The sequence below is a fragment of the Streptomyces sp. NPDC030021 genome (assembly GCF_055574035.1).
In genome coordinates this window covers 55524-110518 of sequence record NZ_JBVIAH010000012.1, presented here as the reverse complement: position 1 = coordinate 110518, position 54995 = coordinate 55524, and the positions used below count along the sequence as shown (strand labels likewise).

Genomic DNA, 54995 nt, shown 5'->3' with positions numbered 1-54995 from the left:
GATGCCGATCGTGGCCCGCGAGGTGTCGACCGGCTACGAGGCCCTGCGCCGCGGCGAGAGCGTCGAACTGCCGCCCGCCCCCAGCTACCTCGACTTCGCCGAGGAGCAGCGCCGCCGCTACCTGTCCATCGACGCCCGCGACGAACGCCTGGATTACTGGAAGGCGTTCATGGGGCCGGCCGGCGAGTTCTTCCCCCGTTTCCCCCTCGACCTCGGTGTCGAGCCGGGCCGGATGTACCCGATCGTCAACGAGGCTTCCACCCTCCTGGACGCCGCCGAGGCCGAGGTGTTCGAGAAGACGTGTCTGGCGGCCGGCGGCAAGCCGTTCATGGGGGTGCTCGCCTCGGTCGCCGTCTGTCTGCGCGAGGCCGGCGGCCCGGGCGTCTACCGCGGCCTCATGCCGGTCAGTGAGCGCGGCCGGGAAACCTGGGCGCATTCGGTGGGCTGGTTCGTCAACACCCTGCCCATCGAGTTCGATGCCTCGCCGGGCCGGGACTTCGCCCAGGTCATGGCCTCCGTCCGGGCCGGCTTCAGCGAGATGATGAGCCATCTCGACGTGCCGTTCGTACGGGCGTGGGAGTTGCTGGCGCCCGAGGAGTTCGCCGCCCGCTCCTGGCCGCACCCGGTGAACTTCTTCTCGTACATCGACATGCGCAAGTGCCCCGGGGCCGAGCGTCACGACGAGTGGCGGCCCACCACCCACGTATGGTCGGCGCGCGCCAACGGGGCCTGTTCATGGTTCCAGCGGGACTCGGAGGGCCTGCACATGAACTCCCTCTACGTCGACACCCCGGCGGCCCGCCGGACCATGGGCGACTTCCAGGAGGCGCTGCGCCTGACCGTGCAGGAGATCGCCCGGTCCGGCGGATTCCGCCGGCCCATCGCGCTGACCGCGCCGCGGTGCCCCGTGCGGACCCCGCTGGACGTGGCCGCGTTCGCCCGCCGCGGCTGAGCCGCGCCCCAGGGATCAGACCGGCCGGCGAGGCGCGGGGTGAGGCGCGGGCGGCCCTCGGCCGTCCGCTCGGCGTCGACCCGCCACAGCAGGTCGGCGACGCCGGCGGGATCGGGCGGGGCGTCAGAGCCGGGCCGCGCGGCCCAGCAGCAGGGTGCGTTCCTGCGCGTTGCGCGTGAGGGCGGCCGCCCGCTCGAACTCCGCGCGGGCCTCCTCGGTCCGGCCCAGCCGCTCCAGCAGGTCCCCCCGTACGCTCGGCAGCAAGTGGTAGGCGCGCAGGGCCGGTTCCCGGGCCAGGGCGTCGACCAGCGGCAGGGCCGCCTCCGGCCCGTCGGCCATCGAGACGGCCACCGCCCGGTTGAGCTCCACCACCGGGGACGGGATCAGCTGGACCAGCCGCCCGTACAGTGCGGCGATCCTCGGCCAGTCCGTGTCCTCGTAGCGGACCGCCGCCGCGTGGCAGCCGGCGATCGCGGCCTGGACGGAGTACGGGCCGTTCCCCGCCCGGCCCAGCGCCCGGGCGCCGCGGTGGACGAGCATGCGGTTCCACCGGGACCGGTTCTGGTCGGCGAGCAGCACCGGTTCCCCGTCGGGGCCGGTGCGGGTGGCGATCCGGGAGGCCTGGAACTCCAGCAGCGCGGCCAGGCCGTGCGCCTCGGGCTCCTCGGGCATCAGGGCGGCCAGTACGCGGGCCAGGCGCAGGGCGTCCTCGCACAGGGCGGGGCGGACCAGGTCGTCGCCGGCGGTGGCCGCGTACCCCTCGTTGAAGACGAGGTAGATGACCTCCAGGACCGAGGAGAGCCGCGCCTCGCGGTCGGCGCCGTACGGGACCTCGAAGGGCACCCCCGCCTTGGCCAGGGCCCGCTTCGCCCGGACGATGCGCTGGGCGACGGTGGCCTCGGAGGTGAGGAACGCGCGGGCGATCTCCTGGGTGGTCAGTCCTCCCATCAGGCGCAGGGTGAGCGCGATCCGGGCCTCGGTGGCGAGGACGGGGTGGCAGGAGGTGAAGATCAGGCGCAGCAGGTCGTCGTCGATGTCCTCCGGGTCGGCCGGCTCGGCGGGCGGTGGCACGTCCTCCAGAGTCCGGCCGACCTCCGCGAGCTTGCGCGCGTAGGTCTCCTTGCGGCGGACGAGGTCGATCGCGCGGTGCTTGGCGGTGGTCATGAGCCAGGCTCCGGGCCGGTCCGGGACCCCTGTCCGCGGCCACTGCTCCAGCGCCGCGACGAGGGCGTCCTGGGCGATCTCCTCGGCGATGCCGACGTCCCGCACGATGCGGGCCACACAGGCGATGATCCGCGCGGACTCGATCCTGAACACCGCTTCGACCGCCTGGGCCGCACTCACTGCCGTCACGGCCACCCATCAGAGCAGCCGTGACGGGGCAGGGCAAACGCGGCGTGGGCGCGCCGGGATCACATCTCCTGGATCTCCCGGACCTCGGCGCTCACCTTCCATTCCACCGGATGGATCTCAAGGAACCGCCGGGTCCACTCGATGGCCTCGGCCTTGTCCTTGCACTGGGTGAGGGAGTAGCCGCCGACGACCTCCTTGGTCTCGGTGAAGGGGCCGTCGGTGTAGCTGATCTTCCCGCCGGACCAGCTGAGGCGGGTCCCTTCGGAGGTGGGGAGCAGCCCGGCGGTGTCGAGCATGACCCCGGCCTTGGTGATCTCCTCCAGCAGCGCGCCCATGCGCTGCTCGAACTCGGGCGGGAACTCGTCGCTGGGCAGGTCCTGCTCGTCGATGCGGATCATCGTCAGGAAGCGCGGCATGGTGACTCCTCGGTCAGGAGGGCGGGGACCCTCCCCGCCTCTCACCCCTGCGTCGAACGGGAGACGCCCGGATCGACAGCCTCCGGGAAATTCTTCGGAGATTTTCCCGGGGCGGCCACCGCGGCCGCCCATCCGGCCGCCCCACACCCGGCTACTCACGAGTAGGATCGCGGGCCCGGACACCTTCGAGAGGACCCCCCGATGCCACGCGTCTCCTCCCCCCTCCTGCTGGCCGGCCTCCTGGCCACGGCGGCGGTCGCCCACGCCGCCGCGCCCGGGAAGTTCGACGCGACCGTGCCCCGTTCGCTGCCGGGCAGCCCGCGCGGGTGGACGTACGCCAGCGGCGTGGCCGAACTCGCCCTCGCCGCCGGGGTCGCCCATCCGCGCACGCGCCGGGTGGCCGCGCTGGCCACGGCGGCGTTCTTCGTCGGCGTGTTCCCGGCGAACGTGAAGATGGCCGCCGACGCGCGCCACGGCTCCCCCGCCGCCCGGGCCCTGACGCTGGGCCGGCTGCCCCTGCAGGTACCGCTGGTGCTCTGGGCCCGCAAGGTGAGCCGGAACGCCTGAGGCCGCCGAACCGGTCGTCGACCGGCCGCCGGACCGGCCGCCGGGGTGGGCCCTGCCGTCAGCGGCTGTCTCCCGTCCAGTCCCAGTGGCCCGGATCCCCCGCGCGGCGGCGGTAGTGGGCGCGGCCGCCCGCTCCGTAGCGCCCTATCTCCGTGGGGAGCCTGGCCTCTTCGGCGAGCTGGGGCGCACTCCAGCCGGTGATGTCCAGGAGGAGCCCGTCGAGCGGCCCGCCGACCAGCTCGCCGTAGGTGTGTCCGGGTCGCGGTCCGGGGTCGGGGTCCTCGTGGTCAGCGCCGTAGACCCGGCGCCGAAGCATCCTGTCGTCCATACCGCTCAGCTTCACAGCCACCACTGACAACGGGCCCGGCGGCCGCGGGGCGGTGCGGCGGCGATGATGGGGGCCGCCCTCCCGTTCCGGGGAGGCGTACGAACGAGGAGCGACACGCATGGCACGTCGGGTGCACCAGCCACTGGAGGACCAGGAGTTCGACTTCATCCTCTCGATGACGACCGGGCCCGTTCTCGCGTACTTCTGCGGCACCTGGCCCAAGGCCGTCGAGGCGTGCCGCGCGATGGACGCCGTCGTCGGGGAACTGACCGAGGAGTACGGGACGCGGTTCACCGCCGTCCGCACCGACATGACCCGCTGCCCCGGGCCGACCAGGCGTTACGGGGTGACGGGCGCACCGACGGCCGTGCTCGTCAAGGACGGCGAGGCGGTCGCGAGCCAGGCGGGGCCGATGACGCGCGAGGAGTTCCGGGCGTTCCTGGACGCCCACCTCTGAGGGTTCTGGGGCTTCCGGGGGTCCGGAGGTTCACAGCAGGGCGACGGCCCGGCGTTCCAGGGCGAGGGAGCCGTCCACCAGGCCGGCGAGCTCGTCGAAGAGGGCGCGCCGCCCCGGGGCGTCCGTATCGGGGCCGGCCGTGCGCGCCAGTTCCGCGAGCCGGGACCAGTTGCCGGCCGAGTCGCGGAACAGGGCCGCCGCCTCCGGCCGTCCCGCGAGGTCGAGGAAATCCGCGTAGAGCGGGCGGGTGGCGCCGGGGGCGGTCCACTCCTCCTCCAGGCACGCGTACAGCCGCCGGGTCCCCGCGAGGAAGGTTTCCGGGGAGCCGAAGCGACGCTCCCAGCCGGTCCGGGTGCGGACGTCGCGCAGCTGGGCGGCGAGCTTCTCCATCCCCGAGAAGCCGAAGTTGACGTCGAACCTGTTGCCCAGCACCGGGCCGGTGAGGCGGGCCGCGGTGGCGGCCACGGCCCCGTCGGTGTCGGGGGCGCCGGCGGCGGGGCCGGTGGGTACGAGCATCCGGTGGCGGCCCTTGCGATGGCCGGTCCAGGCCTCGCCGAACTCACGCTCCGCGATCCGGTACGCGGCCGGGGCCCCGTCCTCGACGTACAGGCTGTCGCCTTCGTACCCGGCGAGGACCACGGTGTACGGATCGGCGCCGGCCATCTCGTCCGGGATGCCGCCGTGCCAGGGAAGCCGGGACCGGTCGACCGAGCAGAACACCGGCCGTCCGGCGTCGAGGGCGGCGTGGACGCGGTCCCAGCGGGGCCGCGAGCTGTGGGTGACCTCGTAGGGGACGCGGAGTCGGTCGAGGGCGGCCTCCACCCAGGGGTCGGGGTGGGCCTGCGCGACGATCGTCGGCAGGGGCGGGTGCCCGGCGTACTCGAAGACGAAGTACATGAAGCCGATCCCGCCCGCGAGGCCCGCGACCAGTTCCTCCTCGTGGACGCTGCCGAGTGCGTGCCGGACGAGGGAGCTCTCACGGTGCCGCCCGGTGCCGAAGTCCGCGTAGAGGAGTCCGGTGGGCTTCGGCCGGGGTGACTGCTCGGTCATCGGGCCAGCGTAGCCGCAGGGCCCGACAGCGGACTTCCTGTACAGTTGTCCAGGAAATACCGGCCAGCATGCCGGCCCGCACGACCTCCCGTACATCGACCCTGAGAAGTGGAGGCGGCCATGCACACGGTCGCATCGATCCTGATCGGCCTCGTGGCCGCGCTGCACGTGTACTTCATGGTCCTGGAGATGTTCCTGTGGCAGCGGCCCCCGGGCCGCGCACTCTCCGGCTTCGACGCGGACACCGCCCGTCTCACCGCACCGCTCGCCGCCAACCAGGGGCTCTACAACGGCTTCCTCGCCGCCGGACTGGTCTGGTCGCTCGTGATCGACTCGCTCGCCACCCAGATCTTCTTCCTCGTCTGCGTGATCGTCGCCGGGATCTACGGAGCCGCGACCGCCAACCGCCGCATCCTCGTGGCCCAGGCCCTGCCCGGCGCCCTCGCCCTCGGCGCGGCGCTGCTGGCCGCGTGAGCCCCGAGGACCCGCGCACGGACGACCCCCGCGCGGAGGACCCGCGGACGGCCCGGACGAAGGGGCGGCTGCGCGAAAGCCTGCTGGCCGAGTGCACCGACCGGCCGCTCGCCGAGGTCAGCGTCTCGGCGGTGGTCCGCCGGGCCGGCGTCGGCCGCGCCACCTTCTACCTGCACTACGAGGACCTCACCGCGCTCGCCGTGGACGCGTGCGCGGACGTGGTGCACGCGGCGGTCGACGCCCTGCACGCCTGGCAGACCGGCCCGTCGCCGCTCCCTCCGGCCCGGCCGCCCGCCGCGCTGGCCGCCTTCCTGGCTGATGCGGCCGACCGGGCGCCGCTCTACCGGACCCTGCTCCTCCCGGGCGGCGGCGGCCCGCTCGGGAGGCGTCTGCACCGGGAGCTGCGCGCCCGGGCCCGGGCGGAACGGGCGGCGGCGGGCGCCCCGCACCCCGAGCTGGTCGCGTCGGCGGTCGCGGCCGCGTTCACCGGCGTCCTCGCGGACTGGCTGCACGAGGACATCCGGGCGGATCCGGAGGCACTGGCGGACCACCTGTGGCGGCTGCTCCTGGCCCTCCACCGAGCGATCGGGCCCAGCGGCGGACCGAAGACGGCCCGGACGCGGTAGCGGGGCCGCCCGGAACGCGCGGAGCCCCGCCGGGCGGACCGGCGGGGCTCCACGTCACGGGCTCGGCCCGCGAAGTGGACTACCTGAGGGGAACCACCTTCTCGGCCTGCGGACCCTTGGGGCCCTGGGAGACGGAGTACTCGACGCGCGCGTTCTCCTCCAGCGACTTGAACCCGGTGGTCTCGATCGCGGAGAAGTGCACGAACACGTCGGGGCCGCCGTCGTCCTGCTGGATGAAGCCGAACCCCTTCTCCGAGTTGAACCACTTCACGATGCCTGTTGCCATCTGGCTGATCCTTCACAACGTTCCACTGCGGGCCGCACACGCGGCCGTCTCGATCCTGCCCAACGGTCCGCCGGAGCACACGCTGAACGCGGCCAACCGGGGCGCGGCGCATATTCGAACTTCTGGCCGCCTTGTCCGTGAAAAGAGGGAGCGGCTCCGTCCGAAGCCCTTCGAGAAGCCTTGAGCGGCGCTCGGGCCGGGCCGCTGCGGCCGGACCCGGGCGCCGTTCACGCGCCGCTGTCCGCAGCGGGCAGCGATGCGGCGGATCGAGGCCGGGGGGCTGCGGCGAGGGCTCGCCGCGGCCCGCCGACGCGGCAGCCGAGGCAGTCGGCGTGCCCCGCGTGGGCGCCGGCGTCCCGGGCGCGCCAGTCCCAGTCGGCCTCCGGCCGGGGGCCGCTCGGCTTGCCCCACCCGGCGAGGTGCAGCAGCCAGGTGACGATCCCGGCCACGGCGACGACGCCGAGGCCGATCCAGATCCCGGGGATCCAGGCCGCGCACACGGCACCGCCCGCCCCCGTGAAGCCCAGCAGGGCCAGGGTGGTTCCGGTCCAGCCGGCCACCGTGTGGCCGAGGTCTACGTGGCCGTGCGCACTCATGGTTCTCCCTGGTCGGACCGACGGCAGTACGCTCGGAAGCGGGAAGCTTATTTCGCGAGGTAAGCATCTCACTCACTAAGTAACTTAGATCCTAAGGAGTATTTGGGTGCAGGGCAAGACCCGCCCCCCGGCCACGGCCGGCGAGGCGATTTCGCGCATGGACCAGTACGTCGCCCTGGGCATCGTCGGCCAGCAGGAGGTGGCGCAGCTGCTCGGGCTCAACGTCACCGACCTGACCTGCCTGGGCCACATCCTGGGCGCCGGGGACACTCCGCTCGCCGCCGGTGACCTCGCCGGACTGCTGGACCTCACCACCGGAGCCGTCACCGGGGTGCTCAACCGCCTCGAACGCGCCGGATACGCGCGGCGCGTCCCCGACCCCGCCGACCGGCGCCGGGTCCGGGTGGTGGCCGACCCCACGGCCGCCGCGCGGGTCGTCGCCGTGTACCAGCCGATGTACGACCGGCTGGCCACCCTCTTCGCCGACTACACCCCCGACGAGATCGCCGTGATCGCCGACTGGTTCGGCCGCGCGGCGGTCGAGATCCGCGCGCACTGTGCGCAGGTGCGGTCCGGGGAACTGACCGCCGACGGGGCTTAGGCCGTCTCTTTCGGATCTTGCCTGGCCCGCAAGATCCGAAAGAGACGGCCTGGGCCCCGCTGGTACCATGGGCGGTTGACCATCTACTTCTTTCCCCTCCTTCTCTCTGTTTCGAAAGGTCCTGCATGAGGAACCCGTCAGCTCATGGGCGCTTCGGTGTGAAGGGCGGTGCCAAGGCCGGTGCCCGGACCCCCGCCAAGGCCCCCCGGACCCTCGGCCCGCAGGGTGAGTTCACGATGCACGCGCCGAAGGAGCCGGCGCTGGCGCCGGTGGAGTCCTTCGCCGAGCTCGACCTGCCCCTTGAGCTGGTGGAGACCATGGCCTCGCTGGCCGTGACGGAGCCGTTCCCGATCCAGGCCGCAACGCTCCCGAACGCGCTGGCCGGCCGGGACGTCCTCGGCCGCGGCCGGACCGGCTCGGGCAAGACCCTCGCCTTCGGCCTGGCGCTGCTGGCCCGTACGGCCGGGCAGCAGGCGGACCCGAAGCGCCCGCTGGCGCTCGTCCTCGTACCGACGCGTGAGCTGGCGCAGCAGGTGACCGAGGCGCTGGAGCCGTACGCCGCGGCCCTGAAGCTGCGGATGGCCACCGTGGTCGGCGGGCTGTCCATCGGCCGCCAGGTGAGCTCCCTGCGCACCGGCGCCGAGGTCGTGGTGGCCACCCCCGGGCGGCTCAGCGACCTGGTGGGACGGCGGGACGTACACCTGGAGCGCGTGAAGATCACCGTGCTCGACGAGGCCGACCAGATGTGCGACATGGGCTTCATGCCGCAGGTCACCGAGATCCTGGACCAGGTGCACCACGCGGGACAGCGGATGCTGTTCTCCGCGACCCTGGACCGCAATGTCGACCAGCTCGTCCGGAAGTACCTGAAGGACCCGGTCTCGCATTCCGTCGACCCGCAGGCGGGCGCGGTGTCCACGATGGACCACCACGTGCTGCACATCCACGCGGCCGACAAGGTCTCGGCGGCGACCGAGATCGCGGCCCGGGACAACCGGGTGCTGATGTTCCTCGACACCAAGCACGGGGTCGACCAGTTCGTGAAGCACCTGCGGGCCATGGGCGTGCGGGCGGAGGGCCTGCACAGCGGCAAGTCGCAGCCGCAGCGCACCCGGACCCTGGCGCAGTTCAAGACCGGGGCCGTCACCGTCCTGGTCGCGACGAACGTCGCCGCGCGCGGCATCCACATCGACGACCTCGACCTCGTGGTCAACGTCGACCCGCCCGCCGACCACAAGGACTACCTGCACCGCGGTGGCCGCACCGCGCGCGCCGGCGAGTCCGGCCGGGTCGTCACCCTCGTCACCCCGAACCAACGCCGGGACATGGTCCGCCTGCTGGCCGACGCCCGGATCCGGCCGACGATCACGCAGGTGCGCTCGGGCGAGGCGGCACTGACCCGCATCACCGGCGCCAAGGCCCCCTCCGGGGTCCCGCTGGCGGGCTCCGCGCCGACCGACGCCAAGGGCAAGCCCTCGGGCTCGGACCTGGCCTTCCGCGGCATGGGTACCCGCCCGGGCCGGGGCAAGGAATCCCGCAAGACGATCGAAGCCCGCCAGCAGGCCGAGGCCCGCCGCGCGGCCCGGGTGCGCCGGGGCGTCTGACACGCGTACGCCGCACCACACCCCCGGACCGGATCCGGTCCGGGGGTGTGGTGTCAGCCCCTGTGGCGTCAGCCCCTGCGGTGTCAGCCCCTGCGGCGGCGGTTCCGGGCCACGATCGCGCGGGTGACCACGGGGGGGAGCAGGTCCTTGGCCAGCTTGCGCCAGCGGACGCCGGGCCTGCGCGCGGCGGCGGGAGCGGGGACCGGCGCCGGCGCCGGTTCCGGCTGCGGCGCGGGGTGCAGCAGCTGCGGGGACGCGGGCGCGACCACGCCCTGGTCCGCAATGCGTACCAGGGGGCGGCCGTCGATCACCTCGACGCCGTGCCAGAGGTCGGTGCGCTCCTCCAGCCACGCGAGCAGCGCCGCCTGGTGGGGCGCCGGGTCGCCCCAGGTCGCGTAGAGCTTCGAGGGCGAGATGCAGATGGGGTGCAGTTCTCCCGTGCCCACCGCGGTCCAGACGGCGGCCGCGACGCCGGGGGTGTGCTCGGAGCGGTAGTCGTCGAACGCCACCACGGCATCCGGGGCCGCGACGAGACGCGAGGACGCGATGTCCGTGGCGACGTGCTCGTAGAGGTGCGAGGCGTCGATGTGCACGAATCGGCAGCTCGCCGGCTTGACCTCGTCGGCGACGACCGAGGTGGGGGCCTGGATCAGCGTGGGCAGCGCCTCGTGGAAGGCCAGGTAGTTCGTCTCGAAGCCGCGCCGCGTCAGCGTGGGGTAGGACTCGCGGTTCTCGGCGATGTTGAAGTCGTCCGTCGCGGGCGAGTCGAACAGGTCGCAGACGGTGAACTCCTCACCGGGCCTGAGGTACCGGCCGAGAAAGATCGCGCTCTTCCCCATGAAGGCGCCGAGCTCCAGCAGGTCGCCCGGCTGCCCCTCGCCGCTGTTCTGACGCGTCAGGAACCAGTCGAAGAGCACCTGGTCGTACGCCGAGAACCAGCCTTTGACCTCGTCGTACGTGGTGGGGACGAGCGGGGCCTGCTCACCGTCAGGGGTCGTGACGGAAGCTTGTGAAACGTGCGACACGGAGAGTCATCCTCCAGCGAAGTGGCATCGGTCTTCACGCTGATACCCGGCCGGGTAACGGCACCCTAAGCCCTGAATGGGCGTGTGACGAGTGGTGAGCGGGATTGACCTGTGATTCCTGCGCTTCCTGTGCGGCGTACGCCTGCGATGCGCTCGGACCTCGGTCCGGCGGCGCAGCCGCTGGACGGCGGCGGCGGCGTCGGCGCTCGGGCGGCCTGGCGCCGCCGGAAGCGGATCTCCTCACTCGTCGAGCGGCAGCTCCAACAGTTCTTCCGGCGGCTGGAAACCGGCGCGCCGGTAGAGAGGGCTGCTGCGATCCGACGGCCAGACGATCAGGGTGTCGAATCCGGCGCTGCGTGCGTGCAGTTCGAGCGCCTTGAGGAGCGCCGAGCCGGTTCCTTCGTTCCGTTGGGGCGGTGTGACGAAGAAGTTCGTCACGTAGCCGATCGGGGCGTTGTCGCCGTAGGGCTCGGGCATCCTCTCCACCGGGCAGAGGAAGACGTGACCGCAGATGCCGTCTCCGGTCTCCGCGACCCAGGCCAGCCAGTGGCCGTTGCCGAGCCGCTCACGGATCCACCGTTCGGCCTCTTCCAGGGGGCGTGCCGGAGCCGGCGGCCGCCCTTCGTGGTCCTCCTGCTTGAACGTCCAGCGCAGTTCGGCCAGTTGGCGCGCATCGGCGGGTCAGGCCGGCCGCACGGTGAAGTCTGTGGTCATGGGGCGAGTTTGCCCGTCGCGCCACGGCGGACGGCATCCAGAGCAGCGGCCTCGCCGCATGAGCTGGTGCGGAAGACCCACTTCCGATGCGCGCCCGGTCACCCGCGCGGACCGCCCGACCCGCGCCCTCGGCGAACCAGAGCGCCGCGAGGCACCCGGCGGCGGCCACGGTGAACGCGGATACGGCGAGGACGAGTTGGCGCACGCCCCGAGGCTGCGTCCGCGAACGCCGGGGCGGACACGTGGTTTCCGGCACACCGCTCGGGCCGGCCCCGATGCACACGGTGGCCAGGTCAGACCGGTTCCTCGACCAGCCCGAAGCCTTCAGGGAACCCCCGCAGGAACTCACGGCGCGCGGGATCGTCCTCTTCCTCGGCCATCTTCCCGAGCAGATCGACGAACTCGCCGCGCTGCTCGCCCGACAGCCGGCTCATCAAGTGGCCCACCCACTCCAGCATTCTGACGGCGTCGTCCTGATCCATCTGCTCGTCGTCGCAGCCCTCGACGAAGCGCAGAACATCGACCAGGGCCTCCGTCAGAGCACGGGTCAGCGACGGGTACACGGGCATGGATACAGCCTCCCACCAGGCGGATTGCACAGTGCGGCCATCCCACCACACCCCACCGACAGGGCCCGTGTCCGGGCGGGGGGTCACGGGCAGGGGGAAGAAGCAGCAGTGCTCCGCTGCCGGTTCAGACCGCGGTGCTGCGGCGCAGGCGGTCGGCGGCCGCGTTGCGGACGCGGCGGGTGCGGGCGTCGGCGGCCAGGAGGGTCAGGGCCTCGTACGAGGTCAACAGGCGGGCGGCGGTGCGCTGGCACCAGTCGGAGGCGGCGGTGAGCTCCTCGGCGGACCAGGGCTCGCCGCGGGTGGCGGCCTCGAGCAGGATCCACTCCCGCAGCCGGCGCTCGGGGAAGGGCCGGCCGGCGAGGGCGGCGGCCATGGCCCGGGCCCAGGCGGGGAACTCCTCGTCGGCGAGCAGCTGTACGGCTCGCCGGTCGAGGTGGGTGACCAGCGCGCTCTCGGCCATCACCCGGTCGGGATCGCGCAGCACCTCGGCCACGACCTCCGCCTCGCTCTCCGCGCCCGGGCCCGGCGCCGCGGCCAGGGACTCCAGGTGGCGGGCGTAGCGCCAGTGCTCGGGGGGCGCGTCGGCGTCGGGGCCGTTCATCGGGTCCCGCGCCGGTATGCCGGTGGCGGGTCGCTGCTGCTCGTTTCCTCTCCCCATGGCACCCATTCCACACGACCTCCCCGAGCGGCCGGTGGTCAGGGTGCCGTCAGGGCCTGTTCAGCGGTGCGGGGCCAGCATCAGTGCCTCCGCACCGACCGGTCGGTAACCCGCGGCCTGGAAGGCCCGGATGCTGCGCGCGTTGCCGGTGGCCTGCTGGGACCAGACCGGCTGCCCGTCGGGTACGAGGTGGCGGGCGGCGCGGGCCAGCTCCCGGCCCAGTCCGCGGTGGCGCACGCCCTCGTCGACCTCGACCGCCGCCTCCCAGCGGCCCGCGACGCCGCGGCCGAGGACGAGGACTCCCCCGGCCGCCGACCAGACCCGTACGCCGTCACGGCGGCGCAGGGCCCTGCGGACGCGCGGGTGGTCGGGGTCGGTCGTCTCCACGAGCTCCAGTGCCGGTGCGCCGGGCAGCGGGCCGGCGACGGTGAGCAGGTCGATCGTGTCGGTGCCGCGTCCCGTGCGGTCGAGCAGGGCGGCCAGGAACCGGGGGTTCATGGTGGCGGCCAGCGCGTCGCAGTCGAGGGCTGCGAGGGTGGCGTGGACCCAGTCCGGGTCCTCGTCGGTGAACACCACGGAGTGCGCGGTGAAGGCGATGACGCCCGCGTCGCGCCGGTGTTCCTGCGGACCACGGTGGTGCGGCCGTCAGGTGGCGGGAACCGCCCCTCGGCCGCCGCGCCCAGGATCTCCGTCAGCGTCCGTCCCATGACCGTCAGACCTGCTCGAAGCGGAAGGACTTGATGAAACAGTCACGGGGCTGGCCGATCGCGAAGAAGATGCAGTCCACCAGCGACTGCGACGTGAGCGGGTCCTTCGCCGTGCGCGGCGCGTCCTCCCAGGACTGCGACAGCGGGTCGTGGTTGTCGAAGTCGGGCGGGTAGAGGGAGATGACGCGGACGCCCTGGTCGCGCAGCCTGCGGGAGAGGATCTCGGTGAAACCGGCCTGGGCGCTCTTGGCGGCGTAGAAGGCCGCGTGCGCGTCGGATCGGTGGTGGCCGGTCTCCCCGCAGCCGGAGACCATGGTGACGATGTCCGGCTTGGCCGACTTGAGGAGCAGCGGGAGGAAGGCCTTGGTGGCCAGGACGGTGCCGGTGGCGCCGGAGGCGAGGGTGTCGGTCACGTCCTCGTCGGAGGCGGACAGCAGGTCCGTGCCGTGCTGGTAGCGCGAGCCGTTGTTGACGAGCACGTCTATGTGGTCGGTGCGGGCGGCGACCGCGGCGGCGAACTCCCGTACGGACGCGGGATCCGTGAGGTCGCAGGCGTAGGCGTGGACACGGTCCGCGTCATGGCCCTGGGCGAGGATCTCCTCGCGGACGCGCTCGGCGGCTTCGAGGGTGCGGGCGGAGAGGTGGACCTCGGCGCCCCTGCTCGCGAAACGGAGGGCGAGGGTACGCCCGAAGTCGCGTCCGGCGGCGGTGACGACGACGCGGTGGTGCTCCAGTGCCATGTCTGCGCTCCTGATTCGTGGTCTGTACACATGATCTCAGGTGCGGTGCGGTGCGGGGCAAGGCGGTCGGGCCGGGGGGAACGGCGGAGAGCCGGGCCGTTCGGGGCGACCGGCGGCGTGGACACGGACGCGTACCGGCTCTCCGCGCGACGCCTCAGACGTCGCCCGCCTCCTGCTCGGCCTCCGGCAGCGGGGCCCCGGTCTCCAGCAGGGTCTTGAGGCTGGACGCGAGCATCGGCCAGGCCCGTGCGCACATGCCGATCAACGTTCCGCCGGGTTCGAAGTCCTCGTGCAGGATGGTCAGCCGTGCGAGGGTGTCGCCGACGGGCTCGATCTCGTACGTCACCTTCGTACGGCGCTCCTTCGCCAGTTCGGCCCGCAGTTCCTCGCCGATCCCGACCGAGGCCGCCCACTGCGGGGTGAAGGTGTGCCAGGTGTAGGAGAGCAGGCGGTCCGGGACGCAGCCGAGGACCACCTGTTCGGGGTCGCTGGTACGGGCCCCTCGCTCGATCCAGTCCATCGGCGAGCCCACCGCCCAGTCGGTCTCGAAGCTCAGGCCCCAGTACCGGCGGGTGAAGGCGGGCTCGGTGAGGGCCTGCCAGACCCTGTCGGGGTCGGCCTGGATGTACAGGGTGTAGGTGATCGCGCTGTCGCTCATGGCCCCATGCTGCGGGACCGCGGACCGAGGACGCCGGATTTCCCGATCATGGCGGTGGCCGCGGGGCGGGGCCGTACTCCCGCCCGCGCCGCCCCGGACCGCGGTCACGCCACGTGGAAGGCGAGCCCGCACAGTCCGAGGCCGCACTGCGCCGCGGCCCGGCAGGCACGCAGCGGGCCGTCCAGGACGCTCTCGCGGGGCTCGGTGTCCAGCCAGACCTGCCGCTGCACCCGCTCCCGCTCTCCGGGAGCGAATCCGAGAGCCCGCTCCACCGCGGGCAGCGCCCCGCGCACCTCGGCGGCGCTCAGCACGAAGTTCCCACACCAGCCGGGCAGCAGGGCCGCGCGCTCGGGGCCGATGGCGTGGAACAGCGCGCTGACCGGGTACGCCTTGCGCTGCACCGACACGAACATCAGCTCCTGGTCCGGCTGCCGGTCCCAGATGCCGTCCACGAACGGGAACTCGCACAGGTCGTCGACGTGGCGGCCGGGGCGGGTCAGGTCCTGGAAGGAGCGGATCGCCTCGTCCTCGGCCGGGGTGCCGGTCCACCATGTGCGGTGGTCGGGGAGCGGGGCATGCTGCCAGGCCGCCCAGCGGCGGCGGGCCCGCGGGCACGTGCGGTCGGCCTCGATGGCCGCCGCCGTCCGCGGCGCCAGGGGGTGTCTTGTCGATCGGGGCGGATCAGGGAGCGGTGGCCGGTGCCATGGGGTCTCCCCAGGCCCGCCAGGGCCGAGGGGAAGGATCGCAAGGCGGACGAGGGAGGCGACGCGGAGCGTCGCCGACCGAGGACAACGCGGCGAGGCGCGGTGCCGGCCACCGCGAGCCCGCCCTGATCGGCAAGACACCCCCCAGGTTCGCGATTACGGAGTCCTCGTGGCAGCTGATCGACCAGGCACTGGTGAATCCCATGCCGTCGACGGTAGGAGGCGCCACTGACATCTCAGCGGAGCGCGGCCTCCCCGGGGAGTTCCGTGGGCGGGGTGCGGGCGGGGACGGGGAGGCCGAGACGGGCGCGGGCGGCGTGGACCGCCGCGAGTTCGTCGTCGCCGGCCCGCCCCCAGTCGCTCAGTTCGCGGACCTGTTCGGGAGTGGCCAGCAGGCGTGCGTACTCCGGGTCCGCTCCCGGGGGGAGGCCGGTGAGGCGGGCCGTGGTGCGGGCGTGGGCGCCCTGCTCGCCGTGCCGGTAGCCGAGCGGGACCGCGCCCTCGGCGGTTGCGGCCGTCGGGGGCGGGAGGTGGGCGGCGCCGGTGGCCCGGGAGATCAGCAGCAGGACCCGGCCGTCGGGGGCGAACAGCCAGGCCGACAGGTCCCGTACGGGCAGCCGCTCCGGGACCGGGCCCGGGTGCCAGGCACCGTGCTGCGGGATCCGCCGGGTGCGCAGGACCCCGAGCCGGTCGAGGGCGGTCGGTGCGGTGGGGCGGCCGTCCTCCAGCAGGGCGGTGCCGGAGCCGTTGACGCGGGCGCGCAGGGCGGACAGTGCGCGGCGGGCGTCGCCGGGGTCCATCAGGGCGGGCAGGTCGGCCGGTTCGGCGAAGTGGATGCCGGTGATCTCCTGGGCCGGGAGGCGGACGGCCTCGATCCGGTCGGGGGTCCAGGTGCCGCCGTCGTAGACGTGCAGGATCTCGCCGGGGAAGCGCATCTCGGGCGGGAAGCCGGGGGTGTCGGCCGGGATCCAGTCCACGGCGAGCCCGCGCGGGTAGCGGCCGTCGACGCCGAGCTCCTCGCGCAGCTCGCGGGCGGCCGCCGCGGACGGTGCCTCGCCGGCGTCCACGGCCCCGCCGGGGAGCAGCCGGTCGGCACGGTAGTCGACGCTCTGGACGAGGATCCGGCCGCGGGTGTCGGTGACGAGGACGACGGCCGCGGTCCAGACGGCGGCCCGCGAGGCCCCGTACTCCGCCGGGGTCATCCAGGTCCCCGTCCGCTCCCGCTCGTGTTCGTCGATCGCGCTCTGGTCGGTCAGCTGCGGCATCGGACTCCGTTCACCGTGGGTGGACCTGCCGGCCTGTGCAACAGCGGTCACGGCTCCCGGGTTACGGCGATCCGGCCGCCCTCGGCGACCCGGCCGGCCCGCACCGGCGCCCCCGCGCCTTTGCCACCCCTATACCTCCTTATTACTTGGTTATGTACTCCCTGGTACGTTCCGGATGCGGACTGGCGGCCTGAAAGCCGCCGGTCCGACCAGTCTTCACGCACCGCACGCACCGCAGGCACCGCACGCACGGACCGCCCGCACGCACGGACCGCCCGGACCGCCCGGACCCAGGAGAGACCCACACATGCGACGCGCCTCCCCCACGGGCACCGGCACCCCGGCGGAACCCGGCAGGAGGTGGACCGCGACGGACATCGCCGGTGCGGCCGCGAGCGCCGCGGTCGTCGGCCTCGGCGGGCTGTGCGCGCGGGAGACGATGAAGACCCGTTGCACCCCGCCCGACCGTGTGACGTGCGGCGCGTGAGGGGCCTCGGTGCGGGGGCGGCGGCCCCGGCCGGGGGGTCCGGCGGCCGGCTGGCGGGGGTCGACGCCGTACGCGGACTGGCCGTCCTCGGCATGTTCGCCGTGCACGTGGGCCCCGGCCCGGAGCCGGAGGGCGCCGGCTACCTCCTCGTCGCGGCCGACGGGCGTGCCCCGGCCCTCTTCACCCTGCTCGCCGGCTTCTCCCTGGTCCTCGCCCAGCGCGGGCTGGACCCGGCGCAGCGCCCGCAGGGCTGGGCGCGCCGCTGGCGCCCCCTGCTGATCCGCTGCGCCCTGCTGGCCGTTCTCGGCGTGTGGCTGGCCTCGCTCTGGCCCGGGATCCTGGTCATCCTGGCCTTCTTCGCCGTGTACTTCCTGGCTGCCGAGCCCTTCACCCGGCTATCCACCCCGGCGCTCACCGCCGTGGCGGGCGTCTCGGTGGTCGCGGGCCCGCTGCTGTCGTTCCTGCTGGGCCCGGTGTTCGGGTACGAGGCGTCCGGGCGCGGGCTGGTCCCCGAGGCCGCCGATCTGGCCAGTTGGTCCGGGCTGGGCGCGGTGCTGCTGGAGCTGCTGCTCACCGGGGCGTATCCGCTGGCCACCTACTTCCCGTACGTGCTGGCCGGGATGGCGCTCGCCCGGCTGTGCGACGTGCGGCAGCGGCCGGTGGACCGGCGGATGGCGGTGTGGGGCACGGTGGCCGCCTTCGCCGGATACGGCTCCGCGTGGCTCGCGAGCCATGTGTTCGGCGCCCGGCAGCGGTTGCTGGAGGCGATCGCCGTGCACCATCCGGAGGCCCTGGCCGCGGCCGATCCCGTCCGGGAGGTGCTGCAGGGTCAGTACGGCGCCGTGCCCAGCACCTCCTGGGACTGGCTGCTGGTGGCCGATCCCTACAGCCAGACCCCGCTGGAGACCCTGGGCAACGCGGGCGTGGGCTGCGCCCTCATCGGCCTGTGCGCGCTCGCCGCGCGGCACGGGACGGGCGCGCGGCTGCTGCGGCCGCTCACGCTGCTCGGGGCGATGGCGCTGAGCGCGTACGTCGTCCACGCGCTGGTGCTGGCCGGTCCGGCGCACGGCGCCGCGTCCTGGTCCGCCTGGCTGGCCTTCAGCGGCGCGGCCCTCGCCCTGACCTGGGCCTGGCAGCGGATCTGGGCCGAGAGCCCGCTGCGCCGGGGCCCGCTGGAACACCTGCTCCGGGTGGCCACGCGGGGGCGTGGCCGGGCCTGAGCACGCGCCGTCACCCGTCCGTGTGACCGGTTCGGCTCGCGCGGCGCCGGTACGGCAGGGTGGGCGGATGCAGCTGCGCCTCGCCCTGCCCCTGGCCCTCGCCGCGCTCGTAACGGCCACCGGGTGCGTGACGGTGCCTCCCGCCGCTCCGCCGGACGCCCCGCGGCAGGCGCCCGGGGCGGCGGCGCGTACGCAGGACCGGCAACCGACGCCCCTCGCACTGCCGTTGGGCCCGCTTCCGACCTCGCCCGAACCCGCCTCCCCCGCCCCATCCTCACCACCCGCACCACCCGCTCCGCGCGTGGTCCCGGAGGCCGGGCCGGCACCGGTACCGGTACCGGCCGACGCCGAGCGGCCGCGTCGCCCGCGCCGGGCTGACGCGAAGCCCCCGCGCCCCCGGCGGCCCGCCCAGCAGGCGAAGCCCGCGGCCCCGGTGAAGCCCCGCAAGCGGCCGCCGGCGGTGGCCAAGCCCCGGCCGGCGCCGCAGGGTCCGTACGACATGGCCTCCCTGTGCGAGGCGGCCAAGGGCACCGTGCATCCGTCCATCGTCGCCCTCTGCCACTGAGGGCGGCGGGTATCCGGGGGCTTCCGGGCCGGCTGTCCGCACACTCCTCTCGTTCTCTGAGCTCGGGTCATGTCCGGGCGGGCTGCGGCGATACCCTCGGAGCCGCGGAACGGACGACACGGGGAGCCAAGAGCATGTACGACGCGGGGCCGTCGGCGGTGGATGCCGTGCGGGCGCTGAAGGAGCTGGCGCGGGAGCGGCCGGACGAGCTGGAGCTGTTCGAGGGGTACACGGACGCGGAGTTGGACGGCTGGGCCGTGGCGGTGCCCGAGGAGGTGCGGGGCGTGCTGCGGGAGATCGGCGGCCTGGAGACCGAAGACCACGAGTACCGCTTCGGGCCGCGCGGCCGTGAGGTGTTCGCGGACGGCTGCTGGACCCTGGGTGAGACGGACTTCGGCGAGGGCTCGCTGATCGTGGGGGTCGGGGCCGCCCGCTGGGGGCCCGTCGTGGCCGTCAACCCGTGGGGGGCCGACCCCGATGTCACCATCGAGGCACCGGACTTCACCGCCTGGCTCGCCGGGTTCGCCGAACGGTTCGCGGACGGGGTGGTGGACCGGCCGAAGGGGAAGTTCTCCGTGCCGGCCACCTCCACCGTCGCACTCGCCGAGGGAGGCGGGGGAGATGAGGCGGGCGAGGGGGGCGAGGGGCTCGACCGCGAGCTCGCCGCGCTCGTCGGACGCGGCGACTCGCTCACCGATCTCGTCGACCTGCACGGCCTGCCGGGCTATCCGTGCGCCGTGGACTGGGAACCGTACTTCTCCACCTTCCACAACACGGCCGACACCGGAAGCAGCGAGGTCCAGTTCCAGATCGTCGGTGAGGGCCGGGCCCTCCTGCTGCGCAGCGTGGTCAGCGGGGACTTCCTCGGCCGGGCCGTGCGCCGCCACCGCGTGCCGGCCGATGCCGCCCGGCGTGCCGTGGCCGAGCTGCGGGAACTGGCCGATGGCTGCCCCGGCTTCGTCGTGCTGGACGCGGGCTGCGCCGACTCCGTCATGGACGGCTGGGCGGTTCCGGTCCCCGAGGAGGTCCGGGCCGTGCTCCGGGAGATCGGCGGGGTGACGATCGCGGGGCTTCCGGCGCTGCGGCTGCTGCCCGGGGCGCCCGAGCACGCGGTGGACCCCGAGCTGCACCGCATGCTGGGCGGCGACGGCTCGTACTGGCCGCTCGCCCGGATCAGCCACGGGCGCGGCCACGCCCTCGCGCAGGTCCGCATCGACCCGGCGACCGGCCGGTGGGGGTACGTCGTGTCCGTGCCCGGCGACGGCGAGAGCCTGCGGGAGTACCCGGAGCTGGCCCTGCTCGCCGAGTCCCTGCCCGACCTGCTGCTGACCCTCGCACGGCTGGCCCGGCGGGCCGCGGCGGGGCCCGGCTTCGCCGCGCGGATGGCCCGGGACACCCGGTGGCTGTTCCCCAACACCGGCGAGCCGTGGCCGCGGCCCGCCCCGGTCGGCGAGTGGGCCGGTTCGGCGGACCCCCTGCTCGCGGCGGCCACCGAGCTGCCGGACGGGACGCACGCCGCCGACCTGCGGGCCGTGCCGATCCCGAGCGACCTGTGCTTCTACCGGGCGGCCGGCTGGCCGTACGCGGCCCGGCTGGAGCGGCTGCACTTCGCGGCGGCCGGCCAACTGGCCGCAGCGGTGCCGGTGCCCGCGCCGGTGCGGGTCTCGGGCTGACGGCCGCGCGGCCCCCGGCGGCCGGTTCATCCGACCGGCCCCGGCCCGCCTGCCCGGGGGTGGCGGGCGGGTTCGCTTGGATGGGCGGACCGGGCCCGACCGGAGCCCCGGACAGCCCTCCACCCCCAGGGAGTCGCCATGACGAAGATCGCCCTCTTCGGCGCGACCGGCACCGTCGGATCCCGGGTGCTGCGCGAAGCACTCCGGCGCGGCCACGAGGTCACGGCCGTCGTCCGCGATCCGGCGAGGCTCACGGACCCCGTGAGCGGGGCCGGCGCCGACGCGATCGTGGTGGTGCGCGGCGATGTCCTCGATCCGGCGTCGGTGGCCGCGGCGGTGGCCGGGCACGATGTGGTGGTCAGCGCCTTCGGCCCCGGCCGCGGGGACCCGACCGCCCTCGTGACCGCCGCGAAGTCGCTGATCGGCGGGGTGCGGTCGCTCGGTACGGACGTTCCCGCGCCGCGGGTGGTCATCGTCGGCGGGGCGGGGTCGCTGCGTACCCCCGGCGGCCCGCTGGTCCTGGACGAGGCCGGCGTCCCGGCGGCCGTCCTGGCGGTGATGCACGCCCACGCCGAGGCCCTGGACTTCCTGCGCACGGTGCCCGTGGAGCAGGTGCGCTGGACCTGCCTGAGCCCGCCCGCGCACATCACGCCGGGCGAGCGTACGGGCACCTACCGGCTGGGCCTCGACGGCCTGGTGGTCGACGAGGAGGGCCGGAGCCGGATCTCGACGGAGGACTTCGCCGTCGCCCTGGTCGACGAGATCGAGCGCGACGCGCACGCGGGCCGGCGGTTTACCGTCGCCCACTGAGCGGCCGGGACGGCGTGCGGAAGGCGTGCGGAAGGCATGCGGAAAGGGTTATTGGGTGGATGCGTCCGGTCGGGTTACCTACAGTGACGGGCACCCGATGTCGAGCAGGAGCGGATCATGCGCATCCACTATCCCCGTACGCCGCACCTCCCCTGGTCCCCCGGGGCGGCGGCGGACGATGTCCGGGCCGTCGGACTGGGGGGATTGGCCGGGCGCGAGGTCGTGGTGACGGAGAAGCTCGACGGAGAGAACACCACCCTGTACGCGGACGGCCTGCACGCGCGCTCGCTCGACTCGGCGCACCACCCCTCGCGGGCGTGGGTCAAGGGCCTCCAGGGCCGCATCGGCCCCGGGATCCCGGCCGGGTGGCGGGTGTGCGGGGAGAACCTCTACGCCCGGCATTCGATCCCGTACGAGGAACTGGACAGCTGGTTCTACGGGTTCTCGGTGTGGGACGGGGAGCACTGTCTGGACTGGGACCGGACCGTACGGTTCCTGCGTGGCCTGGGCGTGCCCACCCCGCGCGTGCTGTGGCGGGGCACCTTCGACGAGCGGGCGCTGCGCAGGCTGAAGCTCGACACGGCGCGCCAGGAGGGGTACGTCGTACGGACGGCGGCCGGTTTCGCGCGCGAGGACTTCGGTCGGAGCGTGGCCAAGTGGGTGCGGGGCGGCCATGTGCAGACGAGTACGCACTGGATGTTCGCGCAGGTCGTGCCGAACGGGCTCGGGCCGGCGGCCCCGTTGTGGGCGGTGCGCTCGGGGGCCGAGGCCGATGTGCCCGGGCTGTCCGCCGCCCTCGGGATGAGCGAGGCCGACACCACCGACACCACCGGAGCCGCCGACGCGGACGAGGTCGCCGAGGTCACGGCGCGGATCGACGGTGCGGGGCGGACCGGGGAGGACCGGCTGGCCGGTGTCCTGGCGGCCGTGCTCCGCCGCGAGCCGCGGGCGCGGATCGCGGCGCGGATCGCGGCGGGCCCGGGCGGGATGGGGCTCGCGCGGCGGGTCGCGGACCTGGTGGGGCTGTACCCGTACCTGCAGCGGCCGTTCCCGGACGAGGACCGGCGGGCCGGGCTGGTCCGGATGGCCGCGGCGGCCGATCTCGGCGTGCTGCACGCAGTCGCCGGGGCGCTGGCGGACGGACCGGCGGCGCGGGAGTGCGCGGAGTGGTCCGCGCTGTGCGCCGAGGAGGCCGGGTTGCTCGGCCCGGATCCGCTGGAGGCGCTGCGGGCCGGGCTGGGCGAGGCGCTCGCCGGGCTGGGCGCGGAGGCCGCGGACCGCTGCTGGGCGGAGGCGCGGCGGGCGTTCGCGCAGGGCAGGATCTCGGGTTCCGCGGTGGAGGAAGCCGTGGCGGCGACGTGGCAGTGGCGCGAGGGAACGTTTCCCCGGATGGTGCAGCTGTGCGGGCCCTCGGGCAGCGGGAAGAGCACCTTCGGACGCGAACTGCCCGGTGTGGACGCGTACATCAGTCTTGACGATCTGCGCACGGCCAGGGGTTCCCGTGCGGACCAGGGGGCCAACGCCGAGGTGCTGAGCGAAGGCCTGGACCGGCTCGACGCGGCCCTGGCCCGCGGCGGGACGGTGGTGTGGGACGCCACCTCGCTCACCGACCAGCAGCGCGGCCTGGCGGGCTCGGTCGCACGGCGCCGCGACTCGCTGGTCACCCACGCCGTGGTGCTGGTGGAGGAGGCGGAGCTGGTGCGGCGCAACGGCGTGCGCCCGCATCCGGTGCCGCCGCAGGTGCTCACCTCGCAGGTGCGCCGGTTCAGCCCGCCGTACGCCGGTCAGGCGCACCGGACGTGGTACATCGGTGCGGCCGAGGTCGTCGAGGACACGGCGGGCGGGCTCACGGCCGGACGCGCGGACACCCGGCAGGGGCAGGCACAGGAACTGGGACGGGGACGGGGACGGGGACGGGGACAGTACTGATGCGTACCAGCGAGGAGCTCTACCACCAGGTCCGCTGGGACTCCCGGTTCGATCCGGCGCGGTTCGTGCTCGGACTGCTCCAGCGCGGGGCCGCGCCGAAGCGGGTCCCGCTGCCCTCCTTCGTGCCCGGCGGCGACATCCCCTGGCACCGGGTGCTGTTCGTCGAGGCGGACGGTGAGCTGGTGTGGGACCGCGCCACGGGCGTGGACCGCATCGATGTCACCGCGGCGGGCCGGGTCCGCGATCCGCGGCTGCTGCGGGCCCCGTTCTTCACCGCCCGGACCCCGCACGCGTGGGACCCGGCGGGCGGCGGCGCCTGGCGGCCCGCCGAGCCGGTGCCCGGCGGCGGGACGGCCGCCGCCGTGCCCTCGGTGCGGCTGCTGACCTGGAACACACTCTGGGACCGGTACGACGCCCCGCGCATCTCCACCGCCCGGCGCAGGCCGCTGCTGCTGGCCGATCTCGCGGCCGCCGATGCCGATGTCATCGCGCTGCAGGAGGTCGAACCCGAGCTGCTCGGCATGCTGCTGGCGGCGCCATGGGTGCGGGCCGCGTACACCCTCGGTACGGATCCGGGCGGCCGGGACGTCGCCGAGTGCGGGCTCCTGGTGCTCAGCCGGCTTCCGGTGCGGGAGGCGGGCATGCACCTGCTCCGCCCGCACAAGGCGGTCACCGCCGTCACGGTGGACACCGCGGCCGGCCCCCTGGTCGTCGCGAACACCCACCTGACCAGCGACCACACCGAGAACGGCGACGTCCGGCGGGTCGCCGAACTGACCCGGCTCGCCGAGGGGCTGGGCGGCATCGAGGCCGGGGTGGCGCTGCTGGGCGACTTCAACGACGGCCGCCACGGCGTCGAGGGTCCCGCGGCCGCGCTCGGCATGCGGGACGCCTGGAGCGACGTCCACGGGGCGGCGGACGACACGCCGACCTTCGACCCGGCGGCCAATCCGCTGGCCGCGGTGGGCTCGCTGTCGGGCCGGTCGGCCCGGCTGGACCGGATCCTGCTGCGGTCCATGACGGCACGGGTGGCCCGGGCCGCGCTGCGCGGCGACTCACCGGCCCCTGAGGGGCTGTTCATCTCCGACCACTTCGGTGTGGAGGCGACGGTGGAGTTCGGGGAGCGTGTCGGGGCGCCCGCGCGCCTCGGCGTACCGGCGACGGCGCGGACGTCGGTGGCATGGCTTCCGCCGCCCCTGCCGGAGGCGGTACGGGAGCTGCGCCGCGAGCTCGACCCGCAGGCCGGGCGCTGGCCCGCGCACGTGAACCTGCTCTTCGGCTTCGTGCCGGAGTCCTCCTTCGCCGAGGCGGTGCCGCTCCTGGCGGAAGTGGCCGCCGCGACCGGGCCGTTCCCCGTCCGGCTGGAGGGTGTGCACAGCTTCGGACACCGTGAGGACGCGACCGTCTGGCTGGACCCGGCGGCGGCCGGTGAGGCGCCGTGGCAGGAGCTCCGGCGCGCGCTGGCGGAGCGGTTCCCGGGCTGCCGGGGGCGTACGGGTGACCACCACGGCTACACCCCGCATCTGACGCTGGGGCGCAGTCAGGACCCGCAGCGCGCCGTCGCGTCCTTCGCGACGCGGCTCGGCGGCCCACTGGCCGCGCGGGTCGGGGAACTGGCCGTGCTCTCGCGGCGCGGGGACGGGCCGATGCGGGTCCGGGCGACGGTGGCACTGGGGACGGGCGAGGTCCGCTGGGAGCCGGAGACAGAGACGGTCCCGGATCCGGAGACGGAGACGGAGACGGCGGACCGGACCGGGCCCGGGCCAAGGCGGCCAGGGCCCGTGATCCGGGAGGAGGACGCCGAGTCGGTCACCGGCCGCGTCCGGGCCGCCCTGGGCGACGCGCAGGTGCACCTGGCCGGGTCGCGCCGCATGGGCTGTGCGCTTCCGGAGTCGGACCTGGACCTGGTGGCCGTGCTGCCGGGTCCGGCCGATGTGGCCCTCGTACGGGACCGCGTGGCGGCGGCGCTGCCCGAGGCGGGGCGGCTGCGCGAGGTGACGGGGGCGCGGGTGCCGGGGCTGCGGTTCCGCGTCGGCGGGCTGTCGGTGGATCTGGTCACGGTGGCCACCGACGGGCCGGCTCCGGCGCACGCGGTGGCACGGCGGGCCGAGCTGGGCGAGGCGGCCGCGCTCGCGCTGAGCGCGGTCGGCGACGCCGATGCCGTACGGGAACGGGTGGGGGCGGAGCGGCATGCCGCGTTCGCCGGACTGGCGCGGCAGGTGAAGGTGTGGGCCCGGGCCCGGGGGCTGGACTCGGCGCCGTTCGGCGGGCTGCCCGGGCTGGCCTGGGCGGTTCTCGCGGCGCGCACGGTGGAGGAGGCCGGGGCGCTGCCGCCCGATGCCCTGCTGCGCGAGTTCTTCGGCAGGTGGGCCGCCTGGGACTGGCGTGTGCCCGTCTCGCTGTCGGCGGCGGGCCCGGACGGGGCGGAGGAGGGGCCGGCCGCGGTCACGGTCCTCACCCCCTCGGAGCCGGTGCGCAGCTGTACGGCCCAGGTCGGGCCGGGCCTGCGCGACCTGCTGGTCCAGGAGTTGTACGCGGCCTGGGAGCTGCTGGAGTCCGGCCCCGCGGACTGCGCGTGGGCCCCGGGGCCGCCGCCGCTGCACCGACGGCACGCCGCCTGGGCGGTGGTGACCGTACGGACGGCCTCCGAGGGCGAGTTCGAGGAGACCCTGGGCCGGGTGCGGGGGCGGCTGCGGGCCCTGCTCGGCGCGCTGGAGGAGGCCGGTGTCACGGACGCGCACGCCTGGCCCCGACCCTTCGCGTCGGGCCCGGCCCTGGCCCGCTACGCGATCGGCCTCGGCGTCGCTCCCCCGGACGCGACGCGCCTGGCCGCCCTGGCCGGCCCCTGGCGGACCGGCCTGCCGGGGGTCGAGGTCTCCTGGGCGGCCGGCGGCGAGGTGCCGGACCTGGTGTGAGGGTGAGGGGAGACGGGTGAGGGGAGCGGCGTCCGGGGGCGGCGTCCGGGGGGCGTACGCCACGTGGGTCAGATCTCGATGATGATCTTCCCTGCCGTGTGCCCGCCCTGGCTCAGCTCGAAGGCGGCCGCCAGCTCGCCCAGCGGGAAGGTCGTGGCGACCGGCACCTTCAGCTTTCCGCTGTCGGCGAGCCGGCCCAGTTCGGCCAGATCGCTGCCGACCGGCCGGACCCACATCCACTCGCCGCCCGCCCCGAGCACACTGGGGTCGGCGATGGAGGCGTGCCGGCCGTCGTCGTGGAGCACCTCCCGGGTGACGGCGCCGACGCCACCGACGAAGTCCGCGACGACCGTGGGACCGTCGGGTACGAGGGCCCGTACCCGCGCGGCGAGTCCGTCCCCGTACTCGATGGGTTCGGCGCCGAGTTCGCGTACCCGGTCGTGGTTGCGCGGGGAGGCGGTGCCGATGACCCGGGCACCCAGTGCGCGGGCGATCTGCACGCCGAAGGAGCCGACCCCGCCCGCCGCGCCGTGGATGAGGACGGTGTCGTCCTTGCCGGTGCCGAGGCGGGTGAGGAGCTGGTAGGCGGTGAGCCCGGCGAGGGGGAGTCCGGCGGCCTCGGCCCAGTCGAGCGAGGCGGGCTTGTGCGCGAGGGCGCGTACGGGCACGGTGACGAACTCGGCGAAGGTCCCGCCGTGCACGTAGTCCTTGCGGGCGTACGCGATGACCTCGTCGCCCTCGGCGTATTCGGGGGTGTCGATGCCGACCCGCTCGACGGTGCCGGACACGTCCCAGCCGGGGACCACCGGGTAGACGACGTCCATCAGGGCGTCCAGCCCGCCCGCCATGATCTTCCAGTCGACGGGGTTCACGGAGGCGCACCTGACCCTGACGAGGACCTCACCGGGTCCGACCTTGGGCACCGGCAGCCGGGTCTCGGAGAGCACCTCCGTCCCGCCGTACGTCTCGTACGCCATCGCCCGCATGCTTTCCTGGCTGCTGCCGCCCGACTGGGACATGTACCCGACCTCTCCGTGTGCTGGTGGAACCCGCCCCCGGCCCATCCCACCATGCACGAAGCGCCCGCCCCACGAAGCGGGGCGGGCGCGGCGCGGCGCGGCATGGCGCGAGGGGGGCTCACTCGTACTCGGTGCCGCCCTTGCGGGTCAGGTACGCCGGGCTGACCGCCTTGGCGATGGCGCGGCCGCCCACGACCGGGCTGTACCGTTCCGCCGACGGCCGGATGACGACGCCCTCGCGCAGGTGCGCGGCCTTCCCGGACACGGTCTCGCGGCCGCTCGCCAGCTCCAGCACCTTGTCGAGGTCGTACGGACCCTCGTACAGCCGCGGTACCAGCGGAAGCTCACCGTCCGTCAGCACGGCGGCCGGGTCCAGCCAGCGTGTCTGCCCGTCGATCTCCGCGGAGACGTCGAAGACGGCGTATCCGGGTGGCGTGTCGGCGGTGCGGACGTCGGTCCCGTACGAGAGGTCCTGGACGCCCTTGCCGTACACCTCGCCGAAGATCCCGACCCGGGTCGCCCCGAGGCGGTCGGCCAGGGCCGCCGCGACGGCCGCCACGTCGTGCCCGTGTACGGCCCGCCAGTAGAGGTTGCGCTCGTCCTCCTTGAGCGCCAGCCCCTTCGAGCCGAACCCCTTGGAGGAGACGAAGGACCGCTCGCCCTCGGCCACGTACGTGAACAGGCAGGCGGTGCCGTGCAGTTTCTCGGTGAGGACGACCGGCTCGCCGGGCTCGAAGATGTGCGGGTAGCGCTGGAGGTTCTCGATGTCGACCCACGGCATCAGGTCGGCGGCGGCTTCGACGTCACCGCTCATGGTCGTGGGTATGGGCGGGGCCCATTTGGTGATGCCGAGCAGCTCCGCGAAGTCCGTCCCCTCCTCGGCGGCCCGGGCCAGGTCCACGTCCGCGAGCGCGCGCGGCCTGCACACCAGCCCTTGCGAGAGTTCGCCGCGGAGCCGGACCGCCTTGACCCGGTCGGCGGAGCCGCCGGCGAGCCGCCCGGTGAGGCCGAGCTCCTCGATCAGATCCGCCGGGAGCACGGCCTGTTCGGGGATGTAGACCGCGAACTCGCCCGTACGGTAGGCGCCCTTGGCGATCACGGCGCGGTAGAGGCCCACCTGGGCCAGTTCCAGCGCATCGGCGTTCGGGTGCTCATGGACGGTCAGTTCTTCGGCGGTGACGCGCAGGGTCGACATGGGACGGCTCCAACAGTGGTCAGGGACACGGACGACGCCCGGTGGTGCGGCGCGTCGGTGAAGACCACTCTGCTTCCCGCCATTTCCGCTGGTCCAGCGAATATCACGGTGTTAGCCTGCGGGCCCCGCCCGGGCGCCCCGGCGCCTTTCTCCCACGTTCCGCGTTCCACGTTCCATGTCCCACAGGAGGCTCCCATGTCAGCTCGTCCGGTCACCGTCGTCACCGGCGGCAGCAGGGGCATCGGTGCCGCGACCTGTCTGCGGCTGGCCACCGACGGGCATGATCTGGTGCTCGGTTACACCCGCGACACGGCGGCGGCCGCGGCCGTCGCCGAGCGGGTACGGGCCGCCGGGGCCCGCTGTGTGACCGTGCGCGGTGACATCTCCGAGGAGTGCGCCGTCGAGCGGCTCTTCGACATCGCCGGCGCCGAACTCGGCAGGGTGACGGGGCTGGTGAACAACGCCGGGGTGACCGGCCCGCTGGGCCGGCTCGCCGATGCCCGCACCGAGGACCTGCGGCGGGTCGTGGAGGTGAACCTCCTCGGCTACCTGCTCTGCTGCCGCCGGGCCGCCCGGGACATGGCGGAGGCCGACGGCGGGGCCATCGTGAACGTCTCCTCCACGGCCGCCACCCTCGGCAGCCCCGGGGAGTACGTCCACTACGCGGCGACCAAGGCGGCCGTCGACGCGCTCACCGTGGGGCTCGCCAAGGAGCTCGGCCCGGACGGGATCCGGGTCAACGCCGTGGCGCCGGGCATCATCGAGACCGACATGCACGCGGCGATGGGCGATCCCGACCGTCCGGCGAAGGCCGCGGCCGGGATCCCGCTCGGCCGGCCCGGACGGCCCGACGAGATCGCCGGGGCGGTCGCCTGGCTGCTCTCCGCGGACGCCTCGTACACGACGGGCACCGTGCTGCGGGTCTCCGGCGGCCGCTGATCCGCGCGGTCCGCGGCGGTCAGCGCATCGCCGCCTGGGTGGCCGGGCCGTAGACGCCCGGCGGGTCGCCCTTGACGGAGCGGTCACGCTGCAGCTGGCCGACGCCGCGCTTGGTCTGGTTGTCGTAGACCCCGGTGACGGAGACGTACGTGAACCCCTGCCCGCGGAGCAGCTCCTGCAGGGCGCGCACCTCGGGGCCGCTGTCGCCCATCCGCAGCGTCCCGGACGAGCCCGGCGGGCTCGGGACCGCAGCGCCGGGCGAGGACGGCGGTTTCGGACCCTGACTCGCGGACGCGCCCGGCTCCCGGGAGGGAGAGGGCTGGGCGGAGGCAGAGGCGGACGGGGACGGTGCGGACCGGGTCGGCCCGGGGGCGTCGGCCTCGGCGCCCGAGCCCGGGCCGTGCGCCGGGAGCACCGGTACGGACAGCTCGGCGGGCGCCCCGGCCCGGGGCGGCTGCGGGTCGGGGCCGCCCAGCAGGAGCACCAGGGCACCCACCGCGGCGAGCGCCAGCAGGGTCAGGACGGCGAACGGAAGCCGGCTGCGGTGAGCACGGGCGGCGCCCCGGCCTGCAGCCGGTACGGGAGCGGAGACCGAAGCGGGAACGGCGGCGGGAACGCCGGGTTCCCGGACGTGCGCCGGGCCGGGGAAGGCGAGGGGGCCGGTCTGCGGCCAGGCGGGGGCGGTCGACCGGGGCGGTGGGCCCGAGGGGGCGACGTAGGGGCGTACGAGCAGGTGGTCGTCGGGGACGATCCCGCTCTCATCAGGGTCCTGGCGCATGGTGGTCTCCCGGCGGGGACGGGGGCCGGCGCGGCGGTGCGGTGCCGGCCCCCACCCGGTCCGTCAGGCTCCGTGCCGCCGGGCGGCGGGAGCGGAGGCCGTACCGGCGGCAGTGGGAGCGCCGGGCGTGCCGAGTGCAGTGAATGTGCCGGGTGCGCTGTGTGCGCCAGGTGCGCGGTGTGCCGGAGAGCCGCCGGTTTCGGCCGGGTCGATCGGCGGGCGAACGGATATGGGCATCTGGCGTATCTCCGAAGTGCGGCTCAAGCTGTGATTCTTGATCGGCGCACTCTTGCCCTCCGGCGGGGGCCGGGTCAAGCCGGGTGTCCGATCCGCCCCCGTCCATCCGATCTGTCGGGCAGGACCGCTCCGGCCGCGCCCCGCCATCAGCCGAGGGTGCGGGAGGTGCGGCGGACCGCCGGGACCCACACCGTGGCGGCGGCCGCGAGCATCAGGGCGGCCCCGCCGAGCGGGGCGGCGGGTGCGGAGATGCCGTCGACCGCGAGACCACCGCAGAGGGCGCCCGCTGCTATGGCGAAGTTGAACATGGCCACCATCAGCGAGGACGCGGACTCGGGCGCTTCCGGGGCTGCCTTGATCATCCAGCCCTGCACGCTCACCGAGACCCCTCCGTACGCGAGTCCCCAGGCCAGCAGCAGCGCGGTGCCGACGGCCGGTCCCGGCAGGACCGCGATCAGCGCGAGGATGACGGTGAGGGAGGCGCTGACCACGAGCAGGGTCCGGTACGCGTCGCGAGCCCCCGCCAGGAAGTTCCCCGCGACACCGGCGACGCCGTAGCCGAGCAGCAGGGTGCTGATGTACTCGGCTCCGACGCCGGAGACCTCCTGCAGGATCGGCCGTACGAACGTGTAGGCGGCGAACTGCCCGGTCACCACGAGGAAGGTGACGATGACCCCGGCGCGCACGGCGCGGTTCTCCCGGAGCAGGGCGGGGAGTTCGGGAAAGGTGATGTGCCGGGTCGCCGGCAGCGGGGGCAGCAGCACGAGCAGGGCGGTCAGCGTGACGAGGCCGAGGGCGCCGACCGCCGCGAAGGCGGTGCGCCAGCCGCCGAGTTCACCGAGCAGGGTGCCGGCGGGGACGCCGAGCACGGAGGCGGTGGGGACACCGCTGAAGACGAGCGCGGTGGCCCGGCCGACCTGGTGCTCGGGGACGAGACGTACGGCGAGTCCGCCGGCGATGGCCCAGAATCCTCCGACGCTGACGCCGACGAGCAGGCGGGCCGCCAGTACGACGGCGAAGTCCGGGGCGAGGGCGGCGGCGAGGTTGGCGGCGACCATCAGGGCGATGAGCACGCACAGCACGAGCCGCCGGTCGAGCCGCCCGGCACCGACGGTGACCAGTGGCGCGCAGAATCCGGCGACCAGCCCGGGCGCGGTGACCATCAGGCCGGCGGTCCCGTCGGACACGCCGAGGTCGGCCCCGACGGGGGTGAGCAGCCCGACGGGCAACAGCTCGGAGGTGATCAGGCAGAAGATGCCGAGCGAGACGGCGCAGACGGCCGCCCAGCCCTTCCACGGAGCGGCACCGCTCCCCGGTGCGGGTCCGGCTCCCGGTGCCGGTCCGGCTCCCGATGTGGGTCCGGCTCCCGATGCGGCTATGGACTCGGGCGCCCTGGGCGGGCCGGACGCGGGGGGCGGCGCGGGATCGTTGCCGGGCGCGGCAGCTGAGGTCATGGATCGGTACTCCGTACGGACGATCGGCGGGCAGGACACGGCGGCACGGGGAGCCGGGGGTCGCGCCTCCCCCTTCACCCGTACTGCCGTTCCAATTTCCCACACGCCCCGGCCATTCCCGCCGGGCCGGTGTCACCCGCACGCGTGAGAGGGGAGCCCGGCCGGCCCGGCCGTACGGCAAGGTGGTCGGATGCAGTTACGCCGGGCCGTGCCCCTCTCCCTCGTCGTGCTCCTCGCCAGCACCGGCTGTGTCTCCGTCGGGCCGCGGGATCCGGCTCCGGCTCCCGTACGGGGATCCGTACCGCCGGCCGAGGCGCCCGAGGTCCCGACGCCCCTGGCCCTGCCGCTGGGTGCCCTGCCCGCGGCCGCCCCGCCCGCTCCGGACACGGCCCAGGACCCGCACGCGGGCGCGGACCCGAGGCCGGCCCCGAAGGCGGCCCCGGAGCCGCAGCCCTCGCGCGGGCGGGCCGCGCAGGCGCCGCCGCCGCCCCGGCGCAAGCGGGTGCCCGGACCGGCGACGGCCCATCCGCGGCGGCGGCCGGCCCCGCCGCCCCGCCTGGACCAGCTGTGCGCGGCCGCGGAGGGCGCGGTACCGCCGTCCGTCGTCGACCTGTGTCTGCGGCAGTACGGCCGCTGACCGGCGCATCCGTCCCCGGTGCGACGCTTGACCCTCCCCCTGTGTCAGACCTTGTAGTGGAGAGCGTCATGTTCACCATCGGAGACTTCGCCAAGCACGGGCGGGTGTCGGTCCGCATGCTGCGTCACTACGACGCCCTCGGACTGCTGCGCCCGGCACGTGTCGACCCCTTCACCGGCTACCGCTTCTACGAGGCCGGGCAGCTCGCCCGCCTCAACCGGATCATCGCGCTCAAGGAACTCGGCTTCTCCCTCGACCAGGTGGGGACGATCCTCGGCGAGCGGGTGGGTCCGGAGGAGCTGCGCGGCATGCTGCGGCTGCGGCAGGCCGAGCTGGAGACCGCCATGGCCGCCGCGGCGGCCCGGCTGGTCCAGGTCGAGGCGAGGCTCCGGACCATCGAGAACGAGGGAACCATGCCTGCCGACGACATCGTCGTGAAGAGCCTTCCGCCCGTCCGGCTCGCCGAGCTGACCGGCACGGCCGGGAGTTACGAACCGCAGGACATCGGCCCGGTCATCGGGCCGCTCTACGACGAGCTGTGCCGCCGGATCGAGGAGGCCGGGGTCGTCCCGACCGGCCCCGGTACCGCCTACTACGAGGACGCACCCGGGACGGGCTCCTCGGCGGCGGTCCTCGTCCACGCCGGACTGCCGGTGGCGGCTTCGGTCCGTGCCGAGGACCTCGGGGGTGGGGTGCGGATCGTCACGCTGCCGGCGGTGGAGCGGGCCGCGACCGTGGTGCACCGCGGCTCGATGGACGGCGTGCTGCCGACGGCGCAGGCCCTGGCGCGGTGGATCGACGCGCACGGGCACCGCTCGGCCGGGTACGCACGCGAGCTGACCCTGGCCTGCCCGGAGGACCGGGACCAGTGGGTCACCGAACTCCAGGAGCCCCTGGCCGCCACGTCCTGACACCCCCACCACACCCCTGGGGAGCCTTGGCTCCTCAGGGGCGGCGTCCGCAGGCGCGGGCGCACCGCCGGGCCGTGTCCCGCCGGACCGTGCGCAGCCTGCGCACGGTGGTGTGGCCGCGCCGCTTCCACTCGCCCCGGGGCAGCGCGGCCCGCTGGCCGCCGCCCGCGATCAGGGCGTTGACCGGGGTCATCGGGTCGGCGGCCATCGCCTTGGCGAACAGGACGCCGACCACGAGCGGGACCAGGGCCACGGCCAGGGCCGAGCCGGCGGTGGTCACGTGCTGCATGCGCGGGCGGGCGGCCCGGTCGCTCGGGGCGTCTGAAGTCATGTCCCCATTCGACCAGCGGCGCGCCGTCGGGGAATCGGGGTGGATACTCAGGCCGTTGGGTGTGAGGTACTCAGACGGGCGGGACGGGTGGTGGGTGATGGCGGTACCCGGGCAGGGTTTCGAGCCCGCGACCGGCGACGGCCCGGAGGCCACGCCCGGCGGACGCCAGGCGGAGCTGCGCACCGCGTACGAGGGGCTGCTGCAGATCCGCCGTCTGGTGAACGGCCCGGCGGGCGCGGCGGTTCCCGCGCCGTGGGAGGTACGGCAGCTGCCGCGCGCGGTGGCCCTCGTACTGGAGGCGGCGGGGATCGTGCCGTCGGCACTGGACGCGCAGGGGCGGCGGACGCGGACGGGGTACCGCGTGGCGGCCGGTGCGGAGCCCGGGCGGGCGGAGGTGAGCTGGCTGGGCCCGGCGGGCGGCGGAGCGGCCGGTGAGGAGCAGGAGCGGCTGACGGCCTGCGCGGCCGTGCTGGAACGGCTGGGCTGGGTGTGTCTGCTGTACCGGGGACCTCGCCGGCGCCGCTTCCTGGAGGTGGAGCCCCCGGGCGGGCGCCCGCTCAGCCGAGGGTGAGCAGGACGACGTCCACCTCGTGGCCGCGGGCCTCGGCGAAGTCGCGGGTGCGGCCGGTGACGGTGAACCCGCACTTCTCCAGCACCCGGATCGAGCCCGCGTTGTCGGCGACCGCCCCGGCGTGCAGGGGGCGGGTGTCCTCCAGCCGGATCAGCTCGGTCAGCGCCCGGGTGGCGATGCCCCGTCCCCAGTGCTCGGGGCCGATCACGTACGTCACCTCGCGCTCCTCGGCCGGCCCGAACACGGCGGCGTGACCGACCACGACCCGGTCGGCCAGCACGGTACGCAGGATCACGGCGGGGTCGTTGCGCACCTTGGCCCAGTGCGTGTCGAAGTGGCCCCGGTCGTAGTGGTACTTCCTGGTGATCGCCGCCATCTGCTGGAGGCCCGGGTGCGTCAGCTGCTCCCAGAAGACGGACAGGTCGTCGTCGATCGTCTCGCGCAGCTCGATCTTCATGTGCGCTCTCCCTCTCCCCGGTGTCCGATCTTGACGGCCCCCACCCTACGAGGTGCGGGGGGCGGGCCCGGTCCCACGTCAGGCGTAGCGTCCGGCCAGCGCGGTCACCGTCTCGGCGAGGGCGCGGCGCAGTTCGGGCGGGCCGAGCACCTCGGCCTCCGTGCCCAGGCGCAGCAGGTCGCCGACGGCGACGGCCTGGGACTCGACGGCGATGCGCAGCCGGACCCAGCCGTCCGCGTCGGCCGGGCCGGCATCGGCGAGCGCCCTGGTGCCCGCCGCCCCGAACTGCATCGGCAGCAGCCGCTGTCCGTGCGGGGACAGCCGTACGTCGGCGGTCTGCTGGTGGAGTACGGAGTCCAGGCGGCTGGTGGACTCCTGCCAGTACGGGGCGAGTTGGAATCCGGCGGGCCGTTCGAAGCGCTCCGCCGCGGTGTCCACCGTCAGGAACCGGGAGACCCGGTAGGTCCGTACGGCTCCGTCGGCATCGGCTACATCGGCTACATCGGCGACGAGGTACCAGATGCCGCTCTTGAGGACCAGGCCGAGCGGATGCAGCTCGCGCCGTACCTCGCCGCGCCAGCGGCGGTAGTGGGTGCGCAGCACGTGCTGGTCCCAGACGGCCTGGGCGATCTGCGCGAGGTGCGGGACGGGGTCGGCCTCCCGGAACCAGGCGGGCGCGTCGAGGTGGAAGCGGTCCTGGATCCGGCGGGCCCGTTCGGCGAGTGCGGCCGGCAACGCGGCCTGGAGTTTGAGCTGGGCGGCGGCCAGATCGGCGCCGAGGCCGAGCTCCTGTGCGGGTCCCGGGGCGCCGGCCAGGAAGAGGGAGCCGGCCTGGGTGTCGGTGAGGCCGGTGAGGCGTGTGCGGTAGCCGTCGGCCAGCCGGTAGCCGCCGGCGGGGCCGCGGTCGGCGAGGACGGGGACGCCCGAGGCGCCGAGGGCGTCGATGTCGCGGTGGATCGTGCGCACCGACACCTCCAGCTCGGCCGCGAGTGCGGGTGCGGTCATCCGGCCGCGGTTCTGCAGCAGCAGGAGCAGGGAGAGAAGCCGGTCGGCACGCATGGCGTCATTGTCCCCCGTACCTGACAGAAGGTGTCAGGTACGGCTGCCAGCCTGGGGGCACGCCGGGCGGAGAGACCGTCCGGCCCGCCGAGAGGACCGTCATGCCCACGCCCGTAGAGACCGGTGGCCGCTTCACCTTCGCCAACTGGGAGGAGAGCCCCGTCGGCGCGGTGGACGCCGTCCCGCGGCTCGCCCACGCCCATGTCAACAACGCCTTCACCGGTGGGATCACGGCTGCCGAGACCGCCTGCGACTACACGATCGCCTACACCGGGGAGAACCTCGGCTCCTACAGCGGGATGGAGTTGGTCTCCGGCAGTCTCGACGGCCGCAAGGGCAGTTTCGTACTGGAGGAGCGCGGCAGCTTCGACGCCGGCGGCACGGTCTGCCGGTTCGAGGTGGTCCCCGGCTCCGGCACGGGGGACCTCGCGGGACTGACGGGCTCCGGAGGTTTCACCTACCACCACGGCGACACCTCCGTCGCGTACACCTTCACCTACGACTTGGGGGAGAGCCGGTCCCGCTGAGGGACCCGGGCGTCACCGGTCCCCCGGCCGGTGGCGCCGGCGTTGTCAGTGGGTCCCTCTAGCGTCTCGGACATGACGCGGACCGCACACACCTTCGCCTACGCACGCCCCTCCTCGCTGGCCGCCTCCGGGGCGGGTCAGGCCCTCGACCTGGAGACGGCGGGTGGTCTGACCCCGGCCGGGGCATACGCCCATCCCCAGTTCTTCGCCGGGTTCCTGAGTGCCCCTCAGGCGGCCGCGCGGGCCCTGCTCGCCGTCGCGGACGTGGCCGCGGCGCGCTACTACCAGCGCACCCTGCGCGCCTCGCTCGACCCGGTCGTCACGGGCAACGGCGACCGGCTGCGCTTCGAGTCCTTCTCGGGGTGCTGCGGGGTGTACGCCCGGCTCGACGTGCTGCCGGACGGTCTGCGCGGCGCCGACACCGGGCACGGCACGACCAACGTCGACGTCAACAACCCGCTGCGCGAGGCGTTGTCCCGGCTGAGCGGGGACGACCCGCTGCACCTGCGGGTCGGCCCCGACGAGATGGCGGTGACGACGCTCGGCGGGCCCGTCGTGGAGAAGAAGGTTCCGCTGCCGGAGCGCTGGCTGCGCGGTTTCGCCGAGTCCCAGCACATCAGCGCCGGCTTCGACCTGCGGGCCGAACTGACCGCTGCCGAGGCGGCGCGCTTCCTCCGTTCCCTGCCCCGTACCGCGGTGGGCGGCGGCGCCGCGAGCGGCGCCCTGTGGGTGGTGCCCGCCGGCCGTACGCTGCGCCCCACCACCCGGCCGGTGCCCGGCGCGGTCTGCCTGCCGGGCCCCGAGCGTCTCGCCGCCTTCCAGCGGGTGCTGCGGCATGCCACGGGCCTGCGCGTGTACGGTCCCGCGCCGGCCGGGGCGGAACCCACCGCCTCCGCCTGGGAAGTCACCCTGCCCGGAATGCGGCTCACGCTCACCCTCTCCCCGGAGGCCTCCCGCGGGTTCTCCGGCGAGGGCGGCGTCCTGGAGGCCCTGGCCACCGACGAGGCGGCCGGGGACGCCGAGCTGATCTCCGTACTCCTCGCCTGGGAGCCGCGCATCGATCCGGCCGATCTGGCGGACCAGTCGGGGCTCCCGGTGGACCGCGTACGGGCGGCCCTGACCCGCCTCGGTACGGCCGGCCGGGTCGGCTACGACATCGCCGAAGCCGCCTACTTCCACCGCGAACTCCCCTACGACGCCGGCCGCGTCGAGCGGCACAACCCGCGGCTGGTCGCCGCCCGCGCCCTGCTGGCGGCCGGCGCGGTCACCCTGGACCGGCCCGGTACCGCCCTGGTGGCCTCCGGTGAACGCCGCTACCAGGTGCGCGAGTCCGGCGGCGCGCTCAGCTGCACCTGCCAGTGGTGGGCCGACCACCGGGGCCGCCGCGGCCCCTGCAAGCACGCGCTGGCCACCCGGATGGCCCTGCGGGCCGCCGCCTCCACCGCCACCGCCTCCGCCACCTCTTCCCTCTCCTCTGTCCCTTCCGGAGCTGCACGATGAACCCCGCCGAGAACCCCACCGAGAACATCACCGAGGACGTCCTCGCGGCCGTCCGGGCGGGCCGCACCGCCGAGCTGCCGGGTCTCCTGAAGCCGCTCGAACCCGCACAGCGCCGGGCGCTGCTCGCCGGGCTGAAGGGGCTGCGCGGCGAACTGCGTTCCTCGCGGTGGGAGCGATGGGAGGACCGCAACCGGACGAACCCGGCCCTGATGGTCGCCGGAGCCGGCTGCATCACCGGGGCGGCGGCCGCGGCCGCCTGGATCGGCGCCGCCGATCTGCGCCGCTGGAGGCCGCGGCCGCCCACCGCCGCGCTGCTCGACGTACTGTCCGGCCGGGATCCGAAGTGGCTCGGCGACCTCGCCCACCGGCTGGCGGCCCGGTCCGCCACCGTCGAACAGGACTACCCGCTGATCGTCGAACTCGTCCGGCTCGCCGGCTGTCCGATGCCCACCACCGACGGCTGCGTAGAGGGCTGGGCGGCGTCCATGGGGCCGTCCTGTTCGCCTCTCGTGGACGCCCTGCGCCGCGATCCCCACCTCACCGCGCTCGTCCCGAGGCTCTTCGAGACCGCCGAACCGGTCGGCGTCCTTAGCTCGCGCTGGGAGTCGGACGACCCCCGCAGCTGGCCGACCGCGCTGGCCGCCCTGGCCGACGAGGGGTGCCTGGACCGTGCCGTCCTGCTGGACGGGTGCACCGCTCGGTTGCTGCGCGGTGGCAAGCCCGCCCAGTTGAAGCCCTACCAGGAGATCCTGGAAGCCCTGCGCCCGACCGCAGAGGAGGAGCGGGAGCGGGTCGCCGACTGGATCGCGCTGGCCGCCGACGCCCCTTCCGCCGTCGCCGGGAGCGCCCAGCAGACCCTCGCCCGGCTCGCCGCGGCGGGTCACCTGACCCCCCGCCGGCTCGCCGAGATGTCGGCCGCCGTCCTCTTCCGCCCCGAGAAGAAGCTGGTCCGCTCGCAACTCGTACTGATCGGCAAGGAACTCACCCGCAACCCGGCCGCCGCTCCCGAGCTGCTGCCGGAACTCGCCGAGGCCTTCGGGCACGCGGACACCGGCATCCAGGAGCGGGCCCTGAAGCTGGTCGCCGCCCACCTCACCGACGATCCCGGACTGCGCGCCGAACTCGCCGAGCGGGCACACCTGTTGAGTCAGGTCCACCGGGCCCGGGCGGTGGAGCTCCTCGGAGCGGCCGCCGCTCCCGCCGGGGAATCCGGCCCCTACCAGGAGATCCTGCCCCCGCTCCCGGTCCCGGCCCCGCTCGCCCCCGCGCCGGAGACGGTCGCCGAGACCGTGGAACTCGTCGCGGCGGTCATCAACGCGCGCACCGCCACCGTCGAGGAGTTCGAGCGCGCCCTGGACGGGCTGGTACGGCACGCGTACCGGGACCGTGCGGCCCTCGCCGAGGCGCTGCGCCCCGCGCTGGCGGACCGCTGGTGGCTCGACCCCGAGCAGTCCCGCTCCTACACGCACCAGCTGCCCGGTCTGGAGCACGTGGCCGCATGCGTCCTGGACGCGCCGCCGACGGGCACACCGCAGCCGGCTCTCGCGTCCTGGCGCAGCGACTGTCACCACACCGCGATCGGCGCCGCCGCCCATGCGCGCGTGGCCGAGGCCGCGCGGCGCATGGCGTCCCGGCCGCTGCCCTTCCTCCTCGCCACGCCCTCCGTGGAGACGGGCTCTCTGGACCCGCGCGTGCTGGTCGCCCGCCTGGCCGAGTACGGCCGCCTCGGTGAGGAACCCGCACCCTCGGACCTCGCCCAGGCCCTGCTGCGGGTCCGCCGCGACGCCTCCGCCGCCCCCGAGGCCGCCGCCCTCGGCACGCCCGCCGGCGACCGGCTGGCCGCCTGGCTCGGCGATGCCGGACGGCCCGTGGCCGTCACCCGCCGTACCGCGCCGGCGGTGCAGCACCGGTGGGGCGGCGAAACGCCCGCGCGCCTCGTGATGGACACGGCGCAGCGGACGACCGTGGTGCGCGAGTTCCCGCACCGGTTCCACGAGCTGGCGAAGGCCCGCACGGCGACCGACCGCTGCTGGGACGGCCGCGACGACGCGTCGCTGATCGCGGTCCTGCCCGAGGACCGGGAGGCCCTGGCCGCCTGGTGTCTCCCGGTCGTCACGGCCGGCGCCGCCCACGAAGCACGCGAGGCTGCCACCGCGCTGCCCCTGCTGGCCGCGGCCGGCGGGCCGGCCGGCCCGGCCCTGCACCTGGCGGTCGCCACCGGGCTCGGCTCCCGGCACCCCGAGGACCGGCTGAGGGCCGTGGACGCGCTCCTGACGCTCGCCGCCCAGGGTGAGCTGGACGCCGTACGCCTGGGCCTCGACCTGGCCGAGCTGATCGCTCTGGGCACGGTCAAGCGCAGCCGGCTCGCCGACTCGCTGCGCAGCCTCGCCGCGACGGGCGCGTACGCGACGACCTGGGCCGTGCTGGCGTCCGCACTGCCCGGGCTGCTCACGGGGGCGGCCGATCCCCGCGGCGCCGGGGACCTCCTGTCGACGGCCGCCGAATGCGTGGAACAGTGCGGGGCGGTGGCGCCCGAACCGGCCGGGCTCGCCGTCATCGCCGCGCGGGGCGGCACGTCGCGCCTGGTCACCCAGGCCGCCCGGCTGCGCGACGCCCTCCGCCGCAACGAGGAGGCTCCCGCCACGGGCAACTGAACGGGTTGCCGTAACGGAAAGATTGTTGAATTTTGTCTCACTGTCCGTAAATATACGGCCAATTTGGCGATGACGGGACTGATGTTTCATCATCATGACCGCACGTCAGCTTTCGACGTGCGTCAGAGGGAGACGGGGGCGCCGGGGGGTCCCCCGTTCACACCGGCCCGACTCCGCAGGCGAGTTCCGTCTCTCGCCGCGCCCCGCCGCGATTCCCGTTCCCGTTCCCGTCATCCAGGCAAAGGCTCATGTCCGCCCAGCAGCTCTCGGACCTCATACGTTTCGCCCGCAACAACTCGCCCTACTACCGGGACCTCTACGCGTCCCTGCCACCGCACGTCGACCGCCTCACCGACCTGCCGGTGGTCGACCAGGAGGAGTTCTGGGCGGCCAACGCCCTGCACGACAGCCGCGTGCTGACCGGCCCGCTCAGCGAGGCCACGGTCTACAAGACCGGCGGCACCACCGGGTCCCCCAAGTTCTCCGTCTACACCCGCGACGAGTGGCGCACGTTCGTCACCGCCTTCGGCCAGGGGCTCGTGGACACAGGTCTGCGCCCGGGGCACCGCGTCGCCGACCTCTTCTACGCCGGGGAGCTGTACGCCAGCTTCCTCTTCGTCCTCGACTCGCTCGCCCACGCGCCCGTGGACAACGTCCGCCTGCCCATCGGCGGCGGCGCGCCGCTGGAATCGACGATCCCCACGCTGCGCGATCTCGCCGCCCAGGTACTGACCGGCACGACCACCACCCTGTGCCGGCTCGCCGAGCAGGTCGTCTCGTCCGGTGTCCGGCTCGATTCGGTGGAGCTGCTCCTCTTCGGCGGCGAGGCCCTCTTCGACGACCAACGGCGGCTGCTGGCCGCCGCGTTCCCCGGCGCCGAGGTCCGTTCCGTCGGATACGCCAGCGTCGACGCGGGCCTGCTCGGCCGCCCGGTGCCCGGCCCCGACGCCCGGGTGCACCGGGCCTTCACCCCGTACGCGGTCGTCGAGATCCTCGACGACTCCACCGGAGAGCCCATCACCGAACCGGGGCGGCCCGGCCGGGTCGTCGTCACCAGCCTCTTCCGCCGCCTCATGCCGATCATCCGCTACCCGGCCGGCGACCGGGCCGAGTGGACCGGCACCGGGCCGGGCCACTTCAGGATCCTCGGGCGCGCCGAGGAGGGCGTGCGGGTGGGCCCCGTCTCCCTCTACACACAGGACGCCCAGGACGCCGTGGCCGCGGCGGACACCGAGGGACGCGTGGTCGGCATGCAGCTCGTCGTCCGCCGCTGGGACGGCCGCGACGGGCTCGTCCTGCGGCTGGCGACGGCCCCCGGTGACGACGCCGGCGACCAGGTCGCGGGCGGGCGGGCGGCGCTGGCCGAGGCCGTCGTCACGGAGCTGGAGACCGTACGGCCGTTGTATCCGGACAGTGTGCGTGCCGGGTTCGTGCACCCGCTGTCCGTGGAGTGGGCACGCCACCGCGACCTGGCCGTCAACCCGCGCTCGGGCAAGCTCGTGCGCGTCCTCGACGAGAGGCCGACCGCATGACCGCCTCACCCATGGCCGACACGGCCGACATGGCCGAGACGGATACGGACACGGAGCCGCAGCCGCGGACCGGGGCCGGCCGCCGGCGCCCTCCGCTGATCCTGCGCAACCGTGCCTTCGCCTCGGTATGGCTCGGGCAGGTCCTCACCCAGGCCGCCGTGCGCATGTTCCAGGTCGGCGTGTCCTGGTGGATCGTCGCCTACGCCGTGCCCGAAGCCCGGGGGCTGGCCTCGGGGCTGTTCATGGCGGTCTGCACGCTGCCCGCCGTGGCGCTGGCGCCCGTCGTGGCCGGGGCCGTCGCCCGCTGCGCGCACCGCTCGGTGCTGCGGACCGCCGCCGCCGGGGCCGGGGCCGCCTCGGCCGCCCTCGCGCTGTGGGCGTACGGCGGCGGCCTGCCGCTCACCACCGTGTACGCCGCCGGTCTCGCCCTGGCCACCTGCCAGGCGTTCTTCGACCCCTGTCTGACCACCTCGGTCCCCGAACTCGTCGACGACGCCGACATCGAGACGGCCACCGGCTTCGAGCTGTCCACCCAGTCCCTGGCCGGCCTCGCCGGAGCGCTGCTCGGCGCCCTGACCGTCGACCGGGCGGGCGTGGCCGGGCTGGCCGCCGGCTGCGCGGCCGCCTACCTGGGCGCCGCCGTGCTCGTCGCGAGCGCCCGGTTCCGTACCGTCGCCGCGGACGGCGCGGACGGCGCCGCGGCCCCGCCCCGGCGGCGCCCGCTCCGCCGCATCCTGGCCAGACTGCCCTCCGTACGGCGGATCCTGATCTGCTTCACCGCGGCGAACCTGTTCACCGCCGCCGTGTTCGTCGTCATCCCCCTCTACACCCGGTCGGTCCTCTTCGGCGGGGGCGGCACCGTGGCCCTGCTGGAGGCCTCCCTGGGCACCGGCGCGCTCGTCGGCGCCTTCACCGGCACCCGCGTGCCGGGACGGCCCACGGTCGCCGGGGCCTGGTGCCTGGGCCTGATGGCCCTCGCCCTGGCGCTGCCCGGGCTGTTCGCGCAGCGTCCGGTCGTCGCGGGCTGCCTGGCCGTGGCCGGCTGGTGCGCCGGGGCCGTGAGCGTGCGCTTCGTCGCCCTGTTCCAGCGGATGGTGCCGACGGCGGACAAGCCCGGCTTCTTCGCCGTGATGCAGGCCGTCCTGGGTGCCTCCCTGCCGGTGGCGTCCCTGGTGTTCGGCTCCGCCGGTGACTTCTTCTCCCCGCAGACGCTCTGCCTCGTACAAGGCATCGGTCTGCTCCCGGCGGCCTGCGCCCTGGCCCTGCTCGGGTCCCGTACGCCCGACCCGGCCGTGGCGGAGCCCGCGCCGACCGGAGGCGAGCGATGAGCCCCGTGATCACCCCGGCCGTCCGCGCGGACATCGCCGAACTGCGCCAGCTCTACTACGCCGTCTACGGTCCGCACTACCCCGTGGCCCTCGGCACCGACCCGGCCGAGATGGCCCGGCTCATCGCGGACCCGCACTCCCTGTGGCTCGTCACCCGCTGCGCCGACACCGGGGCCCTGACCGCGTCCGCCGCCATCCACGGCGAGGCGGGCAGCCGCACCGGCCGCCTGGAGGGCATCGCCGTGCACCCCGAGCACCGCTCGGCGGGCCTGGCCGCCGCCCTCACCGAGGCCCTGTGCGCCGGGATGCTGGACACCGGCCGCCTGGATTCGGTGTACGCGACCGTACGCACCGTCAGCGCCGGTCCCCAGCGCGTCGTCGCCCGCAACGGCTTCCGCCCGCTGGGCATCCTGCCCAACGCGGTGGATCTCAGCAGCCGCGAAAGCCTCGCACTCTACGCGCGTCACGCCGCCGGAGTGCTCGATCGCCGGATCCCCGTCACCGAAGTACCGGCCCCGCTGCTGCCGTTGCTGCGCACGGCCGAGGCCGCGCTCGGCATCGGCTACCCCGGGGTCAGGGCCGCCGCCGGCCCCCTCCCGGCGCCCGCGCCGGACGCGGCCGCCGAACGGCTGGAGGTGATCGAGGCACCGGCCTTTGTCCGCCGCCGCTTCCGCGAGCGGTTCCCGGGCGCCGAGGGCTGGTTCTACCCGCTGCACACCCCGAACGTGCTGCTCACCCCCGAAGACGGCCGGTTCGAGGTCTACGCCTACCTCAACCGCGCCGGCGGGTACGGCTCCCTGCTGACGGCCCATCCCGACCCGGCCGCCGCGGCGGCCCACCTCGAACCCGTCACCCGGGCCCTGGCCCGCGCGGGCGCCGGCTACGTCGAGGCCCTGGTGCCGCTCGCGCACCACGAAGCCCTCTCCGCCTTCCTCGCCCAGGGGTTCGTCGCCGGGGCCCTCTACCCGGCCATGCGCGCGGACGGCGACGGCTTCCACGACTACGCCGTCCTGTCCCGTTCGGGCGAACGCATCGACTTCCGCGGCGTCGCCGTCGAACCGCCCCTCCAGCCGTACCTGGACTGCTACGTGTCGGCCTGGGCGTCGACACACCTGCCCACATCATCCGAGGTTGCCTCATGAGCCCCATGGACCCCATGAACCCCCATCTCGCGCCCGTTTCCGTACCCGACCCGGCCCTGCTGCCGCACGTACAGGAGCTGTGCGACCTGACCGACCCGTACGCCTTCGGACCCGCGCAGGACGAACTGTTCGCCGCGGCCATGGCGGAGACCAACGCCTGGCACACCGAGCGCTCCGCGTTCTTCCGCTCCCTGTACGAGGCCACTCCCCCGGCCGAGCCGTACCGTACGCCGCTCGTCCACGCGAACTTCTTCAAGCGGCACGAGGTGCTCTCCGTCCCCCGCGAGGACGTCGAGCTGCACCTGACCTCCTCCGGTACCACCGGCCAGAAGTCGCAGATGTTCTTCGACCGGTGGACCATCCGCTCCGCCCAGCGCATGGTCGCCCGGATCTTCGAGCGCAACGGCTGGATCACCCCCGACCAGGAGGTCAACTACCTCCTCTACAGCTACGAGCCGGCCCCCTCGCTGAACCTCGGGACCGCCTTCACCGACAACTACCTGTGCGACTTCGCCCCCGCGCGCAGCGTCGCGTACGCGCTGCGCAACACCGGCGGCGAGCACGAGTTCGACCCCTTCGGCTGCATCGCCGCACTGCGCCGCTTCGAGCGGGAGGACGCCCCGGTCCGCATCCTCGGCTTCCCGGCCTTCCTCTTCTTCACCCTGGAGCGGATGCGGGCCATGGGGCTGCCTCCGCTGCGCCTGCCCGAGGGCTCCCTCGTCGTCCTCGGCGGCGGCTGGAAGGGGCACGCCGACCGGCGCATCGGCAAGGAGGAGCTGTACTCCCGCGTCACCGAGCAGCTCGGCATTCCGGGTGAGCGGATCCGGGACACCTTCGGGTCGGTCGAGCACTGCATCCCGTACATCGAGTGCGACCACCACCGGCTGCACGCCCCCGTCTGGTCGCGGGTCACGATCCGCTCCACCAGCACGCTCGAACCGCTGCCCTACGGGGAGCAGGGCTACCTGCACCTCGTGTCGCCGTACATCACCTCGGTGCCGGCGCAGAGCGTGGTCATGGGCGACCTCGCCTCCCTCCAGCCGGGCAGCGCATGCGGGTGCGAGCTGGAGACCCCCTGGTTCACCGTCCACGGCCGTGCCGGGGTGAGCCGCAACCGCAGCTGCGCGGTGGCCGCAGCGGAACTGATGAAGGGAATGGCGTGACCGTGAGCGTGCACCACCACTACTGGCAGGGCGAGTTCATCGGCGACGACGAGGCCGGCCGCCGGCTCGCCGAGCTGCCGGCCGCCGTCGAGGCCGCGCTTTCGGAGAGCCTGGAGACCGAGACCGTCCTGGCCGCGTGCGACGCCCTCGCCACCGCACTGTGCGACCCCGGCCATCCCGTACGGGCCCGGCTCGCCGCGCACCTGCCCGAGGGTGAGGACCCGGCCGTCCTGGCCGAGCTGGGCGGCCTCCTCGGCCGGCGGGAGCTGACCCGCAAGCTGCGCCGCGAGCTCGGCAGTGCGACTCCCGGCCGGCTGAACCGGGCGGATCCGCGCGAGACCGTCTACGAGGCGTGGGCCCCCGTCGGCCTGGTCGCCCACATCGCGCCGGGCAACGCCGCGACGGTGGCGCCGCTGAGCATCGTCGAGGGGCTGCTCGCCGGGAACGTCAACGTGCTCAAGACCAGCAGCGACGACACCCTCCTGACCCAGCAGCTGATGGCGGAGCTCGCGGCCCTGGACCCCAGCGGCGCACTGGCCGCGCGGATCGTCGTCCTGCGTTTCCCCTCCTCCCGGCAGGAGTGGCTGCGCCTGATGTGCGCGCCCGCGGACGCCGTAGCCGTATGGGGCGGGGAGGCGGCCGTCGAAGGGGTGGCGGCCCATGTGCCGGCCGGCTGCCGGCTGGTGGAGTGGGGGCACCGGATCTCCTTCGCGTACCTGACGGCCGACGCGTGGTCGGACGCCCGCACGCTGGACGCCCTGGCGGACGACGTCTGCCTGCACGAGCAGGAGGCGTGCTCCAGCCCGCAGGTGGTCTACCTCGACACCGAGGACGAGGAGGAGGTCTTCGGTTTCGCCGAGCGGTTCGCCGCGGTCCTCGCCGCCCGGCCGCCGGCCGCGGCGGGCGCTGCGGGCGCTGCGGCGGGCGGGCCGGACCCGGCGGAGGCGGCCGAGCTGACCACCACCGAGCTGATGGCCCGGCTGGAGGAGCACCTGGGCCTGACCCGGGTGTTCGCCGCTCCCGACGGCTCGTGGCGGGTCATGGCCGACACCCGGTCCCCGCTGACCGCCTCGCCGCTGCACCGCAGCGTGTGGGTCAAGCCGCTGCCCCGCAAGCGGCTGATCGCCACCCTGCGGCCGATGCGCCGCTATCTGCAGACTGCGGGCCTCGCGGGCAGCCGGGCGGACATCGCCGAGCTCTCCCGCACCGCCCTGGCCGCGGGCGTCACCCGTGTCACGCCGGTCGGCGCCATGCTGGAGAGCTACGCGGGTGAGCCGCACGACGGGGTCTACGCCCTGCAGCGCTACAGCCGCCGCGTCGCGGTCCAGGCCGATCCGGCCGCCTTCGCCACCACCGCCTGCCTGGACGACCTGGTCCGGCCCGTGGTGCTGCCGCTTCCCGCGGGACCGCTGCTGGGCAAGGAGGACGTGCAGGAGCCGGCCCGCCGGCTGGCGCGGGCCGATGCCGAGCTGTACTTCCGCAGCGGCGGCAGCACCGGCGCCCCGGCACTGTCGGTCTTCAGCTACGACGACTACGACACGCAGATGCACGCCGCCGCCCGCGGCCTGCTGGCCGCCGGCTACGACCCGGCCTCGGACCGGACCGCCAACCTGTTCTACTGCGGCGCCATGTACGGCAGCTTCATCAGCTTCTTCTCCGTGCTGGAACGGCTCGGCGGCGTGCAGTTGCCGCTGTCGGCGGGCCCCGACCACCGGGCCACGGCGCAGGCGCTGATCGACCACGGGGCCGACACCCTCTTCGGCATGCCCTCCTACCTGTGGCAGCTGCTGCACGCGGAGGAGGACGCGCTGCGCGCGTACGGAGGCCTGCGCAAGGTGTTCTACGGCGGAGAGCACTTCACCGAGGAGCAGCAGCGCACCCTGAAGGACACCTTTGGCATCGAGGCCGTCCGCTCGATCACCTACGGCAGCACCGACCTCGGCCCGCTGGGCTACCAGTGCACCGAGAGCTCCGGCGGGGTCCACCACCTGCACGCCGACCTCCACACGATGGAGATCCTGGATCTGGCCGAGGACCGCCCGGTGGCCGCGGGCGAGACGGGCCGGCTGGTCTTCACCACGCACGCCCGGCGCGGCCAGCAGCTGGGCCGGTACGTGATCGGTGACCTGGGCCGGGAGGTTCCGGGCCGCTGCCCGTGCGGACGGCACGCGCCGCGCTTCGAGCTGCGGGGGCGCACCGGCGACGTGATGCGGGTGGCGACGTACTTCCTCAACCACCGTCGCTTCCTGGACCTGGCCGAGGAACACGGCGGCCACCGGGGCGAATTGCAGATCCGGCTCGACTCCGCCGACGCGCGCGAGCGACTGACCGTACGGGTGGAACGGACCGCGGCGACGGACCCGGAGCGGCTGCGGGCGGTCTTCCTGGCCGGTTACCCGGAGCTGCGCTCGGCGGTCGAGGAGCGGCTGCTGGAGCTCACGGTCGAGGCGGTGGACGGCGCGTCGCTGGACCGCAGCCCGACGAGCGGCAAGCTCCTCGCCGTGGTGGACGCGCGCGGCTGAGACGAGAGGGGGCGCGGGACGGCCGTCAGGCTGTCCCGCGCCCCCTTGTCCACCGGGCCGTCAGGTCACGGCGCGCCGAAGGTGAGCGTCAGCTGCGGCGTCCCTTCGTTCGCCTGCGCCTCGGAGGACCACAGCCACAGGGCGTCCGTACCGGTGCTGGTGAGCGCCAGGCCGTAGCTGCCGCCGAGCCCCGCCGCGACGCTCGCGGCGGTCAGCCCGGTGGTGTGCACCGCCGAACCGTCCGGGATCCCGGCGAAGGTGCCGAGCGCCGGACCACCGAGTGCGGGGCGGTTGTTGTACGTGGTCCCGCCCTCGCTCCACGAGCCGGTGACCGGGAGCACCGAGACGGTGTCGGTGGTGCCGGCGCCGCTCTGCGTGCTCGTCTTCACGCTGAGCGCGGCCGACTTCAGCACCGTGCCGGCGGGTGCGGCGGGCAGGTCGAAGCGGAGGTAGCTCGCGTAGAACGAGGTGCCGCGGACCGCGAGCGATCCCGAGGTGCCGTAGTTGGTGGCGGGCGCCCCCGCGTTGGCGTAGGTGTCCTCCGCGGCGCTCACCTGGACCACCGAGTCGGCCGGGGCGGTGGCGAGGGCGTAGTGGTTCTGCACCTGCGCGGCGCCGAGCACCGTGGGGTAGACGGCGGTCTCGTCGAGCCGGCCCGCCCAGTACTCGCTCGTCGGACGGTCGGGCCAGCCGCCGAGGCTGTCGCCGCCGGCGTGCCAGTAGCCCGAGAAGTTCTCGTGGGTGGTGACGGCGAGGGTGCCCTTCTGGGCACCGTCCACGTAGAGGGTCATCCCGCCGGGGCCCTGGGTGGCGACGACGTGGTGCCACTGGTTGTCGTTGTAGGAGCCCGTGGTGGTGATGGTGCGGGTGGCTCCGGTGTAGACGCCGTAGACCAGCCGGCCGTTGTTGGTCATGTAGATGTGTTTGTCGTATTGACTGCTGCCGCGGGTCTGGTTGTTCCCGAAGCCGATGAGCTTGCCGCCCCGGGTGGTGTCCGTCCTGAACCAGGTCTCGATGGTGTAGGTGCTGCCCACGGTCTGCCGCGTGTCCCCGTAGACCTGGGTGTCCGTGCCGTTGAAGCCGATCGCCGTGCTCGCGCCGGACACCGCACCGGGCGTCTGCCGCAGGGCGGGGGCGTTCAGGTGCGTGCCGCTCCGGTTGCCTCCGGCCGAGGAGTCGGCGGCGAAGGGCAGGGCCGATTCGTCGTAGCGCCAGTACTGCTGGGCTCCGTCGGCGCGGACCTGGTTCGGGTAGCCCTCCACCGTGGTCGGGACCGTCACGCTCGCCGTCGCGGACAGGGCGCTGGTGTTGCCCGCCGCGTCGGCGGCCGTCACCCGGTAGGTGTACGACTGGCCGGCCGCTGCGGTGGTGTCGGTCCAGGAGGCCTGCGGCCGCTTGAAGAACAGCGAGTCGGCGGTGACCGTGGCGATGGGCGTGGCCGCGCCGTTCCGGTAGATCCGGTAGGTCAGCGCGCTGTCGTCGAGGTCGAGGCTGGTGCGCCAGCGCACCTGGACCTCACCGGGCCGGAAGCTGACCGCGCTCGCCACGGGCACGGTGGGGGCGCCGGTGTCCCCGGTGGAGGCGAAGCGCGTCAGGCTCTGCTGTGCCGCGCCGTTGACGGTCGTGAACTCCCCGCCGACCCACAGGTACTGGACGCCGCCCTTGGAGCCGACCGTCATCACGCGCGGCCCGATGCCCTCACCGATGCCGTCGTTGGTGTCGGGGGCCCAGCCGAGTTTGCCGGTGCCGCTGGTGGGCTGGGCGAGCAGGTGGTGGCGCTGGCCGTCGGGGAACTCGCCGACGCTGGAGCAGTCGTGGGCGTGCGAGGCGCTGTAGAGCACGTTCTGGTAGGGCAGCACGGCCTGGGTGGCGCCGAGGCAGGTGTCGCGCCAGCGCTGGCCGAAGTCGCCGAGGTTCAGGGCGATCCGGCCGTCGAAGACCCCGCCGCCCGTGCCCTCGTTGGCGGTGTAGAAGCCGGTGGCGTCGGTCGCGATGTCCTTGACCACGGAGTTGGTCTCGATGAATCCGGCGTACGACTTGGTGAGTGCGCCGCTCGTCGCGTCGACGACGGCCAGGGCGTGGGTGTTCGTACCGTTGACGGTGAAGAAGTCGCCGCCGAGGACCACGTTGTTGCCGTCCGGGGTGACCTCGACGGCGCGCCCGGGCTCGTCGGCGTCGGCGGTGAAGGGCTTCAGGGCGCCGTCGGCCGCGCCGACCGCGGCGAAACGCTCGCGCGGCTGGCCGGCGACGCTGAGGAAGTCGCCGCCCGCGTAGACGGTGTCGCCGGTGACGGCGAGGGCGCGGACGGTGGCCGCGAAGGCCGGGCGGAAGCCTTGTTTCACGGTGCAGCTCGCCACGTCGACGGCGGCGAGGCTGGAGACGGGGGTGCCGTTGACGGCGCCGAAGTAGCCGCCCACGTACAGGGTCGCCTTGTCCGGCGAGAGGGCGAGCGCGCGGACCGTGGCGCTGCCCGAGCCGACGGTGAAGGACAGCTCGCAGGAGGTCGGGGCGCCGGTCGCCGCGTCGAGCGCGACGAAGTTCACGGCCGACCGCTCGCTTCCGGAGCCGCCGGCGGGCGGGCGAACGGTGGAGAAGGTGCCGCCGACGAAGACCTGGCCGGCCGCCTCGGCGAGGGCCCATACGACGCCGTCGGGCTGCCAGGTGGCCAGCGGGTCGGCGGTGAACGCGACGGGCGGGGTGATCGCCGCCGCCTGCGGGGCGAGGCCGAGGCCCACCCCCAGGGCGGTGCCGGCCAGGGACAGGGCGAGCGCGGCCGCCGGCCCTCGGGATCTACGCATGAATCCCCCAGTTCGGTGTGCGGTACGGCCGTAAGGTGCGGCCGGGCGAGCCATGGCCGAAAACCACCGAACAGCAGTCCACAGCCGTGCCTACGGGCGCACCCTAGAGCGATTCGCGGCTCGATTCATCCCACTTGACGTATCGGATGCGAAAGAGCGGCGGCCCGGCACACCTGCCCCCGCCGTCACGCGCGGGGCTTCGCCCGGACGTGCATGCGTTCGCCCTGCCGTCCGAAGAGGCTGAGGATCTCCACCGGCCGACCGTCCGCGCTGGTGAACCAGTGGGGCAGCCGGGTGTCGAACTCGGCGGCCTCGCCGGGGCCGAGGACCAGGTCGTGCTCGGCGAGGACGAGGCGCAGCCGGCCCTCCAGCACGTACAGCCACTCGTAGCCCTCGTGCGTCCGCGGCTCCGGCTCGCCGCCCCGGTCGGGGATGAGCATCTTGTACGCCTGGAGGGGACCCGGGCCCCGGGACAGCGGGACGGCCGTGCCGCCGTTCGGAAGGGTGCGGGGCGTCAGCCGCACCCGGGGATCCCCCACTTCGGGAGCGCCCACCAGGTCGTCCAGGGGCACCTGGTACGCGGCCGCGAGCGGCAGCAACAGCTCCAGGCTGGGGCGGCGCTGCCCGGACTCCAGCCGGGACAGGGTGCTCTTCGAGATGCCGGTCGTCTCGGAGAGCGCGGCCAGGGTGAGACCGCGCCGGGCGCGCAGCCGTCTGAGCCGGGGCGCGACCTCGTCGAGGACCGCCTGGTGGGGGGATGGCTTCTCGTCCATACGGCCATTGCACCCGGCCGTCCCGGAAACGGCAACAAGGTTTGCCGTCCGCCGCCCGACGCCCGCACCCTCCCGGCATGAGCCCACACAGTCCACACAGTCCACACAGTCCACTCGGTGACGCCGCGACCGGACACCGGCAGCGCCGACCCACCGGCGACGCCGGTGCGGCCGCCGGCGCGCACCGGCCCGCGGTCCGGTGGGCGCTCGCCGGTCTCTCCCTCTCCGTGCTGCTGTCCTCACTCGGCACCGGCATCGCCCACGTCGGCCTGCCGGCCCTCGCGCAGGTGTTCTCCGCGTCGTTCCAGGAGGTCCAGTGGATCGTCCTCGCCTATCTCCTCGCCGTCACCACCCTGGTCGTGGGGGTCGGACGCCTCGGCGACCTCGTCGGCCGGCGGCGGCTGCTCCTCGCGGGAATCTCCGTGTTCACCGCGGCCTCGGTGCTGTGCGCCGCCGCGCCCACGCTCTGGCTGCTGGTCGGCGCCCGGGCGGCACAGGGCCTGGGCGCCGCCGTGATGATGGCCCTCACCATGGCGTTCGTGGGTGAGACGGTCCCGAAGGAGCGGACGGGCAGCGCCATGGGGCTGCTCGGCACCATGTCCGCGGTGGGCACCGCTCTCGGTCCCTCGCTGGGCGGGGCCCTGCTCGCCGGGTTCGGCTGGCGGGCGCTCTTCCTCGTCAACGTACCGCTGGGCATCACGGCGTTCCTGCTCGCCCACCGCCATCTGCCCACCGACCGGCGGGAAGGCGGGGCCGACCGGGGTCGCTTCGACCGCCTGGGGACGCTGCTGCTCGCGCTGTCCCTCGCCGCCTACGCGCTCGCGATGACCCTCGGTGGCGGCCGTTTCGGCCCGCTCAACACGGCGCTGCTGCTGGCCGCCGCCTGCGGGGGCGCCCTCTTCGTGCGTGCCGAGGCGAGGGCGGCCTCCCCCTTGGTGCAACGCGCGCTCTTGCGTGATCCGGTGATCGGTGCGGGCCTCGCGTCGAGCGCACTCGTGTCGACGGTGATGATGGCGACGCTGGTGGTCGGGCCGTTCTACCTCTCCCGGACGCTCGGGCTCGCCGAGGCCCCGGTCGGACTCGTCCTGTCGGTCGGTCCGCTGGTCGCCGCGGTGACCGGGATGCCCGCCGGGCGCCTCGCGGACCGGTTCGGGGCGCAGCGCATGACCCTGCTCGGGCTCTCGGCGATGACGGCCGGGGCCGTCACCCTGTCCATCACGCCGGCCTCGCTCGGTGTCCTCGGGTACGTCGTCCCGCTCGCGGTCGTGACCGCCGGCTACGCGGTGTTCCAGACGGCCAACAACACCGCCGTCATGGCGGACGCCGGCCCGGACCGGCGGGGCGTCGTCTCCGGCATGCTGGGCCTCTCGCGCAATCTCGGCCTCGTCACCGGTGCGTCCCTCATGGGCGCCGTGTTCGCGCACGCGTCGGCGACGGCCGACATCGCCTCGGCGCCCGCCGGGGCCGTGGCCACCGGGATGCGGTTCACCTTCCTGGTCGCGGCGGTCCTGATCCTCGTCGCGCTCGCCGCCGTCGCCGCGCCGGGCCGTGTCAGCGGGCGGCCGGACCCGGCAGGGGACGGCACAGCAGCGCGGCCGGAGAGGGGCGGGTGGCGGCGCGGGTGGTGAAGGCGATGCCCGCCACGTACTCGGTGGGCAGGCACTGGCCCTTGTGGTTCCCGTAGGCGAAGTCGCCTCCGGGGCCGCCCGCCGGACGGTTGTCGCCCCGGTCGAACCACACCGTCCGGCCGCCTGCGGGAAGTGCCGTACGGGCCGGGGCGCACAGCGCCGCCGAGACCCGCTCGCCGCGCAGGCTGTACCCGATCAGGAACTGGCCGGCCGGGCACTGGAACTTGGTGTACCCGGTGGCCCAGTCGCCGCCCGCCGGGACGTACCGCTCGTCGCGGACCACGGTGTGCCCGCCCGTCGGGGCGCGCAGGTCGGAGGTGTTGCAGAGGCCGCGGCCCCCGGTGTGGGCGAGCCCGGTGAGGCCGGCGCCGTCGGGGCAGACCGCCTTGCGGGCCCCGCTGTCCCAGTCCCCGGCGGCCCGGGTGCGCAGCGAGGCGTTGTGGTCGCGGTGGTCCGTGGTCAGCTGGTACCAGGCGGGGGTGGCGGGGACCGGTCCGGTGCGGCCGGGGGTGGAGGTGAGCGGGGACCAGCGGGCGGTGCGCCAGTCCCCCGGGTCCAGGACACCGGAGCGGCGGCCCCTCGTGTCGTAGCGCAGGAGCGCCCAGGTGTCGCCGCCCGGGGTGCCCTGGGCGGTGGTGCTCCAGCCGACGAGGGGCCAGTACGCGAAGTCGGCGTCGGAGCGCGTCAGGTACCCGGTGAGCCGGTCGAACCAGGCGCGCGGGGCGGCGCCGCTCTCGTCGGCCCCGATACCGAACTCGCTGACCCACACGGGGGCGGTGAAGTGCGTGCCGGTCTCCGCGGACACGAAGAAGGCCTGGTCGTAGAGGGTCTGTTCGAGCTCCGCCGCGGTCATGTCCTGGTAGCGGAGGTCGCTGGTCTCGCCGATGCCGGTCGCGCCGCTGTGCCGGGGGCCGGTGTAGCCGTAGAAGTGGGCCGAGTAGACCAGCTTGTTCGAGGTGACCAGGGTATGGGAGAGCGTGCGTACGGGGGTGAGGGTGGGGCGGCCGTGCGGGAAGCCGTCCACGGGAAGGCCGAACCAGTTGACGCCCTCGACGACGATCAGCAGCTGGGGGTTGGCCTCGGTGAGGATGCGGTCGGCGGCCTCCTGGGCGGCCGCGTGCCAGTCGTGGTTGTCGCCGAGGCCCCAGTTGGGGTCGTCGAAGACGTCGCGGCGGACCTCGTTGTAGAGATCGGCGCCGACCACGCGCGGGTTGTCGCGGTAGCGGCGGGCGAGGAAGACCCAGTCGTCGGCCCACTGGGCGGTGGAGCGGCCGCTGTTCCAGCGTTCGTTGCCGTCGAGGCCGCAGCACCAACGGGTGGTGACGGTGTGGTTGTTGAGGATGACGGCGAAGCCGGCGTCGGTGAGGGCGGCGACCACGGCGTCGTAGACCTGGAGGGGCGTGCGGCCGCGCAGGGCCGGATTGGCGGCGACGGCGGAGTCCGGGACGGGGGCGGTGTCGCGCAGCATCTCGTTGGAGAAGGGCAGCCGGATGCTGTTGAGCCCCGCGGCCCGGAAGTCGGCGAGCAGGGTGGGCAGGGGTACCCGGTCCAGGCCGATCGGGATGCCGTGGGCGTTCTGCCCGCTGTGGTGCGTGGCGGGGTCGTCGCGGTCGCCCGAGCCGTTCCAGGATCCCTGGGCTCCGTCCCAGTTCCCGGAGCGCAGGCGGAAGCGGTTGCCCTGCGCGTCGACGATGTACCGGCCGCGGGTGGACAGCGGCGGGGTCCAGGCCTCGGCGGTGCCCGTGGCGGCCGCGGACGGCGGGGCGGCGGCGCGAGCGGCCTGTGCGGACGGCGCCGACAGGGCGGCGGCCACCAGCAGGAGGGCGCACAGGACCGCGCGTAACAGGCTCTTCATCTCGCTCCTGCCGGAAATCGGCCGTCCCGGCGGGCG

The 54995-nt window shown here is 74.4% G+C and carries 51 protein-coding genes and 1 pseudogene (1 of these 52 only partly in view); 27 read left to right on the top strand and 25 right to left on the bottom strand.

The features are described from left to right. Window positions 1-952, top strand: partial view of a condensation domain-containing protein gene (locus tag ACZ4YL_RS23735; protein WP_468119113.1) — the 3' portion only. It extends 527 nt beyond the left edge of the window; only the last 952 of its 1479 coding nucleotides appear in the window; the start codon falls outside the window, past its left edge; the stop codon is at window positions 950-952. Between the two features lie 123 nt (window positions 953-1075). Here ACZ4YL_RS23735 and ACZ4YL_RS23730 read toward each other — a convergent pair whose 3' ends face one another. Both ACZ4YL_RS23730 and ACZ4YL_RS23725 read right to left on the bottom strand, forming a co-directional pair. Then, window positions 1076-2296, bottom strand: a complete 1221-nt coding sequence (locus ACZ4YL_RS23730; RefSeq protein WP_468119321.1) for an RNA polymerase sigma factor — start codon at window positions 2294-2296, stop codon at window positions 1076-1078. 68 nt (window positions 2297-2364) lie between these two features. After that, on the bottom strand, window positions 2365-2721 hold the full coding sequence (locus ACZ4YL_RS23725; protein ID WP_202203036.1) for a YciI family protein: 357 nt from the start codon (window positions 2719-2721) through the stop codon (window positions 2365-2367). 201 nt (window positions 2722-2922) lie between these two features. On the opposite strand from ACZ4YL_RS23725, the gene ACZ4YL_RS23720 reads away from it, so the two are divergent. Further along, window positions 2923-3288 (top strand): DoxX family protein, encoded by a 366-nt coding sequence (locus tag ACZ4YL_RS23720; RefSeq protein ID WP_468119111.1) that lies wholly within the window; start codon window positions 2923-2925, stop codon window positions 3286-3288. A 58-nt stretch (window positions 3289-3346) separates the two neighbouring features. Here ACZ4YL_RS23720 and ACZ4YL_RS23715 read toward each other — a convergent pair whose 3' ends face one another. After that, window positions 3347-3616, bottom strand: a complete 270-nt coding sequence (locus ACZ4YL_RS23715) for a hypothetical protein (RefSeq protein WP_351153026.1) — start codon at window positions 3614-3616, stop codon at window positions 3347-3349. A 118-nt stretch (window positions 3617-3734) separates the two neighbouring features. Between ACZ4YL_RS23715 and ACZ4YL_RS23710 the strand changes: the two genes are divergently transcribed. After that, window positions 3735-4073, top strand: a complete 339-nt coding sequence (locus tag ACZ4YL_RS23710; protein ID WP_468119109.1) for a thioredoxin family protein — start codon at window positions 3735-3737, stop codon at window positions 4071-4073. Between the two features lie 30 nt (window positions 4074-4103). Here the strand turns inward: ACZ4YL_RS23710 and ACZ4YL_RS23705 are convergent, their stop codons facing one another. Then, the gene (locus ACZ4YL_RS23705; RefSeq protein ID WP_468119108.1) at window positions 4104-5123 is read right to left on the bottom strand and encodes a BtrH N-terminal domain-containing protein; all 1020 of its coding nucleotides are present in this window, start codon (window positions 5121-5123) and stop codon (window positions 4104-4106) included. A 120-nt stretch (window positions 5124-5243) separates the two neighbouring features. On the opposite strand from ACZ4YL_RS23705, the gene ACZ4YL_RS23700 reads away from it, so the two are divergent. After that, window positions 5244-5597 (top strand): DUF1304 domain-containing protein, encoded by a 354-nt coding sequence (locus ACZ4YL_RS23700; protein WP_189742572.1) that lies wholly within the window; start codon window positions 5244-5246, stop codon window positions 5595-5597. Then, on the top strand, window positions 5594-6223 hold the full coding sequence (locus ACZ4YL_RS23695; protein WP_468119106.1) for a TetR/AcrR family transcriptional regulator: 630 nt from the start codon (window positions 5594-5596) through the stop codon (window positions 6221-6223). Before ACZ4YL_RS23700 ends, ACZ4YL_RS23695 begins: the two co-directional genes overlap by 4 nt. 79 nt (window positions 6224-6302) lie before the next feature. Here the strand turns inward: ACZ4YL_RS23695 and ACZ4YL_RS23690 are convergent, their stop codons facing one another. Beyond that, window positions 6303-6509: a cold-shock protein gene (locus ACZ4YL_RS23690; RefSeq protein ID WP_033213830.1), complete on the bottom strand. Its 207-nt coding sequence runs from the start codon at window positions 6507-6509 to the stop codon at window positions 6303-6305. Window positions 6510-6736: 227 nt separating this feature from the next. After that, complete coding sequence (locus ACZ4YL_RS23685; protein ID WP_468119104.1) at window positions 6737-7105, bottom strand: HGxxPAAW family protein; 369 nt, start codon at window positions 7103-7105, stop codon at window positions 6737-6739. A 106-nt stretch (window positions 7106-7211) separates the two neighbouring features. Between ACZ4YL_RS23685 and ACZ4YL_RS23680 the strand changes: the two genes are divergently transcribed. Next, window positions 7212-7706, top strand: coding sequence for a MarR family winged helix-turn-helix transcriptional regulator (locus ACZ4YL_RS23680; RefSeq protein WP_468119102.1), 495 nt, complete (start codon window positions 7212-7214; stop codon window positions 7704-7706). Window positions 7707-7831: 125 nt separating this feature from the next. Further along, window positions 7832-9310: a DEAD/DEAH box helicase gene (locus tag ACZ4YL_RS23675; RefSeq protein ID WP_384827669.1), complete on the top strand. Its 1479-nt coding sequence runs from the start codon at window positions 7832-7834 to the stop codon at window positions 9308-9310. Window positions 9311-9393: 83 nt separating this feature from the next. On the opposite strand, the gene ACZ4YL_RS23670 is transcribed toward ACZ4YL_RS23675, so the two are convergent. The 9 genes and pseudogenes from ACZ4YL_RS23670 to ACZ4YL_RS23630 form a co-directional block, all read right to left on the bottom strand. Further along, the gene (locus ACZ4YL_RS23670; protein ID WP_468119100.1) at window positions 9394-10335 is read right to left on the bottom strand and encodes a class I SAM-dependent methyltransferase; all 942 of its coding nucleotides are present in this window, start codon (window positions 10333-10335) and stop codon (window positions 9394-9396) included. Between the two features lie 240 nt (window positions 10336-10575). Continuing rightward, complete coding sequence (locus ACZ4YL_RS23665) at window positions 10576-10989, bottom strand: GNAT family N-acetyltransferase (RefSeq protein WP_468119319.1); 414 nt, start codon at window positions 10987-10989, stop codon at window positions 10576-10578. 353 nt (window positions 10990-11342) lie between these two features. Beyond that, window positions 11343-11618: a hypothetical protein gene (locus tag ACZ4YL_RS23660; protein ID WP_468119099.1), complete on the bottom strand. Its 276-nt coding sequence runs from the start codon at window positions 11616-11618 to the stop codon at window positions 11343-11345. Between the two features lie 124 nt (window positions 11619-11742). Continuing rightward, window positions 11743-12276: a hypothetical protein gene (locus tag ACZ4YL_RS23655; RefSeq protein WP_468119097.1), complete on the bottom strand. Its 534-nt coding sequence runs from the start codon at window positions 12274-12276 to the stop codon at window positions 11743-11745. Window positions 12277-12336: 60 nt separating this feature from the next. Beyond that, window positions 12337-12983, bottom strand: a pseudogene (locus tag ACZ4YL_RS23650) (GNAT family N-acetyltransferase). Window positions 12984-12988: 5 nt separating this feature from the next. Continuing rightward, a complete protein-coding gene (locus ACZ4YL_RS23645; protein WP_468119096.1) occupies window positions 12989-13723 on the bottom strand; it encodes an SDR family oxidoreductase in 735 nt (244 codons plus the stop codon). A gap of 154 nt (window positions 13724-13877) precedes the next feature. Next, window positions 13878-14381 carry an SRPBCC family protein gene (locus tag ACZ4YL_RS23640; RefSeq protein ID WP_468119094.1) on the bottom strand — a complete coding sequence of 168 codons (504 nt, stop codon included), beginning with the start codon at window positions 14379-14381 and terminating at the stop codon, window positions 13878-13880. A 104-nt stretch (window positions 14382-14485) separates the two neighbouring features. Then, window positions 14486-14833 (bottom strand): hypothetical protein, encoded by a 348-nt coding sequence (locus ACZ4YL_RS23635; protein ID WP_468119093.1) that lies wholly within the window; start codon window positions 14831-14833, stop codon window positions 14486-14488. Between the two features lie 488 nt (window positions 14834-15321). Then, the gene (locus tag ACZ4YL_RS23630; RefSeq protein ID WP_468119091.1) at window positions 15322-16350 is read right to left on the bottom strand and encodes an NUDIX domain-containing protein; all 1029 of its coding nucleotides are present in this window, start codon (window positions 16348-16350) and stop codon (window positions 15322-15324) included. 307 nt (window positions 16351-16657) lie between these two features. On the opposite strand from ACZ4YL_RS23630, the gene ACZ4YL_RS23625 reads away from it, so the two are divergent. The 7 genes from ACZ4YL_RS23625 to ACZ4YL_RS23595 all read left to right on the top strand — a co-directional run bounded on the left by ACZ4YL_RS23625 (window position 16658) and on the right by ACZ4YL_RS23595 (window position 25949). Continuing rightward, the gene (locus tag ACZ4YL_RS23625; RefSeq protein WP_468119089.1) at window positions 16658-16837 is read left to right on the top strand and encodes a hypothetical protein; all 180 of its coding nucleotides are present in this window, start codon (window positions 16658-16660) and stop codon (window positions 16835-16837) included. Then, window positions 16834-18057 carry a DUF418 domain-containing protein gene (locus ACZ4YL_RS23620; RefSeq protein WP_468119087.1) on the top strand — a complete coding sequence of 408 codons (1224 nt, stop codon included), beginning with the start codon at window positions 16834-16836 and terminating at the stop codon, window positions 18055-18057. Before ACZ4YL_RS23625 ends, ACZ4YL_RS23620 begins: the two co-directional genes overlap by 4 nt. A 67-nt stretch (window positions 18058-18124) precedes the next feature. Continuing rightward, entirely contained in the window at window positions 18125-18622 is a 498-nt protein-coding gene (locus ACZ4YL_RS23615) for a hypothetical protein (protein ID WP_468119085.1), read from the top strand. Window positions 18623-18756: 134 nt separating this feature from the next. Beyond that, complete coding sequence (locus ACZ4YL_RS23610; RefSeq protein WP_468119083.1) at window positions 18757-20295, top strand: hypothetical protein; 1539 nt, start codon at window positions 18757-18759, stop codon at window positions 20293-20295. A 138-nt stretch (window positions 20296-20433) separates the two neighbouring features. Beyond that, a complete protein-coding gene (locus ACZ4YL_RS23605; protein WP_468119082.1) occupies window positions 20434-21105 on the top strand; it encodes an NAD(P)-dependent oxidoreductase in 672 nt (223 codons plus the stop codon). Window positions 21106-21222: 117 nt separating this feature from the next. Further along, window positions 21223-23034 (top strand): RNA ligase family protein, encoded by a 1812-nt coding sequence (locus tag ACZ4YL_RS23600; RefSeq protein ID WP_468119080.1) that lies wholly within the window; start codon window positions 21223-21225, stop codon window positions 23032-23034. Further along, complete coding sequence (locus tag ACZ4YL_RS23595) at window positions 23034-25949, top strand: poly(A) polymerase (protein WP_468119078.1); 2916 nt, start codon at window positions 23034-23036, stop codon at window positions 25947-25949. Before ACZ4YL_RS23600 ends, ACZ4YL_RS23595 begins: the two co-directional genes overlap by 1 nt. Window positions 25950-26017: 68 nt before the next feature. On the opposite strand, the gene ACZ4YL_RS23590 is transcribed toward ACZ4YL_RS23595, so the two are convergent. Further along, on the bottom strand, window positions 26018-26935 hold the full coding sequence (locus tag ACZ4YL_RS23590; protein WP_468119317.1) for an NADP-dependent oxidoreductase: 918 nt from the start codon (window positions 26933-26935) through the stop codon (window positions 26018-26020). Window positions 26936-27086: 151 nt separating this feature from the next. Beyond that, window positions 27087-28163 (bottom strand): RNA ligase (ATP), encoded by a 1077-nt coding sequence (locus ACZ4YL_RS23585; protein ID WP_468119076.1) that lies wholly within the window; start codon window positions 28161-28163, stop codon window positions 27087-27089. Between the two features lie 195 nt (window positions 28164-28358). Between ACZ4YL_RS23585 and ACZ4YL_RS23580 the strand changes: the two genes are divergently transcribed. Next, window positions 28359-29102, top strand: a complete 744-nt coding sequence (locus ACZ4YL_RS23580) for an SDR family NAD(P)-dependent oxidoreductase (protein ID WP_468119075.1) — start codon at window positions 28359-28361, stop codon at window positions 29100-29102. 19 nt (window positions 29103-29121) lie between these two features. Here ACZ4YL_RS23580 and ACZ4YL_RS23575 read toward each other — a convergent pair whose 3' ends face one another. Beyond that, on the bottom strand, window positions 29122-29880 hold the full coding sequence (locus ACZ4YL_RS23575) for a peptidoglycan-binding domain-containing protein (RefSeq protein WP_468119074.1): 759 nt from the start codon (window positions 29878-29880) through the stop codon (window positions 29122-29124). Between the two features lie 383 nt (window positions 29881-30263). Beyond that, window positions 30264-31571 (bottom strand): MFS transporter, encoded by a 1308-nt coding sequence (locus ACZ4YL_RS23570; protein ID WP_468119072.1) that lies wholly within the window; start codon window positions 31569-31571, stop codon window positions 30264-30266. A gap of 190 nt (window positions 31572-31761) precedes the next feature. On the opposite strand from ACZ4YL_RS23570, the gene ACZ4YL_RS23565 reads away from it, so the two are divergent. Both ACZ4YL_RS23565 and ACZ4YL_RS23560 read left to right on the top strand, forming a co-directional pair. Beyond that, window positions 31762-32208, top strand: a complete 447-nt coding sequence (locus tag ACZ4YL_RS23565; protein ID WP_468119070.1) for a hypothetical protein — start codon at window positions 31762-31764, stop codon at window positions 32206-32208. 68 nt (window positions 32209-32276) lie between these two features. Further along, window positions 32277-33119, top strand: coding sequence for a MerR family transcriptional regulator (locus ACZ4YL_RS23560; RefSeq protein WP_468119069.1), 843 nt, complete (start codon window positions 32277-32279; stop codon window positions 33117-33119). 34 nt (window positions 33120-33153) lie between these two features. Here the strand turns inward: ACZ4YL_RS23560 and ACZ4YL_RS23555 are convergent, their stop codons facing one another. Next, window positions 33154-33450 (bottom strand): hypothetical protein, encoded by a 297-nt coding sequence (locus ACZ4YL_RS23555; RefSeq protein ID WP_468119067.1) that lies wholly within the window; start codon window positions 33448-33450, stop codon window positions 33154-33156. A gap of 97 nt (window positions 33451-33547) precedes the next feature. On the opposite strand from ACZ4YL_RS23555, the gene ACZ4YL_RS23550 reads away from it, so the two are divergent. Next, window positions 33548-34021, top strand: coding sequence for a hypothetical protein (locus ACZ4YL_RS23550; RefSeq protein WP_468119066.1), 474 nt, complete (start codon window positions 33548-33550; stop codon window positions 34019-34021). On the opposite strand, the gene ACZ4YL_RS23545 is transcribed toward ACZ4YL_RS23550, so the two are convergent. Together ACZ4YL_RS23545 and ACZ4YL_RS23540 are read right to left on the bottom strand one after the other, a co-directional pair. Continuing rightward, a complete protein-coding gene (locus ACZ4YL_RS23545) occupies window positions 34008-34478 on the bottom strand; it encodes a GNAT family N-acetyltransferase (protein ID WP_468119064.1) in 471 nt (156 codons plus the stop codon). The two genes, ACZ4YL_RS23550 and ACZ4YL_RS23545, sit on opposite strands and share 14 nt — an antisense overlap. A gap of 78 nt (window positions 34479-34556) precedes the next feature. Next, window positions 34557-35537: a helix-turn-helix transcriptional regulator gene (locus ACZ4YL_RS23540; RefSeq protein ID WP_468119063.1), complete on the bottom strand. Its 981-nt coding sequence runs from the start codon at window positions 35535-35537 to the stop codon at window positions 34557-34559. A 101-nt stretch (window positions 35538-35638) separates the two neighbouring features. Here ACZ4YL_RS23540 and ACZ4YL_RS23535 point away from each other — a divergent pair, with 101 nt between their 5' ends. From ACZ4YL_RS23535 to ACZ4YL_RS23500, 8 genes are all read left to right on the top strand, one after another. Continuing rightward, a complete protein-coding gene (locus ACZ4YL_RS23535; RefSeq protein WP_468119061.1) occupies window positions 35639-36064 on the top strand; it encodes a DUF3224 domain-containing protein in 426 nt (141 codons plus the stop codon). 72 nt (window positions 36065-36136) lie between these two features. Continuing rightward, window positions 36137-37564 (top strand): SWIM zinc finger family protein, encoded by a 1428-nt coding sequence (locus tag ACZ4YL_RS23530; RefSeq protein WP_468119059.1) that lies wholly within the window; start codon window positions 36137-36139, stop codon window positions 37562-37564. Next, entirely contained in the window at window positions 37561-40218 is a 2658-nt protein-coding gene (locus ACZ4YL_RS23525; protein ID WP_468119057.1) for a DUF7824 domain-containing protein, read from the top strand. Before ACZ4YL_RS23530 ends, ACZ4YL_RS23525 begins: the two co-directional genes overlap by 4 nt. Window positions 40219-40466: 248 nt before the next feature. Continuing rightward, window positions 40467-41750, top strand: coding sequence for a phenylacetate--CoA ligase family protein (locus ACZ4YL_RS23520; RefSeq protein ID WP_468119056.1), 1284 nt, complete (start codon window positions 40467-40469; stop codon window positions 41748-41750). Next, the gene (locus ACZ4YL_RS23515) at window positions 41747-43078 is read left to right on the top strand and encodes an MFS transporter (protein WP_468119054.1); all 1332 of its coding nucleotides are present in this window, start codon (window positions 41747-41749) and stop codon (window positions 43076-43078) included. The genes ACZ4YL_RS23520 and ACZ4YL_RS23515 overlap by 4 nt, the downstream gene beginning before the upstream one ends. Then, the gene (locus tag ACZ4YL_RS23510; RefSeq protein WP_468119052.1) at window positions 43075-44220 is read left to right on the top strand and encodes a GNAT family N-acetyltransferase; all 1146 of its coding nucleotides are present in this window, start codon (window positions 43075-43077) and stop codon (window positions 44218-44220) included. The genes ACZ4YL_RS23515 and ACZ4YL_RS23510 overlap by 4 nt, the downstream gene beginning before the upstream one ends. 14 nt (window positions 44221-44234) lie before the next feature. Next, window positions 44235-45383 (top strand): LuxE/PaaK family acyltransferase, encoded by a 1149-nt coding sequence (locus tag ACZ4YL_RS23505; RefSeq protein WP_468119316.1) that lies wholly within the window; start codon window positions 44235-44237, stop codon window positions 45381-45383. Continuing rightward, window positions 45380-47905, top strand: coding sequence for an acyl-CoA reductase (locus tag ACZ4YL_RS23500; protein WP_468119050.1), 2526 nt, complete (start codon window positions 45380-45382; stop codon window positions 47903-47905). Before ACZ4YL_RS23505 ends, ACZ4YL_RS23500 begins: the two co-directional genes overlap by 4 nt. A gap of 65 nt (window positions 47906-47970) precedes the next feature. Here ACZ4YL_RS23500 and ACZ4YL_RS23495 read toward each other — a convergent pair whose 3' ends face one another. Both ACZ4YL_RS23495 and ACZ4YL_RS23490 read right to left on the bottom strand, forming a co-directional pair. Continuing rightward, complete coding sequence (locus ACZ4YL_RS23495; RefSeq protein WP_468119048.1) at window positions 47971-50703, bottom strand: DNRLRE domain-containing protein; 2733 nt, start codon at window positions 50701-50703, stop codon at window positions 47971-47973. 185 nt (window positions 50704-50888) lie between these two features. Beyond that, window positions 50889-51476 carry a helix-turn-helix domain-containing protein gene (locus tag ACZ4YL_RS23490; RefSeq protein WP_468119046.1) on the bottom strand — a complete coding sequence of 196 codons (588 nt, stop codon included), beginning with the start codon at window positions 51474-51476 and terminating at the stop codon, window positions 50889-50891. 77 nt (window positions 51477-51553) lie between these two features. On the opposite strand from ACZ4YL_RS23490, the gene ACZ4YL_RS23485 reads away from it, so the two are divergent. Next, window positions 51554-53104, top strand: coding sequence for an MFS transporter (locus ACZ4YL_RS23485; protein ID WP_468119045.1), 1551 nt, complete (start codon window positions 51554-51556; stop codon window positions 53102-53104). On the opposite strand, the gene ACZ4YL_RS23480 is transcribed toward ACZ4YL_RS23485, so the two are convergent. Beyond that, complete coding sequence (locus ACZ4YL_RS23480; RefSeq protein WP_468119043.1) at window positions 53028-54959, bottom strand: glycoside hydrolase family 5 protein; 1932 nt, start codon at window positions 54957-54959, stop codon at window positions 53028-53030. The genes ACZ4YL_RS23485 and ACZ4YL_RS23480 overlap by 77 nt on opposite strands. Window positions 54960-54995: the final 36 nt, after the last annotated feature.

Excerpts from the sequence above, each read along its gene's own strand:
- ACZ4YL_RS23610 (WP_468119083.1), top strand. The coding sequence starts at position 18,757 with ATGTACGACGCGGGGCCGTCGGCGGTGGATGCCGTGCGGGCGCTGAAG.
- ACZ4YL_RS23720 (WP_468119111.1), top strand. The coding sequence starts at position 2,923 with ATGCCACGCGTCTCCTCCCCCCTCCTGCTGGCCGGCCTCCTGGCCACG.
- ACZ4YL_RS23555 (WP_468119067.1), bottom strand. The coding sequence starts at position 33,450 with ATGACTTCAGACGCCCCGAGCGACCGGGCCGCCCGCCCGCGCATGCAG.
- ACZ4YL_RS23505 (WP_468119316.1), top strand. The coding sequence starts at position 44,235 with ATGAACCCCCATCTCGCGCCCGTTTCCGTACCCGACCCGGCCCTGCTG.
- ACZ4YL_RS23510 (WP_468119052.1), top strand. The coding sequence starts at position 43,075 with ATGAGCCCCGTGATCACCCCGGCCGTCCGCGCGGACATCGCCGAACTG.
- ACZ4YL_RS23570 (WP_468119072.1), bottom strand. The coding sequence starts at position 31,571 with ATGACCTCAGCTGCCGCGCCCGGCAACGATCCCGCGCCGCCCCCCGCG.
- ACZ4YL_RS23495 (WP_468119048.1), bottom strand. The coding sequence starts at position 50,703 with ATGCGTAGATCCCGAGGGCCGGCGGCCGCGCTCGCCCTGTCCCTGGCC.
- ACZ4YL_RS23490 (WP_468119046.1), bottom strand. The coding sequence starts at position 51,476 with ATGGACGAGAAGCCATCCCCCCACCAGGCGGTCCTCGACGAGGTCGCG.
- ACZ4YL_RS23630 (WP_468119091.1), bottom strand. The coding sequence starts at position 16,350 with ATGCCGCAGCTGACCGACCAGAGCGCGATCGACGAACACGAGCGGGAG.
- ACZ4YL_RS23725 (WP_202203036.1), bottom strand. The coding sequence starts at position 2,721 with ATGCCGCGCTTCCTGACGATGATCCGCATCGACGAGCAGGACCTGCCC.
- ACZ4YL_RS23690 (WP_033213830.1), bottom strand. The coding sequence starts at position 6,509 with ATGGCAACAGGCATCGTGAAGTGGTTCAACTCGGAGAAGGGGTTCGGC.
- ACZ4YL_RS23485 (WP_468119045.1), top strand. The coding sequence starts at position 51,554 with ATGAGCCCACACAGTCCACACAGTCCACACAGTCCACTCGGTGACGCC.
- ACZ4YL_RS23545 (WP_468119064.1), bottom strand. The coding sequence starts at position 34,478 with ATGAAGATCGAGCTGCGCGAGACGATCGACGACGACCTGTCCGTCTTC.
- ACZ4YL_RS23540 (WP_468119063.1), bottom strand. The coding sequence starts at position 35,537 with ATGCGTGCCGACCGGCTTCTCTCCCTGCTCCTGCTGCTGCAGAACCGC.
- ACZ4YL_RS23515 (WP_468119054.1), top strand. The coding sequence starts at position 41,747 with ATGACCGCCTCACCCATGGCCGACACGGCCGACATGGCCGAGACGGAT.
- ACZ4YL_RS23700 (WP_189742572.1), top strand. The coding sequence starts at position 5,244 with ATGCACACGGTCGCATCGATCCTGATCGGCCTCGTGGCCGCGCTGCAC.
- ACZ4YL_RS23535 (WP_468119061.1), top strand. The coding sequence starts at position 35,639 with ATGCCCACGCCCGTAGAGACCGGTGGCCGCTTCACCTTCGCCAACTGG.
- ACZ4YL_RS23480 (WP_468119043.1), bottom strand. The coding sequence starts at position 54,959 with ATGAAGAGCCTGTTACGCGCGGTCCTGTGCGCCCTCCTGCTGGTGGCC.
- ACZ4YL_RS23660 (WP_468119099.1), bottom strand. The coding sequence starts at position 11,618 with ATGCCCGTGTACCCGTCGCTGACCCGTGCTCTGACGGAGGCCCTGGTC.
- ACZ4YL_RS23520 (WP_468119056.1), top strand. The coding sequence starts at position 40,467 with ATGTCCGCCCAGCAGCTCTCGGACCTCATACGTTTCGCCCGCAACAAC.
- ACZ4YL_RS23625 (WP_468119089.1), top strand. The coding sequence starts at position 16,658 with ATGCGACGCGCCTCCCCCACGGGCACCGGCACCCCGGCGGAACCCGGC.
- ACZ4YL_RS23580 (WP_468119075.1), top strand. The coding sequence starts at position 28,359 with ATGTCAGCTCGTCCGGTCACCGTCGTCACCGGCGGCAGCAGGGGCATC.
- ACZ4YL_RS23575 (WP_468119074.1), bottom strand. The coding sequence starts at position 29,880 with ATGCGCCAGGACCCTGATGAGAGCGGGATCGTCCCCGACGACCACCTG.
- ACZ4YL_RS23600 (WP_468119080.1), top strand. The coding sequence starts at position 21,223 with ATGCGCATCCACTATCCCCGTACGCCGCACCTCCCCTGGTCCCCCGGG.
- ACZ4YL_RS23615 (WP_468119085.1), top strand. The coding sequence starts at position 18,125 with ATGCAGCTGCGCCTCGCCCTGCCCCTGGCCCTCGCCGCGCTCGTAACG.
- ACZ4YL_RS23675 (WP_384827669.1), top strand. The coding sequence starts at position 7,832 with ATGAGGAACCCGTCAGCTCATGGGCGCTTCGGTGTGAAGGGCGGTGCC.
- ACZ4YL_RS23715 (WP_351153026.1), bottom strand. The coding sequence starts at position 3,616 with ATGGACGACAGGATGCTTCGGCGCCGGGTCTACGGCGCTGACCACGAG.
- ACZ4YL_RS23595 (WP_468119078.1), top strand. The coding sequence starts at position 23,034 with ATGCGTACCAGCGAGGAGCTCTACCACCAGGTCCGCTGGGACTCCCGG.
- ACZ4YL_RS23585 (WP_468119076.1), bottom strand. The coding sequence starts at position 28,163 with ATGTCGACCCTGCGCGTCACCGCCGAAGAACTGACCGTCCATGAGCAC.
- ACZ4YL_RS23550 (WP_468119066.1), top strand. The coding sequence starts at position 33,548 with ATGGCGGTACCCGGGCAGGGTTTCGAGCCCGCGACCGGCGACGGCCCG.
- ACZ4YL_RS23710 (WP_468119109.1), top strand. The coding sequence starts at position 3,735 with ATGGCACGTCGGGTGCACCAGCCACTGGAGGACCAGGAGTTCGACTTC.
- ACZ4YL_RS23590 (WP_468119317.1), bottom strand. The coding sequence starts at position 26,935 with ATGCGGGCGATGGCGTACGAGACGTACGGCGGGACGGAGGTGCTCTCC.
- ACZ4YL_RS23560 (WP_468119069.1), top strand. The coding sequence starts at position 32,277 with ATGTTCACCATCGGAGACTTCGCCAAGCACGGGCGGGTGTCGGTCCGC.
- ACZ4YL_RS23565 (WP_468119070.1), top strand. The coding sequence starts at position 31,762 with ATGCAGTTACGCCGGGCCGTGCCCCTCTCCCTCGTCGTGCTCCTCGCC.
- ACZ4YL_RS23605 (WP_468119082.1), top strand. The coding sequence starts at position 20,434 with ATGACGAAGATCGCCCTCTTCGGCGCGACCGGCACCGTCGGATCCCGG.
- ACZ4YL_RS23705 (WP_468119108.1), bottom strand. The coding sequence starts at position 5,123 with ATGACCGAGCAGTCACCCCGGCCGAAGCCCACCGGACTCCTCTACGCG.
- ACZ4YL_RS23645 (WP_468119096.1), bottom strand. The coding sequence starts at position 13,723 with ATGGCACTGGAGCACCACCGCGTCGTCGTCACCGCCGCCGGACGCGAC.
- ACZ4YL_RS23525 (WP_468119057.1), top strand. The coding sequence starts at position 37,561 with ATGAACCCCGCCGAGAACCCCACCGAGAACATCACCGAGGACGTCCTC.
- ACZ4YL_RS23685 (WP_468119104.1), bottom strand. The coding sequence starts at position 7,105 with ATGAGTGCGCACGGCCACGTAGACCTCGGCCACACGGTGGCCGGCTGG.
- ACZ4YL_RS23655 (WP_468119097.1), bottom strand. The coding sequence starts at position 12,276 with ATGGGGAGAGGAAACGAGCAGCAGCGACCCGCCACCGGCATACCGGCG.
- ACZ4YL_RS23530 (WP_468119059.1), top strand. The coding sequence starts at position 36,137 with ATGACGCGGACCGCACACACCTTCGCCTACGCACGCCCCTCCTCGCTG.
- ACZ4YL_RS23640 (WP_468119094.1), bottom strand. The coding sequence starts at position 14,381 with ATGAGCGACAGCGCGATCACCTACACCCTGTACATCCAGGCCGACCCC.